Genomic DNA, 57,671 nt, shown 5'->3' with positions numbered 1-57,671 from the left:
AAGAGATCGCTAATGCTCAGAAAGGGTTGTCATCCGGCATCACGCTGAAGCTCAACAATCTGGTCGACAAAGGGCTGGTTGACCGCCTGTACGCGGCGTCCAGTTCCGGTGTGCCGGTAAACCTGCTGATCCGCGGCATGTGCTCCCTGATCCCTGAACTGGAAGGCATCAGCGACAATATTCGCGTTATCAGCATTGTTGACCGTTACCTGGAACATGATCGCGTCTATATTTTCGATAATGCGGGTGACAAACAGGTTTACCTCTCTTCGGCAGACTGGATGACGCGCAATATTGACTACCGAATTGAAGTCGCGGCACCGCTGCTGGATCCGCGACTGAAGCAGCAGATCCTCGATATCATCGAGATTCTGTTCAGCGATACGGTGAAAGCACGCTATATCGACAAAGAACTCAGTAACCGCTATGTACCGCGCGGCAACCGCCGTAAAGTGCGGTCGCAACTGGCGATTTACGACTATATCAAATCACTCGAGCAACCCGATTAACCTATGCCGATAAATGATAAGACCCCACGCCCGCAGGAATTTGCCGCGGTCGATCTTGGTTCTAACAGTTTCCACATGGTCATCGCCCGTGAGGTGGATGGCGCGTTGCAGATCATTGGTCGTCTGAAGCAGCGTGTACACCTGGCGGACGGTCTTGATGAACGCAGCATGCTTAGCGAAGAGGCAATGGAGCGCGGCCTGAACTGCCTGTCGCTGTTTGCTGAACGTCTGCAGGGCTTCTCGCCTTCCAGCGTGTGCATCGTGGGTACTCACACGCTGCGCCAGGCACTGAACGCGCCTGAATTTCTCAAGCGGGCAGAAAAAGTGATCCCCTACCCAATTGAGATCATCTCCGGTAACGAGGAAGCGCGTCTGATTTTCATGGGGGTTGAGCACACCCAGCCGGAAAAGGGGCGCAAGCTGGTGATCGACATTGGCGGCGGTTCAACTGAGCTGGTGATCGGTGAAGACTTTGAGCCACGTCTGGTGGAAAGCCGTCGCATGGGTTGCGTCAGCTTCGCGCAGATGTATTTCCCGGGTGGCACCATCACCCGTGAAAACTTCCAGCGGGCGCGTATGGCCGCTATCCAGAAACTGGAAAACCTGGCCTGGCAGTACCGTATTCAGGGCTGGAATGTGGCGCTGGGCGCGTCGGGTACCATCAAAGCGGCCCATGAAGTGCTGCTGGCGATGGGCGAGAAAGACGGGTTTATCACGCCTGAACGCCTGACATTGCTGACTGAAGAAGTGCTGAAGCATAAAAGTTTTGACGCCTTGAGCCTCCCGGGTCTTTCCGATGAGCGTAAAGCGGTGTTTGTGCCGGGTCTGGCTATCCTCTGCGGTGTGTTTGATGCGCTGGCCATCAAGGAGCTGCGTCTTTCTGACGGCGCCCTGCGTGAAGGTGTGCTGTATGAGATGGAAGGCCGTTTCCGCCATCAGGATATTCGCAGCCGCACTGCACAAAGCCTGGCAAACCAGTACAACATCGATCGTGAGCAGGCAAAGCGTGTGCTGGAAACGACCGTTCAGATGTACGACCAATGGCAGGAACAGAACCCTAAGCTGGCGCATCCACAGCTTGCCGCCCTGCTGAAATGGGCTGCCATGTTACATGAAGTGGGGCTGAACATTAACCACAGCGGGATGCATCGCCACTCGGCTTATATTCTGCAAAACAGCGATCTGCCAGGCTTCAACCAGGAGCAGCAGACCATGATGGCCACCCTGGTACGTTATCACCGCAAAGCCATCAAGCTTGACGACCTGCCCCGCTTCACACTGTTTAAGAAAAAGCAGTTCCTGCCGCTTATTCAGCTCCTGCGTTTGGGCGTGCTGCTTAATAATCAGCGTCAGGCCACCACCACACCGCCAACACTGAAGCTGAAAACCGACGATCACCACTGGACGCTGAGCTTCCCGCACGACTGGTTTAGCCAGAACGCGCTGGTTCTACTGGACCTGGAAAAAGAGCAGCAGTACTGGGAAGCCGTCACCGGCTGGCTACTCAAAATTGAAGAAGAAAGTGCCGACGTCGCTGCGTAACGGCTCAGGCGTCCGCGGGGGACGCCTCTGCCTCCAGCAGTGACTCAAGCGGTGCCGGTCTGCCTATCAGGTATCCCTGCACATAATCAATACCTAGCGCGTGAACCGCGCTACGTATCTCTTCGGTCTCGACATACTCTGCCACCACCAGCATTTTCTTCATTCGCGCCAGATGGCAGATAGACGCCACAATCTGATAATCCAGACTGTTATTAACGATGTTTCGCACAAAACTGCCGTCGATTTTGAGAATATCAGCGTCGACGCTTTTCAGCCGGGCATAGCTTGCATAACCGGTACCGAAATCATCAATGGCAATGCATACCCCCATCTTCTGCAACTGCCCGAGGATCTGTTGCGCCTGCTCTGCACTGCCAAACGTACTGCACTCTGTCACCTCAAAGATCAGTTGCCACGGTTCGATGGCGTATTTCGTCAGCAAACGACTTACCTCAAGCGGGAACTGCACTCTGCAAACGGTTGAAGGGGCCAGATTAATGGCAAACCGCTGGCCGGGCAGCCTTTCGCGATGTGTTGCCAGAAAGCGTAACGTGCGGTCCAGCACCCATAAATCTACCCGCGACGACAGACCAAACTCCTGCGCAACAGGCAGGAAGTGTTCAGGAGAGATCAATACCCCATTTGCATCCTGCATCCGTAATAAGACTTCGTGGTAGCGATCGCCCCGCTGGCCACAAACGGGCTGGACTAACAGCGTAAATTCATTGTTATCGAGAGCCCTTTGCAGACGGCTCATCATCGCGACTTTATCCCTCAGACTGCGCTGCAAATGGACAGCACCACGCTGCTGAAGATTTTCCGGATGGTTAGAAGAGAGCGATAAGTCCGCGACCACCCCTAGCTCACCCAGGACCAGATAGAGATGGTTCACCGGTGACCGCACATAGCAGTAGCTCACACCCACCTGAGGCTGCAGCGGCATGCCATCCCAGACAAAGCGGAACTGTTTGATATGCTCATCCAGGGTTTCAATCCGCTGCTGGTGGGATTCCGCGTTGAGTCGAATTGCCAGGTCGCACCCGGTCAGGTGGTAGACCTTCTCATTAGGCTGGAGTGTGTCATTAATCCATTGCGCCAGCTGCTGTTTGTACAAAATGCGCAGCAACACGCCGTAATTTCGCCCCAAAATTTCAAGCTCAGGAATACGCAGTAAACAAAGCGCCGACCACGGGTTTTTAGCCAGATCGTGTAATAACGAGCGCAGATTAGGCATATGTACGACAGGGTCGAGTAGCGCCAGTCTGCGGGAGCGTTGATTCACGGTTCGCTGGTGAGTCGCCAGCATCGACATGTAAATCACCACGAACGAGAAGACCAGATAGCTGGAAGAGGTGATCGCCAGTTGAATGTCATAACCCTGATGCAACGGGATATAGCGGTAAAAATAGTGAATGGACACCAGCAAGACTGGCGTCCAGATCAGCGACACCAGCTTATAGCCAAAGCGCATCGCGGCCCAGAGCATCACCGGCATCAATAACGACAGGGTGTAGTTGGTGGAAAAAATTGAGCTGTTTTCATTCATGGGGAGCAACAGCAGCGAAAGCAGTCCGCCGAGGGCAAACACCCAAATCAAAAACTCAGTGACCGTCACCTTTTTCTCTATCTGCATACGAATCTGTGAGATGAGGCTTTTGATGTAACGCGGATGGCGAATCAGGCGGATCAGCAGATAGCTCAGAGGTACCCCCGTCAGCCCACTGACCAGCAGTGTCTGATAGTTAATGAGCGTACGAATATTCAGGGGGGATAATCCCGCAAGGCTCTGGCGACTCTCGTATACCCCCAGATAAACCGCAAACTGAAACAGCACCAGAAATAGCGTCGCGGGGCAGAAAACCTGCCAGAAAATGCGCTGCGCCATCAGCCGGATGTCCCCGTACGCCGTCATACTGCGTCCGGGAGCAAACACCCGGTATCCCCCCCAACTGAGCACTATCGGGACGATAAAATGGAGCATAGTGGCGACGGTTTCAAACATCCCACCCGACGGGTAATAGCGGATAAACAGCGACAACGCGATCCCGGGAAGCGCTTCCAGGCCAAAGAACATCATCAGTGAGAGCAAAAATGAGAGGGGTAAATAATAGAGTGCGACAATACCTTCGCCCAGTTGCGTGAACGTATTCGCGACGCTCAGCAGGGGAAGTAAAACCACAGGTAAAATAAGCGGCAATGCCCACCAGCGGTCTTCATTGTTTTTCAGGAAAGCAATAATGTTCATAGATGCCCGGTTAAACCCCTTTCTCTCCAGAGGGAAAATAAAGACAGGCATCCGACCTGACGTGCGCGCCGCCCGGCAATGTTTAGGGCGAACAGTGTGGAGGGAGGATTTTAAATATCAGGACAGGGAATCCGTTGACTTAAATCAAACTACTTTATGCAAATAATCTTTTTCACTGACTTTTTTGCAAAAACTTCCTTCATATTATCAATATGGTAAATGCATTAATTATTTTCAATAACATTAATTAATGTAACTGTTGACGGTTATTTACACATTGCAGAATTGACCCCCTCTTCCCGCTGTGCCTTAATATCCTTATCGCCCAGAAGGGCATGTCCAGGAAAAACACAGTGAGTCAGGCCACGCGTATGCGCAAACGACATCGATTTAACACCCGAATGACCCGCATCATACTGCTCATCAGCTTCCTGTTTTTCTTTGGCCGCTTCGTTTATTCCTCTATTGGTGCCTGGTATCACCATCAGGACAAGGTCCAGTCGCAGCAATCCAGCCTGACCGTCGACATGACTGACCGCTGACCCGCCGGATGGTTTTGCACTCTTCGAATAATGCCTGCAATCCCTTTGCTGAGGATCTTATCCTGCAGCCCGGCAAACTGTATCGCACTGTATCCAGAGCGCCGCACTGACAAACGGGTACAAAACGCCGCCTCCGGCAAATATCTCCGATACATAAAAATGGTTTTCTTTCCCTGTCGTCATTCAGAACCGATGAGGGGAGATACCGATGATTCGTCGATACACACTTTTACCCCTACTTGCTCTGGCATCCGTCGCATATGTCCAGGCCGCCCCTCTGGACAACCTCAGCGCCGCTGACGTTAACGGTCCCGCCGCCGTTGCGCCGCTGGAACACCCACAACCGCCCGCAAAACTGATCGTCGATCCACCCCTTGCTGGTCCGCTGAGCAAAGGCGCGGTGTTTATTCAGTATCGGGCCGAAAACCTGCGCATTGAACCGGTATTTGGGCCCGACGCGCTGAAAGTCACTCCGCGTATCGGCCACATTCATGTTGTGGTGGATGACGCCCCTTGGCACTGGGCGGACACCAGCGGTGAACCGGTGATTCTGGTGGGACTGCCCGCTGGAAAACACAAGGTGACCATTATTCTGGCCGACCCAACGCATAAGCCTCTTGACCATAAAACCCTTGAATTCACCGTGCCAGCGCATGCGCCGGTCCACCATTTCTGAGGAGCCTGAAGATGAAAGCATTATCGTTACTGACAGCGGGTTTGCTGGCGATTTCGGCCAGTGTTTTGGCGGAGAGTAAAACCAGCGTGGTGCTGGTGCATGGCGCGTTTGCCGACGGCAGCAGCTGGAATAAGGTGATTACTCTTTTGCAAAAACAACACACCGAGGTTATAGCCGTCCAGTTGCCGCTCACATCGCTAAAAGATGACGTAGCGGCCACGCAGCGAGCCATCGCCCGTGCACACGGGAATGTGGTGCTGGTGGGCCACTCCTGGGGAGGCACCGTGATTAGCGAAGCAGGCAACGATGCGCGGGTAAAATCGCTGGTGTATGTGGCGGCGTTCGCGCCGGAGTCCGGTCAGTCAACGGCAGAACTGGCAAATACCTACCCCGCTCCGCCGGGCAGTAAGGGCATTGCCCAAACGACGGACGGTTATTTATACCTGCCGACAGAAGCGGTCAGGAAGGACTTCGCACCGGATGTGAAAGCAGGAGAACGAAACGCTATCGCAGCCACGCAGGGGCCAATCAAGGCTGATGCGTTTGGGGAAAAGATAACCCACGCGGCGTGGCATGAAAAACCCAGTTGGTTTGTAGTCAGCAAAAATGACCGGATGATCAACCCCGATCTGGAACGTGCGATGGCGAAGGCGATCCACGCAAAAACCACCGAGGTGGCGGCGAGCCACGTGTCGATGGTGAGCGAGCCTGAGGTCATCGCCCGGACGATTGAGCAGGCGATAAGCAGCAATTAACCTGTGTGACGTCCCGGCAGATCATTCGATCTTCTGCACTTCCGTATCCACCGACAGCAGCGCAGTGCCGTCATGCGCTGCTGGTGCCATAAAGGGAACCGGCTTGCCGGTCCGCCTGTCAACCAGCAGCGAGTGGCGCTCGCCCTGTGAAAACAGATTTTGCTCTCCCCACTGACGCAGCGCCACGATCACGGGAAAAAGACGTTCACCTTTGTCGGTCAGAACATATTCCTGATAAGCCGTGCCGTCTGATGCCCCCTGTAACGTCAGGATGTCCGCCTCAACCAGCTTGCGAAGCCGGTCAGAAAGGATGTTGCGCGCCACGCCCAGGCTGCGCTGAAAATCGCCGAAGCGCGTCATGCCGTCAAACGCATTACGTACAATAAGAAGCGACCAGCGATCCCCGAGCAGGTCAACACTGCGGGCAACGGGACAATATTCCTCTTTTACTGTTTTTCGGGACATCACCTGTTTTCCTCGCAAAGCCTCCCCTATAACCAGTTGCATTTTAAAACTACATAACCTAGCATTCAACCAGTTTCATTTTAAAACCAGGTTATCACAGGCGAGGATTTTGAATATGTCACTGACGTCAGCCCTTCCTTCAGCCGACATGCCGCGCAGCATGGTCTGGCTGTTCGCCACCGCCAGCGGCCTAAGCGTGGCAAACGTCTATTACGCCCAGCCTTTACTTGACGCGCTGGCGAACGATTTCGGCATTAGCCATGCGGCCGTGGGGGGCGTGGTGACTGCGACACAAATTGGCTGCGCGCTGGCTCTTTTGCTTGTCGTTCCTCTGGGTGACAAAGTGGATCGTCGACGACTCATGGCAGTACAGCTGATTGCTCTGGTGGTGGCCCTGGTTTCCGTCAGCATGGCACAGTCCTCTTCAGCGCTGCTTATCGGTATGCTTGCGACCGGTATGCTGGGCACGGCCATGACGCAGGGGCTGATCGCCTACGCCGCCAGCGCAGCGTCGCCCCATGAACAGGGGCGCGTTGTCGGCGCGGCACAAGGCGGCGTGTTTATAGGTTTGCTGCTCGCTCGCGTCTTTGCCGGTGGCATCAGCGATATCGCAGGCTGGCGCGGGGTCTATCTTTGTGCTGCCGCGCTGATGCTCATGATTGCGTTACCTCTGTGGTGGCGACTCCCCACCCTGCCAGCCGTCACTGCCACGATGAGCTATCCGCGGCTGATTGGCTCAATGCTCACGCTGCTGCGGCAGGAAAAAGTGCTGCAGATACGCGGCGTGCTGGCGCTGCTGATGTTTGCATCGTTCAACATTTTCTGGAGCGCGCTGGTGCTGCCGCTGAGCGCACCGCCGTTTAACTTTTCGCATACAGCGATTGGCGCGTTTGGACTGGCTGGCGCGGTGGGCGCGCTGGCGGCTGGCCGGGCAGGACGCTGGGCCGATCGGGGATATGCCCAACGCACCAGCGCGGCGGCGCTGAGTATCTTACTGTTAGCCTGGTGGCCCTTGTCGCTGATGGACCGTTCACTCGGGATCTTGCTTATCGGCATCATACTGCTCGATTTGGGCGGTCAGGCGCTGCACGTCACTAATCAGAGCATGATTTTCCGCACCCGTCCCGAGGCGCACAGCCGGCTGGCAGGGCTTTACATGCTGTTTTATGCCGTCGGCAGCGGGCTCGGCGCGCTCGGCACAACGATGACGTATGCCCATGCTGGCTGGCCGGGCGTCTGCCTGCTTGGCGCCTCGGTCAGCCTGCTGGCGCTGGTGTTCTGGTGGCTAACCCGCGTTAGCCACCGCTATCTGCAGGATAATCCCGATTAATCCACGCGTGGTCCTCTTCCCAGGTGAACATCCATTTGCGCACCGGGCCGGCCATCACGTTGAGGTAATAACTGTCATACCCGGCCATCGTCGCCACCGGGTGATAGCCCTTCGGCACCATCACCACGTCACGGTTATAGACCGCCATACACTCATCCAGTGTTCTGTCGTCGGTGTAAACCCGCTGCATGCAGAACCCCTGCTCCGGATTGAGGCGATGATAGTAGGTCTCCTCCAGATACGTCTCCTGGGGCGGGTTATCCGTGTCGTGCTTATGGCTCGGGTACGAGCTGGTACAGCCTTCGTTGGTCCAGACCTCCACCACCAGCAGGCTGTCGGCGGGTTTGTCTTCCGGCAGGATGTTATGCACGTAGCGCTGGTTGTGGCCTTTGCCGCGCGCTTCGCCGTCGATATCCTGGGGGGCAATCAGCCGCGTAGGATGCGTCCCTTTGCCCGGTGCGGCGCAGACCGCCAGCTCTACTTTCGTTAGCGCCTTCACCTGCACCGTCTCCTGTGAGGTGACGTACACCGCCCAGGGTTTAATGCGCTCGAACGGGCTCATCCGCTCGCCGATGTCAGTAAACTGTGCAGAAGGCGTGCTGATGGAAGCGCGCCCGGCCACCAGCACCAGACAGCGCTCTTCACTGACAGCGGGCAGCGTCAGCTGCTGCCCTTCCTGAAGTTCATAGGCCTCAAAGCCAACATATCCCCATCCGGCGCTTTCCGGCGTGACAGACTGAGTCCGCCCCTCAGCGTTCGGCTGTTGCCAGCGTGATAACAGACGTGACATGTCACCTCCTCAGATAAGCCCGGCGTCGCGCGCCAGGCGGCTCAGGTTGTTATATCCCAGACGGGCGTAGGTCAACGGATGGGCAATCGCCGGGTCCTGTTCCGCCTCCACCACCAGCCAGCCGTGATAATCCTGCGTTTTCAGCAGTTGCATAATCGGCGGGTAGTTCACGCAGCCGTCGCCCGGTACGGTAAACACGCCGCTCAGCACCGCATCGAGGAAGCTGGTTTTGCGGTTTTTGACATCCGCCAGCACGTCGGCACGCACATCTTTGCAGTGAACATGATTGATTCGCGATGCCCAACGCTGCGCCACCGCCAGCGGATCGGCCCCGGCAAAGGTCAGGTGGCCAGTATCCAGCAGTAAACCCACTTCCTCACCCGTGTGGAGCATCAGGTTGTCCACGTCTTGAGCGGACTCAATCACCGTGCCCATATGATGGTGGTAGGCAATCTGTACCCCTTGCTGCTGCGTATAGCGGGCGAACGCCGTGAGCTTCTCGCCATACTCTTTCCAGCGTTCCTGCGGGAAACGTGGGCGCAGATGAACCGGCGTCTGCTGCTCACCGTGAATGCAGCCACTCACTTCCGCAAAAACCAGCACCTTCGCCCCCAGCTCGCGCAGCAGCGTTAGATGCGACTGCACGGCAGCAATCTCGTCCTCGACGCTGCGCTCCAGCAGACGGCCGGAATACCAGCCGGAGACCAGCTGCAGGTCATGGCTCTGCAAAATGGGGCCGAGCAGGCGCGCTTCGCGCGGGAATTTATTGCCCAGTTCGAAACCCGCGAATCCGGCCTCTTTCCCTTCGCTCAGGCAGGTCTCCAGAGATGTCTCTGCGCCCAGTGAAGGCAGATCGTCGTTCGTCCACGTCAGCGGGTTGATGCCCAGTTGTACACTCATTGTCGTCTCCATTATGCGTGTCCGCGCTCGCGCCACCAGGCGATAAGCTGCAGGTAGTTGTCCCGGATGCGCGCCACCAGCTGCGCATCGTCAATATCGTGTTTCAGCCATGCGCGGGAGGCATCGCCAAACAGCGTGCGCCCCACGGCGAAGCCTTTCACCAGCGCCTGCCCCGCGGCGGCTTTGAAGTCGGCACGCAGCTGTTCCGCCGGAGCATCCAGACCGAGAATCACCACGCCGCGACAGTGCGGGTCCCGGCGCTCAATAATCTCGCTTAATGCCGTCCAGCCGTCGGCGGAGAGCGGCGGTAGTTTCCACCAGTCGGGGTAAATACCGAGGTTGTAGAAACGGGAGATGGCGCGCAGGTAAAGCTCGTCGCTGCGCGGCATGCTGGCGGGCAATATCACCTCCAGCAGCAGCTCATGCCCGGACTGACAGCAGGCGTGGTACACCTCAGCGATTTTCTGCTCCTGCTCCAGACGCAGGCCGTGGGCATCTTCCGGATGGAAAAAGACCAGGCACTTCACCACATGCTCCTGCGGCCAACTGATAAGCTGGGTACCAATGTTGCCGTGCTCCATCTCCAGCGGACGTGAGCCCGGCAACTCAATAGGACGACCGATCCACCACCCTTCCCCGGTAATGGCGTTCAGCGCATCCTGACCAAATGTGCCATCGCACAGCAGACCGGCTTTCCCCTCCAGTCCGGCAGAGCTTGCCGCCTCGCGGCTGGCCTGCAGGATCAGCTGCTTCAGGGCCGGAATACGTTTGAGCGACGCGCCGCACTGCAGCGCCATATCCTCAAGCTGGCTGCGGTGATCGAAGGCCATCACGCACAGCTCCGGCCATTCGCGGCGGCGGGTGGTCACCCGGTGGAGATGGTTAAGACGCGGGTCAAGGTCCGGGCGCGGAACGAGCGCGGCGCGGGAGAGATAATCATCCAGCTCGATTTTGCTCGGCATAGCGGGCGCACAGCCGTGCCGCGAGACCACCAGCGCCCCACAGGCGTTGGCGTAGCGGCACGCCTGCTCCCAGCCCTCGTCGTTCAGGTAACCGCGCAGCAGGCCGGACATAAACGCATCCCCCGCGCCAAGGACGTTAAGCACCTCCACGCGCACGCCGGTCACCGTCAGGCCGTCGTCCAGACGAGGGGGAATGGCATCGGTATACACCGAACAGCCCAGCGCGCCGCGCTTGCACACCAGTGTCGCCTTGCTGACGTGGCGCACCTGCGCCAGTGCCTGCAACGTATCGGTGCTGCCCCCCGCAATATGAAACTCCTCTTCGGTGCCGACAATGACGTCGAAGAGGTGCAGCACTTCCTGTAGCTCGCGGGTGACCTGATCGGCGGCGATAAAGCGCGTTTCGCCGTCGCCTAGGGAGGTTAGCCCCCACAGCACCGGACGGTAGTCGATGTCCAGCACCGTGCGCACGCCGTGACGGCGGGCGTAATTCAGCGCCGTCAGCACCGCCTCACGGGTCTGCGGGTGAGAAAGGTGAGTCCCGGTGATGGCAAGACACCGTGCGGAGGCAATGTAGCTTTCGTCCACATCGCTGGCGGTAATCGCCATATCCGCGCAGTTATCGCGATAAAAAATCAGAGGAAAGGTGTCCCGGTCTTTAATGCCGAGTAGCACCAGCGCCGTGAGGCGTTCTTTATCGGTGATCAGATGGCTGGTATCGCAGCCCACCTGGTTTAACTCTTCCCGCAGGAAACGCCCCATATGTTCATCGCCGACGCGCGCCAGCATTGACGAGCGTAAGCCCTGACGCGCGGTGCCGTACGCCACGTTGCCGGACGAGCCGCCGAGATACTTGGCGAAGCTCGACACATCCTCCAGACGGGCACCAATCTGCTGGCTGTAGAGGTCTACCGCCACGCGGCCCATGCATATCACATCAAACTGCTTTTCCACGTTGAACCCTCTTCAGACAATGTCATTCACGTTCAGCCAGCGGCCTTGCTGGTGTGAGAGTGCGATGGCATCCAGCACGCGCGAGACCTTCCAGCCCTCTTCGAAGTCCGGCCACATCGGTGCGTCGGCGGCGATGCCGTCTACCAGGTCGCGCACTTCCACCGTTTTTTGATCGTTAAAGCCAATACCGTGGCCTGCCCCCATACAGAACGCGCCGTAGTCCGGGTGTGCCGGGCCGACCAGCAATGTACGGAACCCCTGACGGTTCACCGGATCGTCATGCAGATAGAGCTGCAGCTCCGCCATCCGCTCCTGAGTGAAACTGATGGCACCTTTCGTCCCGGTGATCACATACGACAGCCCCATCTTGCGGCCGCAGGCAACGCGGGAAGTTTCAATGACGCCCTGCGCCCCACCCGCGAATCGCACCATCGCGTGGGCCTGATCTTCATTTTCCACGGCGACCATTTCCGACGTTCCGGCCTTCGCCGGACGCGCCGGCACCACAATTTTCAGGTCGCCGCAGACCTGCTCAATTTCCCCCACCAGGTACTGGGCCATATTGACGATATGCGCCGCCAGATCACCCAGAGCGCCCAGTCCGGCGGTCTCTTTAAAACAGTGCCAGTGAATGGGGGAAAGCGGGTCGGCCATATAGTCTTCGTTGTGGGTGCCGTAGAAGTGGATCACCTCTCCAATTTCGCCGCGCGCAATAATCTCTTTCGCCAGCTGCGCCGTCGGGTTTTTCATGTAGTTGAACCCCACCAGCGTTTTCACCCCTGCCCGCTTCGCGGCGTCGACCATCTCACGCGCGTCGTGGGCATTCAGCGCCAGCGGCTTCTCCGAGTAAACATGCTTGCCGTGACGGATCGCCTCCAGCGCCATCTCTTTATGCAGATGGTTGGGGGAGCAAATATCCACCACATCAATGGCCGGGTCGGCCACCAGCGCCCGCCAGTCACCGGTTGAGCGATTGAAGCCAAACGCCTGCGCGCGTTCTGCCGCCAGCGTCGGGTTCACCTCCGCCACCATCTCACGCACCAGTTTGCCGCGCAGGTTGAACACCGTCGGGGCCTGGGCATAGGCAATGGCGTGCGCCTTGCCGATATACCCGGTGCCAATCAATCCAATACGAACCTCTTTCATCGTGATCCTCACAGTGCGCCGCGACGGCTCTTGGCATAGGTGTCGAATGCCACCGCCAGAACGATAATTAATCCGGTGATAATTTGCTGGTAGTAGGCCGAGACGTTCATCAGTACCAGACCATTAATCAGAATACCCATGATGATGGAGCCGATAATCGTGCCGCCGATGCGTCCATATCCCCCCATCAACGACGTGCCGCCAATTACTACTGAAGCAATAACGCGCAGCTCAAAGGAGATCCCGGCCACCGCCTCGGCGCTCCCCAGACGGGCGCTCAGGATAAAGCCCGCCAGCCCAGCCAGACAGCCAATCAGCACATAGACACTGACCAGCACGCGCTTCACGTTCACCCCAGCCAGACGTGCCGCCTCCGGGTTGCCACCGATGGCGTAGACGAAGCGCCCCCAGCGGGTTTTATGCAGCGCCAGATAACCGCCGATGGCGACGATGGCAAAGATCCAGATCGGAATGGAGATGCCGAGCAGCTCGCCGCGCCCCCACCAGCGATAGCCCGGATCGAAACCGGCGATCGGCGCGCCATCGTTAATCACCAGCGTCAGACCGCGCCAGATGGTCATCCCTCCGAGGGTAACGATGAACGGCGGCAGGCGCAGGCGGGTGACGCCCAGACCGTGCAGGAAACCAATCGCCGTGCCCATGGCCAGACAAATCCCCAGCCCAATCAGCCAGCTCATGCCGCCCCAGGCGTTCGGGTCGACGGTGGTGAAGTTGTCGCCTTTGATCACGTACGCCGCGGTCATGGCGCACACCGCCAGAATAGAGCCCACGGAGAGGTCGATCCCGGCAGTCAGAATAACGAAGGTCATCCCCACAGCCATGATCCCGTAGATGGAGACTTCGGTCAGTATGTTGAAAATATTGCGTTCAGAGAAAAAGTTGCTGTTCTGCGACTGGAAGAAGATCAGCAGCAGGATCATGAAAATCAGTACCCCGAAGCGCTCGAAGAAGGCGATGGGATCGATGCGTCCGGCGCGTTTGACCGGGGCCTGCGTTTTAGAAATCATCTGCGTCATGAGAAACTCCGTTATGCCGCGTTCAGGGCGTTGTGGTTGATGGCCATCATCGTCATCAGCCGTTCTTCGTTAGCGTCGTCACCGTGGATCTCGCCAGTTACCCGGCCTTCACTGAGGGTGATGATCCGGTCAGACACCGCCATCACTTCAGGCAGATCGGAGGAGATCACAATCACCGCCACGCCCTTTTTCGCCATATCAAACAGCACCTGGTGTACTTCCGATTTGGTCCCGACGTCGATACCACGTGTCGGCTCATCGACAATCAGCACCCGCGGGTTGAGCGCCATGCAGCGCGCGAGGATCACTTTCTGCTGGTTGCCGCCGGAGAGCTTGCGCACCTCCTGCGCGCTGTTGACCATTTTGATCTGCAGAGCCTGGCGGTAGGACTCAATCAGGTCGTCCTCTTTTCGGGTATTCACGAACCAGCGCCACTGCAGCAACGAGGAGAGGCAGGAGAGCGACAGGTTGTCGCGAATCGACAGCCCCAGCACCGCCCCCTCTTTTTTACGGTCTTCCGGAACCAGCGCCACCCCCTGATCGAGGGCATACAGGGGGTCACGTGGCTGGTACGGCACGCCGTCCAGCTCAAAGCTGCCCGAAGTAAAGGCGTCAGCGCCAAACAGGCAGCGCGCCACCTCGGTACGGCCAGCCCCCACCAGCCCGGCAATCCCTAAGACTTCCCCGGCGTGGACGTGGAAACTGATGTCATGCAGAGCGATGCCGTGTGGATCCAGCGGCGGTTTTTCCCGGCTTAACCCCTTCACCGACAAACGGACAGGTTTGTCTTCATGGTGGGTTTCACTGGCTGGGCGGCGGTTAAAGGCCACGTCACGCCCTACCATCAGGCGGATCAACTGCTCTACGTTAGTCTCCGCTACCGCGCCGGTGCCGGTGAAACGGCCATCCTGGAAAACGGTGAAGCGGTCGCAGAGCTGGAAAACTTCGTGCAGGCGGTGAGTAACATAAATAATGCTCACACCACGGTTTTTAAGCTCCCGCACCACGCGGTGCAGGCTTTCCACCTCGCTGTCACTCAAGGCGGCGGAGGGTTCATCCATAATGATCAGCCTGGCATTGAGGGTCAGCGCCCGGGCAATCTCCACCATTTGCTGCTGGGCCACGCTCAGACGAGCGACGGGCGTGGTCGGTGCGACATTCAGTTGCAGATAATCGAGAATCACCTGCGCTTCCTGATTGACCGCTTTTTCGTCGACAATCAGGTTACGTTTGCGCGGTTCGCGTCCGAGAAACATGTTTTCCGCGACGGTCATGTTGGGCAGCAGGTTGAATTCCTGATAGATGGTAATAATGCCCTTGTTCTGCCGCTCTACCGGGGAGTCGTCCACCGGCAGCGTTTCGCCGTTGAACCAGATCTCCCCGCGCGTTTGCGGCTGTGCGCCCGCGAGTGCCTTCAACAGCGTGGATTTCCCGGCGCCGTTTTCGCCCAGCAAAGCGTGAATTTCACCCGTGCCGACGGTGAGCTGGGCACTGCTCAGCGCCCATACGCCGGAAAAGCTTTTTGCCAGGTCGGTTACTTTCAGTAAGGGTTGCGACATCAGCCTGCTCCTTATTTATGGGGAGCCGCCCGTACGGCGGCTCCGGACAAATCAGTTACCGGCCTCAGCAATACGCTCAGCCTGCTGCAGGTTCTCTTTGGTGATCAGCGTCGGCGGATAGTCCGCCCCGGTGATGGCTTTTTTCTCACGTACGTTAGCCACCAGCTGGCTCATCGCCGTGGTCACCGCAAAGCCCGGGCGCTGATCCGCCGTTACCGCCAGCCAGCCGTCGCGCACGCGGGCCAGTGCTTCCGGTACCGCATCAAAGCCGGTCACCAGAATTTCGCCCGGCTTCACACCCTGACTCTGCAGCGCCTCAATCGCCCCCAGCGCCATATCGTCGTTGGCGGAGAGAATCACCTGCGGACGTTTTGGCAGCGACGGCAGAACGCTTTCGACAATGCGCATCCCTTCCGAACGCATCCAGTTGCCGGTCTGATCGGCGACGATCTTGTACTTATCCCCGCCAGCCTTCAGGCTGTCGCGGATCCCTTTGGTGCGTTCAATGTTGGAGGAGGAGCCCGGCTGACCGGTCAACAGAATGATCTCCGCGCCGTTGGGGAATTTGGTTTTGACGAAGTCGCCAATCGCCTGGCCGCCCTTGTAGTTATTGGCACCAAAGTGCGGCACTTTTTTCTGGCTATCGACGGAACGATCAAGCGTTACAACCGGCAGCTTCGCATCCTGAATTTCATCTACCGCACTGGAGACTGCGTTCACATCGTTCGGGGAGACGATAAAGCCCTGCGCACCACGGGTGATGGCGTTTTCCAGGTCAGCCACCTGCTTCGGTGAGCTGCCCTGCCCGTCCAGTACCTGAAGTTTCACGCCCATCTCTTTTGCGGCTTTCACCGCCGTGCGCTGCATGTGAACTTCAAACGGCATGGCCAGGTTTGGCGTACTGAAAACAATTTGCTCGTTTTCGGCTATGGCTGCCCCGGATGTCATAGCGATGAGGGCGGCTAAGATCAGTTTTTTCATTATTATGTCTCTCTGTGTAGGGTTGTTGTGTTTAGAGGACGATCTCGCGCTGGCAACGCAGTGATTCCAGCGCTTTATCCGCGAGGTACAGCGCACGTTCACCATCATCGCCGCTGCAATCAGGCACCGCTTCGCCGCGCAGGACCGCAACAAAGTGTTCCCATTCCGCGGCGTAAGCGGATTTGTAGCGTTGCAGGAAGAAGTGTTCCGGCAGCGCGCTGGTGCAACCCTGTTTGCCGTAGTGCTGCACCTGGTTTTCAAGGATATTGCCCGCGCACAGCAGCCCTTCGGAGCCGTGCAGTTCCAGGCGCTGGTCGTAGCCGTATGAAGAGCGGCGACTGTTGACGATGGTCGCCATCGCGCCGGAGGCATATTTCAGAACGATAAACGCGGTGTCGATATCTCCCGCTTCGCCAATCGCCGGATCCACCAGATTGCTGCCCTGGGCGTACACCGACACCGGCTCTTCACCCATGATGAAGCGCGCCATGTCAAAGTCATGAATGGTCATATCGCGGAACATGCCGCCGGAAACACGCACGTACTCCGCAGGCGGTGGAGACGGATCGCGGGAGATGATCAGCAGCGATTCCGGTTTGCCGATACGCCCGGCCTGAGCGTCGGTTTTCACGCGACGGAACTGCGGGTCAAAGCGACGGTTAAAACCGATAAACAGCGGTACGTCATACTCCTTGACCACCTTCAGGCAGTCGCGTACGCGGGCAAGATCAAGGTGTACCGGTTTTTCACAGAAGATGGCTTTGCCATGACGGGCGGCCATTTCAATCAGATCCGCGTGGGTGTCGGTCGCGGAGGCGATCAGTACGGCATGAACGTTCGGGTCGGTCATCGCCTCATCCAGGCTCTGCTGACGCGCCTGATATTGCGTGGCGAGACGCGTGGCGAATTCCTGATTCGGGTCAACCACGGACCAGAGCGTGGTCGCACTGTGGCTGGCGATGTTAGCTGCATGTACCTGGCCAATTCGGCCAGCGCCCAGTAAAGCAATGTTAAACATAACGGCTCCCGGTGTTGGTGAATGCTGTGAACTAACGACACTATAAATAAAACATTTATTTCATTTTTATAAATAGTGAAAATTATGTTTTTGAGTGCGGGTTAACACTTTTGAGATGTATGAGATAAATTTTGTTATCAATCTCACAACATGGCGGAAGGTATGCCCCTCCATTACAAAGGGGCGAGGGAGTAAAAACCACACCGTACCGTCCCCTCTCCCGTTGGGAGAGGGTCAGGGTGAGGGGAAAAAGAAAAATGAAATGAAAATTTCGTTACGGCAGGAAAACTCAATACTGACGGGCTTTTTTCACCTGAGCCTGCGTTTGCTCGGCGGCCTGGCGCACCGCTGGCGACTCTGCCACCTGCGCATCGCCGGTTCGCCACCATGACGCGTAATCATGGGTCATCGTTTTCGGCAGTACTTTGATGTCGAGGAGCGTCGGCCCCGGGTGGGCGCGCGAGGCTTCCAGCGCCGTCAGCAGGCTTTGCTCGTCATGAACTCGCCATGCACGACAGCCGTAGCTTTCCGCGTTTTGCGCAAAATCGACCTTCACCAGTGGCCCGTCAAGCCGACCCGTTTTCGGGTTGCGGTAGCGGTTTTCCGTGCCAAAGCTGCCCATTCCGTGCCCCATCTGCAGGTTGTTAATGCAGCCAAAGCTGGCGTTATCAAACAGCAGAATGGTGACCTTAATGCCCTCCTGTACGGCGGTTTGCAGCTCTGAGTGCAGCATCATGTACGAACCATCGCCTACCATGGCATACACCGGCTGCTGAGGTTTTGCCAGCTTCGCGCCAATGGCCGCTGCGACCTCATACCCCATACAGGAGTAACCGTACTCCAGGTGGTAACTGTCCGGCGTTTTGACCTGCCAGAGGCGTTGCAAATCCCCTGGCAGCGATCCGGCCGCCCCCACCACAATGGCGTTATCTTCAATATGCTGATTAATGAGCCCCAACACCCGCGTCTGAGTCAGATGCGTGTTGAGCGTTTCACCGTATTCCATGAGCTGCGCATCAAGGTGCCCCGCCACTTCGGGAGCGTCGTCAGGATGCCACTGGCGATCCCACAGGCGACGGCATTCGTCGCGCCAGGCAGATTGCGCCTGGGCAATCGCCTCTCCCCAGCCGCTGCGGTAATCTTTCAGCGCTTGGGTCAAGGCCGTCAGCCCGGTTTGGGCATCGGCAATCAGCGCGGTGGCATCCAGCTTCAGGGCGTCAAACTCGGCCACGTTCAGCAGCAGGAACTCGACATCCGGATGGGAAAAGAGCGCCTTGGAGCCGGTGGTAAAATCGGTCAGGCGCGTGCCGATGCCAATCACTAAGTCAGCCTGCGGCGCAAGCCGGTTGGCGGCCATTCCGCCCGTCACACCGACGCCCCCCAGATTAAGCGGGTGGTCACTTACCAGCGCCCCCTTTCCGGCCTGGGTTTCGGCAAACGGCAGTTGCAGCGTTTCAACAAATTCCCGTAACGCCTCATGCGCACCGGAGTAACGCACACCACCGCCGCATACCACCAGCGGACGGCGCTTGCGGGCAATCAATGCCTGAGCCTGCGCCAGCCGCTGCGGGTCAGGCGGACGACGTTCAATGTGGTGCACCCGACGCGCAAAGAAACTCAGGGGGTAATCCCAGGTTTCCCCCTGCACATCCTGAGGTAAGCAAATGGTCACCGCCCCTGTATTTGCGGGGTCAGTAAGCGTTCGCATCGCGCTTAACATCGCGCTCATGAGCTGTTCAGGACGGTTGATACGGTCCCAGTAGCGGGAAACCGGGCGGAAGCAGTCGTTGGTACTGATGCTGAGATCGTGATACTGCTCGATCTGCTGCAACACGGGGTCAGGCTGGCGACTGGCGTAGATATCGCCCGGCAACAGCAGGAGCGGAATACGGTTCGCCGTGGCCGTCGCGGCCGCCGTCACCATATTGGCAGCACCTGGCCCAACGGATGAGGTGACGGCAAAAATACGCTGGCGGCGATGCTGTTTGGCGAATCCCGTCGCCATATGGGCAATCCCCTGCTCGTTACAGCCCTGCATCACCTGCAGATGGCCGGGATCCTGCTCCAGCGCCTGGCCGATACCGAGCACGTTACCGTGCCCAAAGATCGTTGCCACGCCCTCCACAAAGGGTGTTTCGTTACCATCAACGCTAACGTATTGTTGATTAAGGAATCTGACCAGCGCCTGGGCCATGGTCATACGTTCGGTTTGCATAAAACCCCCTGTCAGCCCAGCGTCGGCATGGAGAACGCAGCGCCTGTCTCCTGCTGCATTTCCGGCCAGCGTGCAGTGATGGTTTTCATTCGGGTGTAGAAACGCACGCCATCGTTCCCGTGAACATTTAGCGCACCAAAGATGGAACGCTTCCAGCCACCGAAACTGTGGAATGCCATTGGCACCGGGATCGGCACGTTGACCCCCACCATGCCCGCCTGCACCTCTTCACAGAAGCGGCGCGCGCAGCCACCGTCACGGGTGAAAATAGCCGAGCCATTACCATATTCGTGGCGGTTAATCAGATCCACCGCGCTGGCGTAATCTGCTACGCGCACCACAGAAAGCACTGGGCCAAAAATTTCTTCTTTATAGATGGTCATCTCCGGGGTGACGTTATCGAACAGCGTCGGCCCAACGAAATAGCCCTGCTCGTGACCCTTCACGCTTAAGCCACGCCCGTCCACGCGCAGGTTCGCCCCCTGAGCTTCGCCACTGTCGATATAGCCCAACACTTTGCTGCGGTGCGCGGCGGAGATCAGCGGCCCCATCTCGTTTTCTGGCTTCTGGTCCAGCCCCGGACCGACGCGCAGCGCGGCGATCTGTTTTTCCAGCCGGGCGCAGAGATCATCGGCGGTTTTATCGCCCACGGCCAGCACCACAGAGAGCGCCATGCAGCGCTCCCCCGCCGCCCCAAAAGCCGCGCCCATGATGGCGTTTGTCGCCATATCCATGTCGGCATCCGGCATTAAAATGCAGTGGTTTTTCGCGCCGCCGAGCGCCTGACAACGCTTACCGCGGGCGGACGCGGTCTGGTAAATGTATTCGGCAATCGGCGTTGAGCCAACAAAGCTCACCGCCTGCACGCGTGGGTCGGTCAGGAGCACATCAACGGACTCTTTATCCCCCTGCACTACGTTGAACACGCCGTCCGGCAGGCCAGCCTCTTTCAGCAGTTTCGCCAGGGCGAGCGCCAGAGAGGGATCTTTTTCCGACGGTTTCAGCACGAAGGTGTTACCTGTCGCCAGCGCAATCGGGAACATCCACATTGGTACCATCGCCGGGAAGTTAAACGGCGTGATCCCGGCGCAGACCCCGAGCGGCTGCATCAGCGAGTGGCTGTCGACGCCCGTGCCGACGTTCGCAGAGTGTTCACCTTTTTGCAGATGCGGGATGCCGCAGGCGAATTCCACCACTTCCAGGCCACGGGTCAGTTCACCTACTGCGTCTGAGAAGACCTTACCGTGTTCTTCGCTGATGATACGGGCCAGACGCTCCATATTCTCTTCCAGCAACGCTTTGAAGCGGAACATCACACGCGCGCGCTTGAGTGGAGCAAAACGTGCCCACGCGGGAAACGCTTGCTGTGCTGCGGCAATCGCCTGTTCGGTTTCCTGTGCCGTGCTCATCACCACCTGGCGGATTTGTTCACCAGTGGCCGGGTTGAAGATCGCCTGAACGCGCTGGCCTGAACCGGTGACACATTCGCCGTGAATAAAATTCGCTACCGTCTCCATCCTTAACCTCTCGCTGTTGATACGTGACTGTTACCTGAACGTTGTGTACTGAACACTATATATGAAACAAATATTCCATTTTAAGTTGAAATAAAATAAATGATGATTATTGTGATCAAGGATGGATTTTTATGTTAACAGCCAACATCACTGACTCAGCCTGAGCTATTAAGGGATTTCGGGCGAGGAAATGACTGAAGCTTCTGTTTCATTTTTGCTGCCAGATGGATGGCCGACATTTAAAAGACGCGGTTTTGCGTTTAGAATCATATGACTGTATTTGGGGGATAACATGACGACAGCAACCAGCCTGAACGAACTGCAGCAGCAAATCCGCGATCGCTACGATAGCCTGAGCAAGAGGCTGCAGCAGGTTTCCCGCTATGTGCTTGATAACACCAACAGCGTGGCCTTTGATACGGTTGCTGTCATTGCCGAGCGCGCCGACGTACCACCATCGACGCTCATCCGCTTCGCCAACGCCTTCGACTTCACCGGCTTCAACGAGATGAAACAGCTGTTTCGCATGAACCTGGTGGAGGAGACCGCCAGCTACAGCGACCGCGCCCGGCTGTTCCGCGAAATGGAGAGCGAGGCCGTACCGGAAACACCGCTCGATATCCTGCAGGAATTCGCCCGCTCGAATGCGCAGGCGTTACAGCAACTGGCCGCTCGCGCCGAACCAGAAATGCTGGAGCGCGCCGTGCAGTTGTTGGCCGATGCGGACACCATCTACATCGCCGGTTTACGCCGTTCCTTCAGCGTCGCGGCCTATCTGACCTATGCTCTGAGCCACCTCGAGTGCCGCCCTATCCTGCTCGACGGCATGGGCGGGATGCTGCGCGAGCAGATCAGCCGCATTAAGGCCCGAGATATTGTGGTGTCGATCAGCTTCTCGCCGTACGCGGAAGAGACGGTGATGGTCAGCGAAACCGCAGCCAGCGTCGGCGCTCGGCAGATTGTGATTACGGATAGCCAGATCAGCCCGCTGGCAACGTTCAGCGATCTCTGTTTTGTGGTGAAAGAGGCACAGGTGGATGCGTTCCGCTCCCAGTCAGCAACGCTGTGCCTGGTGCAGTCGCTGGTGGTGGCGCTGGCGTACAGGTTGGGAAGTGGGGACAAATAGTCTGCATTGCCCTTTTGCCGGCCGGGAACGGCACAGCCGCCCCCCCGGCATTTTGGTCAGTTCTTTATTTCAGTACACTCCGGATAGTCTACGGATGAGAGAGCACTCAGGCGTTGCCCCGTAATCTGCAAAACGCGCAGTAGAAGCATAATGCCGCGACGGGTATCTGGATCGTTCAGCATTGAGAACACCTGCCGAAGCGAAACATCCCCTTCCCGGTTAATTTGCTCTCCCCATGCCATGCGTAGCGCAGTTCCGCCTTCCCAGCCGACAGTCACAACATCTTCAAAAACGCCGGCCAGTTTTTCGACCATCGCGTTATCGGTCATTTCAAGCAGGTCCGCCACCAGGGCGAGCAAATCAACAAGATTATTCAGGCGATTGCCGACCATAAGCGGAGCAAGATTTTTCAGCAATTGTTCCTGTTCGCTCATCAGAACATCCCCCTCACGACACCCCAATACAGTCCACGGTTAAAACCGTTTCGCAGCATGCCACCGAGTTTTGTCGCAGGCACCGGCGTCACATCATTGCGATAGTCATATACCAGCGGCATCCCCGCCCAGAGCCCCATCTGCGCGACGGCCTGAACCCGGCCATCGTAATGATTACCGCTTCCGGGTGGTCTGCCATACAGTTCCGCCACAATATTATCGACAATGATCGGAGCCTGGTTATGGCACGACCCGCCAGCTTTACTGATCGGGAGATCGACGGTATCGCCGATCACATAAACGCCTTCTAACCCGTAGACGCCCAGCGTTTGGTGATCCGTCGGCAACCAGCCTTCTCCATTCTGAATCTCACTGAGCCCCGTATTACGCACCGCTTCTACCGCCCTGATGGGAGGCGTGGCCATCAGGATGTCGAAGTTCTGCGAATCGCCCTCGGCGGAATACGCGATTTTGCTGTCAGGATCGACATGACTTAAGGTAAAACCGCGCTGGTGCTGTATGCCTTTGGCAGCAAAAATATCCCCCAGCGCCTCCCCAACCGGACGTTGCAGGAACAGACAGTTTCGCAGTAATTGCGCTACGGTCGGATAGGTATAAACAATCTCAACCTGATTACGTACGCCACGCTGACGCAGATAGTCGTCAACCATCAGCGTGGTCTCGATGGGGGCGATCCCACACTGGTGGGGCACATTCGGGGTTTCCGGGAAAGAGACGGTGATAAAGATTCGCCCCTTTTTAATGGTGGCGAGTTTATGGGCTAATTGCCTGGCCGCCGCGTATTGGTAAAAATGATCGCCCACTTCAGCAAGGCCAGGGATTTTTTGTGGGAAAGGTGTGCAGCCAGTAGCAATAACCAGCAGGTCCCAGTCGTAGTGTTTCTTACTGGCGCTGTATAAGCGGCGTTGTTTAAAATCGAAAGATTCTATTTTATCGGTAATAAATTGAATATCCGGACTCAGTAATTGCCGCTCAGACCGGGCCAGTTCATGGTGATGAAAGAGATTAAACGCGACGTACATAAACGCGGGTTTGTAGTAGTGCACCGGTGATTCGGATATCAGCATCAGTTCTACCTGACCGGCTGCAATTTCGCGTCGTAATTTTCTGGCCAGCAGGTTGGCGACAATCGTCCCTCCCGTGCCGCCACCGACAATAATTATGCGGTTTTTCATTCCGTTATTCGCTCATGGTAGTGAATGGGAATTCACGTAACCAGACCGCTTCACTGTTACGCTCAGCTAAAGCGTAGTAACAGAGCAATATTCCGCAACACAACCCCTAATGAAATATTTAACTTCGGAAATCATGTCATCATTTAAAATATACGCTGCAAAATATAATTTATATCCCTATAACGTAGCCTCTGACTGTGATCTCTTTTGCATCATTATTATTCACCAAAGAGCAGCTTTGTGTACTTTTTAGAAACCGCCCCGGAGCGCTGACCATTGGCGCCATAATAGCGATCTTCACGGCAAAGCCTTTCCTTCACATCGCAGAAAATGCCGTTAGCAAAGGTGAATTCGGTCAGATCGACATCACTTGACGTGAACACCTCGTTTGCAGCAGCCTTCTTGCCGAGATACTTCTCGGTCAGCTCACGGGAAATTCCCTTGTCATTGGCGCATACATATCGGTCGCAGAGCACGCCTGACACTGGCGAATGGAGTTTGGCCGGGGTCCTGGCCTGAGCAGACATGGCGGACACAGCCAGCAGCGCGGCCACAGAGCATGAGAGTATTGTCTTGTTCAAGATGATAACCTCCGTTGGTTAATGAGTGTCGGATTTGTACCGGGCACGATAGAACCATCATGAGGGGCGAAAAAAACTCGGATGGTTCTGAGTTTCAACAGGAAATGCCCTGTTTAGTTTTTTGTTGACCTAAACAGTCATCGAAAGTTCAGGTTTGGGGGTAATTGTAAGGTCCCTATTCAGGTCAGTCATTCGATTTTAGAGACCTGAACTACTATGCTCTAAAGGGAGTGGGCTTGTGGGGCTGGTCCGCTCTGAGCGAAGAACGGAAATTGTATTTATGAATGACTTTTACATTGCCAAATAAATTATTATTTGCCGCTTTTTTTCTGGTTAATCACGAACACCATCATAATCATTAAGTATTTGCATTAAAATTATTCTTGGTATGTCTTTTGTGGATATTCTGAAACTGGTACTCAGGCGCGAGGCAATCATAGCGGAAGTAATTTTATTATCATCGTAGGCGATGGTCATATGCTTTCCGATATTCTGTCGGGTCATGTCCGACAACCTTTTGCCACATTCATCGGAAAATCTAAAGACTAAATTTTCTGCACCTGTCTCATCCTTCTCTACATAATCCATTGACTTTACACATCCAGAGTCAAACGAAGTTTTCTCATTACCGACCGAAAAAACAAAACTCCCTTTTGCTGCAGTCGATGTCAATGGCACAAGCACCACGAGTAACAACACCCCAAACTTGATTTGCATCTTCTTCTCCTTTTATTTGTTGACCTGCTCCCCATAAATTAACATATCTCAACGTTATCAACGTCTGCTTTTGGCACAGAGCAGATACAGAAGCATGATGTCCGCTGTGAGCGAGGTGCGAACGATGACCTTTCATCTTTGTACGATTTACGCTCTGGCCTGATCTGACGTATATATCATAGATACAGGAACTCACTGGCATGATCGGAGATGGCATATGCTGATATATAACGTTTTTGGACGGCATATTGGCGTTCAACGTAAGAATGAACGCTGGCTGGTATTTCGTGCTGACCTGACGGAGAGAAAGTTTTCTCGACTCTATGACATCGCTATTCCTGACGATATGACTGAAGGTGAGATTGCCGGCTGGCTGGGTGACATTTTCCATGAAGCCGCAACCGATCGTCATCCAAATGTGGAACGCATCGAATAAGGATTTAATGGATAGCATTACGTTGCGCCCGCTCCTGGCACTCACCTGAGATGGTGTTGCCAGCAATGGCCAAAAAAAAGCCCGCAATCTGCGGGCTTAGAGATAATTTAGAACCTGTTAGTACCAGACGTATCCGGTTGGGAAATCATTCCCACTCAATCGTAGCCGGTGGCTTACCGCTGATGTCATACACCACGCGGGAAATACCGTTAACTTCGTTGATGATGCGGTTAGACACGCGGCCTAAGAAGTCATACGGCAGGTGCGCCCAGTGCGCGGTCATGAAGTCGATGGTTTCTACCGCACGCAGGGAGACAACCCAGTCGTACTTACGGCCATCGCCCATTACGCCTACAGAGCGAACCGGCAGGAACACGGTGAACGCCTGGCTCACTTTGTTGTACAGGTCAGCTTTGTGCAGCTCTTCGATGAAGATCGCGTCCGCGCGACGCAGCAGGTCGCAGTACTCTTTCTTCACTTCGCCCAGCACACGCACGCCCAGACCCGGGCCCGGGAACGGGTGACGGTAGAGCATATCGTACGGCAGGCCCAGTTCCAGACCGATCTTACGCACTTCGTCTTTGAACAGCTCACGCAGTGGCTCAACCAGACCCATCTTCATCTCTTTCGGCAGGCCGCCCACGTTGTGGTGAGATTTGATGACGTGTGCTTTACCGGTTGCGGATGCCGCAGACTCGATCACGTCCGGGTAGATGGTGCCCTGCGCCAGCCATTTCACGTCGTCCAGCTTCAGCGCTTCTTCGTCGAACACTTCCACGAACACACGGCCGATGATTTTACGTTTCGCTTCCGGATCGTTCTCACCTTTCAGCGCGTCCAGGAAGCGCTGCTCGCCTTCCACGTGAACGATGTTCAGACCGAAGTGGTCACCAAACATGTCCATAACCTGCTGGGCTTCGTTCAGACGCAGCAGACCGTTGTCGACGAAGACACAGGTCAGGTTTTTGCCGATGGCGCGGTGCAGCAGCATCGCGGTCACCGAGGAGTCCACGCCGCCGGAGAGGCCGAGGATCACTTTGTCATCGCCAACCTGCTGGCGGATACGCTCAACGGCGTCGTCGATGATTTTTGCCGGGGTCCACAGGGCTTCACACTGGCAGATGTCACGCACGAAGCGCTCCAGCATGCGCATACCCTGACGGGTGTGGGTCACTTCCGGGTGGAACTGCACGCCGTAGAAGCGTTTTTCTTCGTTTGCCATGATGGCGAACGGGCAGCTCTCGGTGCTGGCAACGGTCACGAAGTCAGACGGGATAGCGGTGACTTTGTCGCCGTGGCTCATCCAAACGTCCAGCAGCGGTTTGCCGTCTGCGGTCAGGGAGTCTTCGATACCGCGCACCAGCGCGCTGTCGGTGACGACTTCTACCTGCGCGTAGCCAAACTCACGCTCGTTAGAACCTTCGACGTGGCCGCCAAGCTGCATTGCCATGGTCTGCATACCGTAGCAAACGCCGAATACCGGCACGCCAGCTTCGAACACGTACTGCGGTGCACGCGGGCTGTTCTCTTCGGTAGTACTTTCCGGGCCGCCAGACAGGATGATGCCGCTTGGATTGAATTCGCGAATCTGTGCTTCCGTGACATCCCACGCCCACAGTTCACAGTAAACGCCCAGTTCACGTACGCGACGCGCCACCAGCTGAGTGTACTGAGAACCAAAGTCCAGGATGAGAATGCGATGTTTATGAATGTTTTCCGTCATTGACGCTAATTCCGAGGCAAGTGAAACAAAAACAGAGCGCCCGGCAGGAGCCGGGCGCGGAAACTTATCAGGAGCCCAGACGGTAGTTCGGGGACTCTTTGGTGATCGTCACGTCATGAACGTGGCTCTCCTGGATACCCGCACCGCTGATGCGTACGAATTCCGCTTTAGTACGCAGCAGGTCAATGGTACCACAGCCGGTCAGACCCATACAGGAGCGCAGGCCGCCCATCTGCTGGTGAATGATCTCTTTCAGACGGCCTTTATAGGCAACGCGCCCTTCGATACCTTCCGGTACCAGTTTGTCAGCGGCGTTATCGGTCTGGAAGTAACGGTCAGAGGAACCTTTGGACATCGCGCCCAGAGAGCCCATACCGCGGTAAGATTTGTAAGAACGGCCCTGGTAGAGTTCGATTTCACCCGGGGATTCTTCGGTACCAGCCAGCATAGAGCCTACCATCACCGCAGCAGCACCTGCGGCGATCGCTTTAGCGATGTCACCAGAGAAGCGGATACCGCCGTCAGCGATAACAGGAATACCGGTGCCTTCCAGTGCTTCAACCGCGTCAGACACTGCAGTGATCTGTGGAACGCCCACGCCGGTGACGATACGGGTAGTACAGATGGAGCCAGGACCGATACCCACTTTCACCGCGCTGCAACCAGCGTCAGCCAGTGCGCGAGCACCTGCGCCCGTTGCCACGTTACCGCCGATGATCTGCAGGTCAGGGTATTTAGCACGGGTATCACGAATACGTTGCAGAACGCCTTCGGAGTGGCCGTGAGAGGAGTCAATCAGCAGCACGTCAACTCCCGCAGCAACCAGCGCATCAACACGCTCTTCGTTACCGGCACCCGCGCCAACTGCAGCACCTACGCGCAGACGGCCATGCTCGTCTTTACAGGCGTTAGGTTTACGTTCTGCTTTCTGGAAATCTTTAACGGTGATCATGCCGCGCAGGTGGAAGTTCGCATCCACAACCAGCGCTTTCTCAACGCGTTTTTCGTGCATTTTAGCGAACACGACGTCACGGGCCTCGCCTTCACGAACGGTCACCAGACGCTCTTTCGGTGTCATATAAACACTGACAGGCTGGTTCAGGTCGGTCACGAAACGCACGTCACGACCGGTAATGATACCGACCAGTTCGTTGGCTTCAGTCACAACCGGGTAACCGGCAAAGCCGTTACGTTCGGTCAGGGCTTTCACTTCGTGCAGGGTGGTGGTTGGCAGAACGGTCTGTGGGTCAGACACGATACCGGATTCATGTTTCTTAACGCGGCGAACTTCTTCAGCCTGACGCTCGATAGACATGTTTTTATGAATAAAGCCGATGCCACCTTCCTGTGCCAGGGCGATAGCCAGGCGCGCTTCAGTCACGGTGTCCATTGCCGCAGAGAGCATAGGAATGTTCAGGCGAATGGTTTTCGTCAACTGCGTGCTGAGATCGGCAGTATTCGGCAGAACAGTGGAGTGAGCGGGAACAAGGAGGACGTCGTCAAACGTCAGTGCTTCTTTAGCGATACGTAGCATGGGCAATATCTCTGACCTGGGTGGTTAAATATTGCCGTGGCATTATACAGAGCGTAACCGATTGCATCCACACTTTTTTATAAAAAAACCTTGCACTCCCCTCTCAGCAGGTTACTATCGACTGAATAACTTGCTGATTTAGAATTTGATCCCGCTCACATGTTATCCTCTCAAACCCCTTCAATTTTTACTGTTAGCCGCCTTAATCAAACGGTTCGTTTACTGCTTGAGCAGGAAATGGGGCAAGTGTGGATCAGCGGCGAGATCTCAAACTTCACGCAGCCGTCATCCGGTCACTGGTACTTTACGCTAAAAGACGATACCGCCCAGGTGCGCTGCGCGATGTTCCGCAACAGCAACCGTCGCGTGACGTTCCGTCCTCAGCACGGCCAGCAGGTTCTGGTTCGCGCCAATATCACCTTGTATGAGCCGCGCGGCGATTACCAGATTATCGTCGAGAGCATGCAGCCTGCGGGCGAAGGTTTGCTACAGCAGAAGTATGAACAGCTAAAAGCAAAACTCTCGGAAGAGGGGTTGTTCGACCAGCAGTTCAAAAAGCCCCTGCCGTCTCCTGCCCACTGCGTTGGGGTTATTACTTCAAAAACCGGCGCGGCCCTGCACGATATTTTGCACGTGCTTAAGCGTCGTGACCCTTCCCTGCCCGTGATCATCTACCCAACCGCCGTACAGGGTGACGATGCACCGGGCCAGATTGTCCGCGCCATTGAACTGGCGAATGCGCGTCAGGAGTGCGACGTGTTGATCGTTGGCCGTGGCGGCGGCTCGCTGGAAGACCTGTGGAGCTTTAACGACGAACGTGTCGCACGGGCAATTTTCGCAAGCCATATCCCTGTAGTGAGCGCCGTCGGGCACGAAACGGACGTCACCATCGCGGATTTTGTTGCCGATTTACGCACCCCTACGCCATCCGCAGCAGCGGAAGTGGTGAGCCGCAACCAGCTGGAGCTGCTGCGTCAGCTTCAGAACGGCCAGCAGCGTCTGGAAATGGCGATGGACTACTTCCTCGCAAACCGTACCCGTCGTTTTACCCAGCTTCATCATCGCCTGCAACAGCAGCACCCACAACTGCGACTGGCGCGTCAGCAGACCGTCCTGGAGCGCCTGCGTCAGCGCATGAATTTCGCGCTGGATAACCAGCTCAAGCGTGCGGTGTCGCGTCAGCAGCGCGTCACGCAGCGCCTGAACCAGCAGAACCCGCAGCCGAAAATTTATCGCGCGCAAACGCGGATCCAGCAGCTCGAATATCGTCTGGCAGAGAATATCCGTACACGACTGAGCTCAACCCGCGAACGCTTTGGCAATGCGGTGACCCATCTTGAAGCGGTCAGCCCCCTCTCCACGCTGGCGCGCGGCTATAGCGTGACGACGGCGACAGACGGCAAAGTGCTGAAGCAAACCAAACAGGTGAATACCGGTGATGTGCTGACGACACGTCTTTCAGACGGCTGGGTAGAAAGCGAAGTGAAATCAATTAAACCGGTGAAAAAAACACGCCAGCGTAAAACCGGATAATTCTTCGCCGGTTACTTACTATACTGCTGCTATTCCCTTTTTTAATAAGGAGAGCAGCATGTCACATCGTCATAGCGTTATTCCCCCTTATATTCTTCGTCGTATTATCGAAAGCGGTTCAGAGCCGCAACAGCGCTGCGCCCGCCAGACCTTAACCCATGTCCAGACACTGATGGCCCACATGCCGGGAAAACCTGCCGCGCCGCACGTGAATAAAGCCGGACAGCTGGAGCGCGATATTTACGACGCGAAGCAGACCCAGGAACTGCCGGGTTCGCAGGTGCGTTACGAAGGCCAGCCTTCAAACGGTGATGTGGCGGTGGATGAAGCATACGATTATTTGGGTATTACCCATGATTTCTTCTGGAAAGAATATCAGCGTGACTCACTCGATAATAAAGGGCTTATTTTGACCGGCACCGTGCATTACGGTCGGGAATATCAGAACGCCTTCTGGAACGGTCAGCAAATGGTATTCGGCGACGGTGACGGGGAAATATTTAACCGCTTTACCATCGCCATCGACGTGGTGGCACACGAGCTGAGCCACGGTGTGACTGAAACCGAAGCCGGGCTTATCTATTTTGAACAGTCTGGCGCGCTGAACGAGTCGCTGTCAGACGTGTTTGGATCCCTGGTCAAACAGTATCATTTGAAGCAAACCGCCGATAAAGCAGACTGGCTCATTGGTGAAGGGCTGCTTGCAAAAGGAATCAACGGTAAAGGGCTGCGCTCGATGTCTGAACCCGGCACAGCCTACGACGATCCGCTGCTCGGCAAAGATCCGCAGCCCGCGCACATGAAAGATTTCATTAAAACGCGTGAGGATAACGGCGGCGTACACCTGAACTCCGGCATCCCCAACCGGGCATTTTATCTGGCCGCGACGGCTATCGGCGGCTACGCCTGGGAAAAAGCGGGTTATGCCTGGTATGACACAGTTTGCGATCGCAATCTGGCGCAGGATGCGGATTTTGAGGCCTTCGCAAAACTGACTATAGCGCACGGAGAGAAACGCTTCGGTGGCGACGTTGGGGCGGCCATTAAGCAAGCCTGGGAACAGGTGGGAGTGCTGTAAATGCAGGTTCCGGAACTGACAGATGACGCCGTGGTTGAGCTGGCCCGTGAAGGCGGCGTCGCTTTTATTCCTAAGCTGAGCGGCCAGCGTACCATCGCGCTTTCTTCGCTCAATGAGGCTCAACGCCAGCGCGTGGTGAGCATCCTGGAGCAGGCCTTTCCGCGCGGTCAACCGCCGGGACAAGCCTCGTCACCCGGCAGCGGTGACCAGCGCTATTTCCGCATCCAGATTATCTGGACCGGGAAAAATCAGGCTCACTACGCCGATATCATCGTGCTGGTACCGGAGCAGGAGGCGCCCGAGTCGCTGGTCGAGCTGTGGCAGAAAGGCGAAGGCTGCGTGTGCGATTAGCCTTCGGCCCGAACGAACTCCACGCGTTTTTTAGAGATAAGACCGTGGCCGTTCTGGCAGAAATAGTCCACCGCGCCGCAGGCTTTTAATACCTGGAGTGGTTGATGGCACTCCGGGCAACGGGCTTCAAGCGCAATGTCTTTATTACAGCTGTCGCAATGTGCCACCCCGTTCAGGGGCTCGAGCGATGCCAGGCAATCCGGGCAGGTAATCGTCATGGTGACTCCTTTAGCGCATTCATGTCTGTGATAATTTTACCACGTTGCGTTCAGTGCGGGCCACGCAACTGTTGCTGCAAGGTCAGTAGCAGCGTCACTTCCTCGATCCTGCGGCGCGTGGTGCGACTCACCTCTTGCGGAGCCCGTTCATACAGACTCCTGGCGCCCAGAATATGCTCTGCAAGACAGTGTTCGTAGATTGTGCCGGGAATTTTCCAGCATTGACGGGTCTCGCCATTTATCAGCTCCAGCACATCTTCTGTGCCGTGCCGGTCGTAGCTGATGGTGCCCCCGTCCCTCAAGCAGAGCCGTAAACCTTTTTGCCCGCCCGCGGGTCCCGCGTATTTGTTAAGCCAGATGTCCACCGGCACGCCGCTGATGCTTCCCTGAAGATGCGCCTCGCCTTCCGCCGTGGTCAGGTCGCCTTTTGCGATTTCGCGACCCAGGCGGTCTTTAGCCGTGACGACCTGCAACGTCATATCGTCATGGCCTCCCAGATAACGCACCGTTTCGCGCAGCATCGCCAGCACGTGCGTACCGATATCCAGAATCACGCCATCAGGATGGCGAAGCGTACGGGTATCCGGCTCGCCTGTGGCAAAGTTAAGCGCGACAGGTTCCCCGGCTGCGTTATAGCCACTCGGCTCCTGCAAAAAACCGTCGATTTTGACGATGTCAGAAATATTGCCCACCAGCGACCGCTTCACCGTTTCAAGGCGAGCCATCCAGTGGTCGAGCGCCAGCACGCGAGATGCCACACCGGGTTTTGCCAGCAGCGTGTTGAGCTTTTCTATTTGGGGAAGCGTGGCGACTACCGGTTTTTCAACCACAATGCGTGGAACGGGCGAGGCAATCGCCTGCTCCAGCACCTCAAGATGATGCAGCGAGGCGGTGGTGATAAACAGGGTATCCAGCGGTATAGCAAGAAGTTCCGCAAGGGAAGTGCAGCGCGTAACGCCTTCAGGGTGCTTTGCAGGAAGAACATCAAACCCAAAACAACGCACCGAGTGACCAAAAAGGTGTCGCAACGCGGGCATATACGCGGTTTCCACTACCGCGCCAAGACCAACAAATCCTAACTGCATAATTTCACCTCAGGGAATACAGTGCCGGGGCGTAACGTCTGCCCCGGCACACTGAGGTTTATCAGGCGTTAGCGGCCGGTTTAGTCTGCGCATTTTCCAGCATACGACGCACTGGAACAATGAGGACGATCAGTACCGCGGCACAAATCAGCAGCGCGACGGAACAGCGAGCAAAGAGATCCGGCAGCATATCCAGCTGGTCGGCCTTCACGTGACCGCCAATCAGGCCCGCAGCCAGGTTCCCCAGCGCACTGGCGCAGAACCACAAGCCCATCATCTGACCACGCATTCTCTCTGGCGCCAGCAATGTCATGGTCGCCAGGCCAATCGGGCTCAGGCACAGTTCGCCGAGCGTCAGCATCAGGATACTGCCCACCAGCCAGAACGGCGACACGCCCGCGCCACCATTACTCAGCACGTTTTCTGCCGCCAGCATCATCAGGCCAAAGCCTGCTGCAGCACACAGAATACCGATAACAAACTTGGTGATACTGCTCGGACGAATGTTCATGCTCGCAAGCTTCGGCCATGCCCAGCTAAATACCGGTGCCAGCAGGATGATGAACAGGGCGTTAATTGACTGGAACCACACCGCCGGGATTTCGAAATCACCAATCATGCGGTTAGTGTAGTCGTTGGCGAACAGGTTGAACGAGGTTGGCTTCTGCTCAAACGCAGACCAGAAGAAGGCCGCAGAGATCAGCAGAATAAAACAGACCAGCAGTCTGGCGCGCTCTTTACGGTTCAGGCCTGCAAAAACAAACAGATAAATAAAGTAGAGGGCCACGGACGCCGCAATCACGTAAACCAGCACGCTGGCTACCGCAACCGGGTTAATCACAATCACGCCCTGGGCGATCAGCGTGACGATCGTCGCCACACCTGCGGCCAGTGCCAGGAGCCACACGCCCACGCCGTTACGCTTCACAACCGGGCTGTTCCAGGTGGAGTCCAGACCGACTTCGCTGTCATAGCGTTTCATCGCCGGAACGGCAAACACGCGGAAGATAATCAGCGCGACCAGCATCCCGATACCACCAATACCAAAGCCCCAGTGCCAGCCGTGGGTTTTGATCAGCCAGCCGGAAATCAGTGGCGCGATGAACGAGCCCATGTTGATGCCCATGTAGAACAGCGAGAATCCGCCGTCACGACGCGCGTCGCCTTTTTTGTACAGGGTACCGACCATCACCGAGATACAGGTTTTGAACAGACCAGAGCCGAGCACGATGAACATCAGGCCGATAAAGAACAGGTTATCGCCCATGATGGCTGACAGCGCGATCGACAGGTGACCGAGCGCAATCAGAATCGAACCGTACCAGACGGCTCTCTGCTGGCCGAGCCAGTTATCGGCCAGCCAGCCACCCGGCAGTGCGGCCAGATACATGGTCCCGGCAAAGATACCGACAATCGCCGAGGCGTTTTCACGCGCCAGCCCCATCCCGCCGTCATAGACGGTGGCGGCCATAAACAGGATCAGTAACGGGCGAATGCCGTAAAACGAGAAACGCTCCCACATCTCGGTGAAGAACAGAGAACCGAGCGGATACGGATGGCCGAAGAACGTTCGGCTTTCTTTTTGATTAACAGAGGATTGCATAATTCTCCCGAAAGGTATGTCGTCGTGCTTGTAAACACCAGCAAGTACGCCGGTCAGTTACGTATCTGACCGATTTTTTACATGCGGCGAAAAGTTAGTTAACCATTTGATAACCAGGCGCTAGTTTTGTCTAGTACCGTACCCAGGACTTTAAGATGAAAATTCGACGATTGTCTACTTTCTTAGATTTAAACTTGGTTAAAAGTGAATAGTGATTGACTTCACACAGAGAAAACCGACGGTATGATTGGGCAAAAAAAAAACCCGCGATAAACGCGGGCTTTGGTGAGATCTGCAATGATTATTTGCTTTTCTTAATGTGCTTAATCAAACGCTTACGCTTACGCATCTGGTTTGGCGTCAGAGTGTTACGCTTGTTGGCGAACGGGTTTTCCCCTTCCTTAAACTGGATACGGATAGGCGTGCCCATCACGTCGAGCGATTTACGGAAGTAGTTCATCAGATAGCGCTTGTAGGAGTCCGGCAGGTCTTTCACCTGGTTGCCGTGAATCACCACGATTGGTGGGTTATAACCACCGGCGTGGGCATATTTCAGCTTCACGCGACGACCGCGCACCAGTGGTGGCTGATGGTCTTCCGCTGCCATATTCATGATACGGGTCAGCATAGCGGTACTCTGACGACGGGTGGAGCTGTCATACGCTTCACGCACCGATTCGAACAGGTTGCCTACGCCACTGCCGTGCAGCGCGGAGATGAAGTGCACACGAGCAAAGTCGATAAAGCCCAGACGGAAGTCGAGGGTCTCTTTCACTTGCTCTCTCACTTCGTTGCTCAGGCCATCCCATTTGTTGACCACGATAACCAGTGAGCGCCCACTATTGAGGATGAAGCCGAGCAGAGAGAGATCCTGATCGGAGATACCTTCGCGAGCGTCAATAACCAGCAGCACCACGTTAGCATCTTCAATCGCCTGCAGGGTTTTGATAACGGAGAATTTTTCCACCACATCGGTGATTTTCCCGCGTTTACGTACGCCTGCGGTGTCGATGAGGACATACTCACGCTCATCACGCTGCATTGGGATGTAAATACTGTCACGGGTGGTGCCCGGCATGTCGTAAACGACCACGCGTTCTTCACCCAGAATACGGTTAGTAAGTGTAGACTTACCTACGTTTGGACGACCCACGATAGCGAGCTTGATCGGCAGATCCTGCGGGTTGAAGTCGTCTTCAGGCTCTTCTTCTTCGCCCTCTTCTCCGTCTTCAAACTGCGCCCAGTATTCTGCGTCTTCGTCCACCTCTTCCGGCGGGTTAACTTCGTCAACCCACGGCAGCAGAACAGTCTCCAGCAGGCTGGTTACGCCACGACCATGCGATGCCGCAATGGGGTAGATTTCGCCCAGGCCCAGAGACCAGAAATCCGCGATTGCCTGATCGGCATCGATGCCGTCAGTTTTGTTCGCCACCAGGAAGGTCGGCTTTTCGCGTGAACGCAGGTGTTTGGCGATAGCGGAGTCCGCTGGCATCAGTCCAGCACGGGCATCCACCATGAACAGCACCACATCGGCCTCTTCAATTGCCAGCAGCGACTGCTCTGCCATGCGGGTTTCAACACCATCTTCTGTGCCGTCAATACCACCGGTATCAATACAGATGAACTCACGTCCTTCTACTTCTGCACGACCGTACTTACGGTCACGCGTCAGCCCCGGGAAATCCGCAACCAGCGCATCACGAGTGCGTGTTAAACGGTTAAAAAGAGTGGATTTTCCAACATTAGGGCGCCCGACAAGCGCGACCACAGGTACCATGTTTGAAGCCTCATAAAATTCAAAATAACGTCGCTTTCGCGGCGTTTTTAAAAATGTCAAAACGGCTCCTGAATGAACAGGAGCCGTTTAGTATACTACAACCGCCGGGTAATTAACGCGTGATCGCGTACAGCGTGCCGTCTTTTGCCTGAATCAGCAGTCTACCATCGGCCACAACCGGATCGGTCAGGAAACCAGAGCTGTCGACTTTTTGCTGTGCAACAAAGCGACCATTTTCTGGATCAATCCAGTGCATATACCCTTCGCTGTCACCAACTACCAGGCTACCGTTGTAGAGCGCTGGCGCGGTCAGCAGACGGTGCAGCAGATCGCTTTGCGTCCACAGCGTCACGCCACCTTCGGTGCTCAGAGCCAGCAGACGGTCGTTCTGGTCAACCATATAGATGCGGTTACCCTCAACGATGAAATCATTCACCGAGCCCAGCTCACGTTTCCACATAATCTGGCCGCTGCGCAGATCAAGCGCAGTCAGGTTACCGTTATAGGCCAGCGCGTAAACCACACCGTTAACGATAACCGGCGTTGTGTCGACGTCGCTCAGACGGTCAATTTCCGTTGAGCCCGTAGCCTGAGAGATACGCTGCTGCCAGATCATCTGGCCTTGCTGCATCAGCACTGCGCTCACGCGACCGTTGTCACCGCCGACAATGGCAGCACCAAACGCGGTAGCCGGTGCGGATTCGCCGCGCAGAGAAAGCGCTGGCATATCCAGGTTAACGGTCCATTTCACCAGGCCGTCCGCTTCGTTCAGCGCCTGCAGCTGACCGTTGCTGGTATGAATCAGCACCAGGCCGTCACTCACCACCGGACGAGACAGGGATTCACCCGCTACGGTCGTTTGCCAGGCAATGGAACCGTCGCTGCTGTTCAGGGCATAAACCTGTGCTTTTTCGCTGCCCACGTAGACATGACCACCGGCAACCGTCAGGCCACCAGACAACAGTGCAGGTTTACGGGAGAACCAGCCGTCTTTTTCCGCCAGGTTAATCGACCACACATCTTTTCCGTCATCAGCGTTCACCGCTTTCACGGTACCTTTGCGGTCAGCCGCATAGATTACGCTGTCGGCAAAAGCCGGATGAAGGTTGGAATAGAAATCACCAATCCCATCACCCACGGAGGTGCTCCACGCAGTGGATGGGGTAAACTGGTTTTCAACCGTCGGCAGTGGGGACATTTTCACAACGTCTTCTTCGCCACTGAACAGTGAACAACCACTCAATAACGTAACAGAAAGCAGTCCTGGCAGAAGTAATTTACGCAATTGCATCGGGTCCCTCTCAGACGGACAAATTATTTATTTTCATCTGCATCATTTCGCTCAGCGCAGGTGATGCCTGACTATCCACGCCAGCTTGCCACGCTTTACGCGCGCCCGCTTTGTCACCTTTGCTCAGCAGTGCTTCACCGCGCAGATCGGCAACGATGGCAGCAAAGCCCTCACCTTTGATGGTATCGAGCGTTTTCAGCGCGTCGTCAGCTTTTTTCTGCTGAACCTGGATACGTGCCAGACGAAGGTTGATAACCGCTTTCAGGTTTTCATCGCTGGCGGCCGCAAGGCCCTGAGACAGCTGAGCAGCCGCTTTATCCAGTTCGTTCTTATCAACGTACTGCTGTGCTACTTCCAGTGCAGCCAGTGCACCGTAGGTGTTTTTGTTATCAGCCGCAAACTTTTCGGCTGCCGTCAGCGTTTGTGGCTGATCGGCACGAATTGCGCTCACGGTATTTTCATAGGACAGGGACGCGCCACGCGCGGAATCCGCCTGATGATTGTTCCAGTAACGCCAGCCTATCAGCGCACCGACACCTAAAATAACCCCAACAACCAGCGCTTTGCCGTTTTCAGCAAAGAAGCGTTTAATCGCGTCGACCTGATCGTGTTCGTTCTCGTAAATTTCCACGCAGTCCTTCTCCTTAGCCTAATAGAGTGCGCAAGTGCGCCGCAACGCCGCCCTGCGTTACCGTTGTCTGCTCACCAGAGCGCAGGTCTTTCACTACTACTTCGCCGTTAGCCACTTCGGACTCGCCCAGCACCAGTGCAATACTTGCGCCCCACTTATCGGCACGAGCAAACTGTTTTTTAAAGTTGCCGCCGCCGTGGTTGGTCATCAGCTTAACCTCCGGCAGTGCATCGCGCACGCGTTCAGCAAGCTGCATCGCCGCAGACTGCGTATCCGCACCTGAGGCCACCAGGTATATATCGACAACGGAATCTGCTTTAAATTCCGGATTAACTGCCTGAACCAGCAAAACAAGCCGTTCAAGACCCATCGCGAAGCCAACCGCAGGGGCTGCACGGCCACCTAACTGCTCTACCAGACCGTCATAACGACCGCCCGCACACACGGTGCCCTGCGAACCGAGGCTTGAGGTAACCCACTCGAATACAGTGCGGTTGTAGTAGTCCAGACCGCGCACCAGGCGCTGGTTAACGGTGTAAGCGATACCTGCCGCTTCAAGCAGCTTGCACAGGCCCGCGAAGTGTTCGCGAGACTCTTCATCCAGGTAGTCACCCAGCGCAGGCGCATCGTTCAGCAGCGCCTGAACATCCGCGTTTTTGGAATCCAGAACGCGCAGCGGGTTGCTGTACATACGACGTTTGCAGTCTTCGTCCAGCTTCTCTTTATGCTGTTCCAGGAACGCAACCAGCGCGTCACGGTAGTTAGCGCGCGCTTCCAGAGAACCGATTGAGTTCAGCTCCAGAGAAACGTGCTCAGAAATCCCCAGCGCGCGCCACCAGCGAGCGGTCAGCATAATCAGCTCAGCGTCGATATCCGGACCCTGCAGGCCAAAGACTTCCACACCCAGCTGGTTGAACTGGCGATAACGACCTTTCTGTGGACGTTCGTGGCGGAACATCGGGCCGATATACCACAGGCGTTGCTCCTGATTGTACAGAAGACCATGTTCGATGCCGGCGCGTACGCAGCCCGCCGTCCCTTCCGGACGCAGGGTCAGGCTGTCGCCGTTACGGTCCTCAAAGGTGTACATCTCTTTTTCAACCACGTCGGTGACTTCGCCGATCGCGCGTTTGAATAACGGGGTCTGCTCTACAATCGGCAAACGGATTTCGCTGTAACCGTAGCTGCCGAGCACCTGCTTCAGTGTGCCTTCAATGCGCTGCCAGATGGCGGTTTCGCCAGGCAGATAATCGTTCATGCCGCGGATGGCTTGAATGTTTTTTGCCACGTTTATTCTCTTTCTATATACAAAAAAAACCCAAAGAATGGGTTCAATCATACATGGGAAGCTCGCGGCTTCCCATCACGTTATTTTTCAACCTGCTGAACGCTGATACGCTGTGTCTCGTCCATCATGGCCGCTTTGGCACGGATGCGGGCTTCAAGCTGGTCGATCATGTCGCTATTATCCAGACGATCTTTCCGAACGCCATCTTCATAGAGACCACTTTTCTTGTTACCGCCGGTCACGCCCAGGGTTGACACCAGTGCTTCACCCGGACCGTTCACCACACAGCCGATGATGGAGACGTCCATCGGTGTGATGATGTCTTCCAGACGCTGCTCCAGAGCATTCACCGTACCGATCACATCAAACTCCTGACGTGAACAGGTTGGGCAGGCAATGAAGTTGATCCCACGTGCGCGAATACGCAGCGATTTCAGGATATCGAATCCGACTTTTATCTCTTCCACCGGATCGGCCGCCAGCGAAACGCGCAGGGTATCACCGATCCCTTCAGAGAGCAGCAGACCCAGACCGATCGCGGATTTTACCGAACCACTACGCAGACCGCCCGCTTCGGTGATCCCGAGGTGCAGAGGCTGGTCGATCTGTTTAGCCAGCAGGCGGTAAGATTCTACGGCAAGGAATACGTCAGACGCTTTTACGCTGACTTTGAACTGATCGAAGTTAAGACGATCGAGATGATCGACATGACGCATCGCGGATTCGAGCAACGCCTGTGGCGTAGGCTCACCGTATTTTTCCTGCAGATCTTTTTCCAGAGACCCGGCATTGACGCCGATACGGATAGGAATATTTTTGTCACGTGCGCAGTCCACCACCATGCGGATACGCTCTTCGTTACCGATATTGCCCGGGTTAATACGCAGACAATCAACGCCATACTCGGCCACTTTCAGGGCGATGCGGTAGTCGAAGTGGATATCAGCCACCAGCGGAACACTGACCTGCTGTTTGATCAGTTTGAACGCCTCAGCGGCGTCCATTGTCGGCACGGAGACGCGAACAATGTCCGCGCCCACACGTTCTAATGCTTTGATTTGATTGACCGTCGCTTCCACATCGGTGGTGCGCGTGTTGGTCATCGACTGAACGGCGATAGGTGCCCCATCGCCGATTGGCACATTCCCAACGTAAATCCGTTTCGATTTTCTACGTTGAATCGGAGCCTGGTTATGCATGAAAAATCTCCCGCGTTGCCCGTCTGTTACTGTGCTGCTGATTGTTCGGCATTAACGGTAAGACGTGCAACCTGGTTAGTTCTGATAAAGCGGCTCAGGTCGACAGGTTTTCCTTGATACTGGATCTGTACCGCTGCCGGAGCGCCGATTTTAAGTTTATAGGGAGCCTGGCCGGTTAGGTTTAACGTGCCATCTTTACGCTGCAGGCCGCTGAACAGTTTTTTACCTGTTGCATCAGTGACTTCTAACCAGCAGTCGGCTGTGAAATTCATCACCAACGCGTTAGGATCCGCCGCTGGCGTTGCCACGCCGGCCTGATCGGTCGGCAGTGGTGCTGCGGTGTTCGCCGCCGGTGCGTTCGTTGCGGTATCCACAGGAGCCTGAGAAGGTGCAACTACGGTGTTTTGATCCTGAGCCGGAGCCTGAGCCTGAGGTGCTGGCGTGTTGGCTGTTACTGCTGGAGCCTGCGTCGCATCGGTTGCAGGTGTCTCGGTCGTCGCGGTTTGCGGTTCGCTGGTCGTTGCCGCGCCGTCGGTGCCGAGCGGTACGCTCTGTGCGTTACCGTTTCCGGCCTGGTTAAGTTCAGCGGAAGATTGATCGGCCATGGTGGTGATCTCTTCCTGCTGCGCTTTGTGGTTTTGCCACCACCACGCGCCCGTCAGGCCGACAACCACAAACAGCACCAACCAGGTGAAGCTCATCAGCCAGCCATCACGTTTTTTACGACGTTTCCCCAGGGAGAATGTCTGCATCGGCGCAACTTTTGCTGCACGTACCGGTGCCTGCTTCTCCATCATCGGCAGTAATTCGTTTTCGGGGATGTGCACCAGTTTTGCGTAAGAGCGGATATAACCGCGCAAGAACGTTGAAGCCAGATCGGCAGGCGCCTTATCTTCTTCAATATCGCGAACCGTGGAAACCTTCAGGCACAAGCGTTCTGCAACGGCTTGCTGGCTGAGTCCGAGTTGTTCACGGGCGTTGCGAAGACGAACGCCAGTGGAGAGTGCTTCATGTTGGTCGTGAGTGGCTTCAGTATTCATTCGCTACAACTACTGGTACGTGAAAAATAAGGGTTCAGGCGCCGGTGAGTCACAATGCCACCCGCACCGCGAAACTTCTGGTCAGTTAACCGTGAACAGACAGTATAAGACTGTCTGCCCGGAGATGACAGTACAGCCCTGCCCGTACGGCTAAACTGTTGTTACGTCGTTACATACTGCCCGAAAGTCGGATGAAACGCACCGTAATTATTACTCAGTCATCACGAATCTGACTGATTATTCAGTAAGATTATGCTTCACGGCGCAAATAATGCGCCGTGAGTGCATAATAATCAAACAGCTTTGACCGCAATTGTCTCACCCTGCATACGTTTACGCAGGGTGCGTTTGGTACGGTCGATGACATCACCTGCCAGCTGTCCGCATGCGGCATCAATATCATCACCACGGGTTTTACGCACGATGGTGGTGAAACCATACTCCATCAGCACTTTGGAGAAGCGATCGATACGGCTGTTCGAGCTACGTCCATATGGTGCGCCCGGGAACGGGTTCCATGGAATCAGGTTGATTTTGCATGGCGTATCTTTCAGCAGTTCAGCCAGCTGATGCGCATGTTCGGTACCGTCGTTAACATGGTCAAGCATCACGTACTCGATAGTGACACGACCCTGGTTCGCGTTAGATTTCTCCAGGTAACGACGCACGGCGGCGAGGAAGGTTTCGATGTTGTACTTTTTGTTGATCGGCACAATTTCGTCACGGATTTCATCGTTTGGTGCGTGCAGGGAGATTGCCAGCGCAACGTCAATCATGTCGCCGAGCTTGTCCAGCGCAGGTACAACACCTGAGGTCGACAACGTTACACGACGTTTAGACAGACCGAAACCGAAGTCATCCAGCATGATTTCCATCGCCGGAACGACGTTAGTCAGGTTCAGCAGTGGCTCACCCATGCCCATCATCACCACGTTGGTAATGGGACGCGTACCTGTCACTTTTGCTGCGCCCACAATTTTTGCGGCACGCCAGACCTGGCCGATAATTTCAGAGACACGCAGGTTACGGTTAAAACCTTGCTGCGCGGTAGAGCAGAATTTGCACTCCAGCGCACAACCCACCTGAGATGAAACACACAGCGTGGCGCGGTCCTCTTCCGGGATGTAGACGGTTTCAACGCGTTGATCGCCTACGGCAATCGCCCATTTGATGGTGCCGTCAGAAGAACGCTGCTCTTCCACCACTTCTGGAGCACGGATCTCTGCAACTTCTTTGAGCTTGTTGCGCAGGACCTTGTTGATGTCAGTCATGTCATCAAAATTGTCGCTGCAGTAATGGTACATCCATTTCATCACCTGATCGGCACGAAACGGCTTCTCACCCATCTCTTTAAAGAACTCGCGCATCTGCTGACGGTTCAGATCCAGCAGGTTGATTTTTCCATTTTTATTTGGAACCGCAGGCGTGGCGACTTCGGAGGTATTCACTAATTCAGACATAATTTTTTCCGGCCTCGTTGTTACACGTTATGGCCCATGGAGGGTTGAATAGAAACGCCCCGGAAAGCAGCCTGCTCGTCCGGGGCGTTGCATTGTACAAACTCTGACGCAGGGATGCCACGTCTGGACGCGGCATTTACGAAAATAATGTGTAAACGAAACCGTTAAATTAACGGGTACGTGGACACACTTCGCCTTCTGCGAAGAAGAAAGCGATTTCGCGTGCAGCAGATTCAACAGAGTCAGAACCGTGAGTACCGTTCTCAGTGAAGCTGTCAGCGTAGTCAGCGCGCAGAGTACCGGCCAGCGCGTTATCCGGGTTGGTGGCACCCAGCAGATCACGGTGACGCTGTACTGCGTTTTCGCCTTCCAGTACGGATACAACGATTGGACCGGAGGTCATGAACTCAACCAGGCCGTCAAAGAATGGGCGACCTTCGTGCTCAGCGTAGAAACCGCGAGCCTGTTCAACGGTCAGGTGCAGCATTTTAGTGCCAACAATCTTAAAACCTGCTGATTCAAAGCGAGCGAAGATGCTGCCAATAACGTTTTTTGCCACCGCGTTTGGTTTGATGATGGAAAAAGTACGTTCAATAGCCATGATAACCTCTGTCAATGTTCTGTTGTTTTGCATACCTGAGTATGGTGTGGCGCGGATTATAATGAGCAATAGCGCCATTGCCTATGGATTCAGGTAACATTTTTTTAAAATAAGACGAGTTTTAGCAACAGCTCACATCTGAAAGCTGTTTTCGGATCACTGCAGCGTAAAATTCACCGTCGCGACCTGCCCGCTCTCATCCATAACGAGTAACTGATAATCACCCGATTTATCAAGCTGTAATGTGTAAACTCTTCCTTTCACACTCAGCGGTTCGCCGTTCAAAAACCACCAGCGCTCGCCGCTATTGCCGGTCACCTGAAGCGGCAACGAAACGCGGGATTCCCCCGGCAGACGTTTGATAACGGCCCCCTCACGCACGCCGGTCAACATAAGCGGAGCAGGTGCATCCTGCGACAACGGCGGACACGTTGCCGAAGAGGGAGGAACCCGGACCGCGCGACGTTCGGTTGCAGGCAGCCACGGCTCCAGCGGCAGCGGCCAGACATCCAGCACTTTCTCAGTAGCATCAGGGCAGTCTGCCGCAACGCGTTTGCCGGTTTTATCCAGCCATACCGGGAAACGAATGCCGCGTATGCCTTCCTGTTCCGGTAAAAGCAGCGTGGGTGGTTCACTCCCCTCAAGTAACCACGTCGCAAGACGACGTCGGCAGTTTTCACTACCTTCCGGCAGCGACTGGCCACCCGGCCAGCAGATCACACCCCGCCCGACGCTTTCCGGACGCGGATCGCGCGGCAGACGGGCTTCGTCTACCGTTGAGCGCGACTGAATCAGGTTATTCACCTGATTTAACAGCGGCACGGCGCTGGCAAAACCAAACTGCCCCGCTACCGGCGTGCCGTCTGGTCGTCCGGTCCAGATACCAATCACGTAACGGGCATTCAGACCAATGGCCCAGGCATCACGGTAGCCGTAGCTGGTCCCTGTTTTCCACGCCAGCGGCGCGATTTGTGGTAACGCATTATCCGGTAGCGGCTGCGCCTCATTCGCAAGAATACGACGAATAATCCACGCCGAGCCTTGTGACAATAACGGACGTTCAACCAGCGGATCGCCTGGCTGTAAACGCAATCGCCCCGCTTTACCGTGTCGGGCAAAGGTGCTGTAGGCTGCCGTGATGTCCGCCAGTCGTGCGCCTGCACCTCCCAGTATCAGAGAAAGGTTTGGCTGTGCGCCCGCAGGCAGTATAAGCGGCAAGCCTGCATTGCTCAGCATCCCGGCAAACCGTTTTGGCCCATACGCTTCAAGCACCTGTACCGCAGGCAGGTTGAGAGAGCGCACCAGCGCCTCACTCATGCTGACCGGTCCGTGGAACCCACTGTCAAAATTCCCCGGGCGATAATCACCGGTTTTTCTTGGAACGTCCTGGAGCAACGACGCGGGATGGATCAGGCCATCGTCCAGCGCCATACCGTAGATAAAGGGCTTCAATACCGATCCCGGGGATCGGATCGCATTGACCATATCCACATGGCTGAAACGACTGTCATCGTTGATATCCACCGATCCCACCCAGCCACGCACTTTCATATCAGTATGATCGACCACGATCATCGCCAGCGAGCTGCGTGCAGGCAGGCGGGATTTCCAGTTCATTGCCAGCTCTTCCAGCTGCCGTTGCAGTCCGGCATCCAGCGTGGTGACAATTTTCGTGTCGCGACTTTTACCGAGCATCATCCGTGCAAAGAGCGGCGCCAGCTGCGGCATCTGCCGTGGTGCCAGCCATACCGCTTCTTCACGGGATTCTTTGACCTGTTTTGCAGACCAGACGCCTTGCGTCGCCATCCGATCGAGCACTTTATTGCGCGCCGCTTCGGCCCGTTCAGGCCAGCGGTCCGGGCGTAAACGACTCGGAGCCTGAGGAAGCACCGCCAGCAGCGCCGCATCGGAATAGCTGAGCTGCGACGGTGGTTTGCCGAGATAGGTCCAGCTTGCGGCTCCCACTCCCTGCAACGTGCCGCCAAACGGGGCGCGGTTGAGATAGAGCGTGAGGATCTCGCGTTTGGAAAGATGCCATTCCAGTTGCATCGCCCGCCAGAGCTGACGAATTTTGCCACCAAAGGTACGTGGATGTGGATCCAACAGGCGCGCCACCTGCATGGTGAGCGTGCTGCCGCCAGAGACAACCTTTCCGGAAGAGAGATCCTGCCAGGCCGCACGAAGAACAGAAAAAGGGTTCACGCCAGGATGGTCCCAGAACCAGCGATCTTCATACTGGATCAGGGCCTCAAGATAGCGGGGAGAGACCTCTTCAATCGTAACCGGGTAGCGCCAGATCCCGTCGTTATCGGCAAAACGCCAGAGCGGCGTCCCCTTCTCGTCCACCACGACCCGCGCAGGGTTGACCTCTTTCAGAGGCAATGGCCACAGACGGTCAGCGACAAGAACGAGCCCCCATAAAACGAGAAGCGCTCCCGCCAGCCAAAGCCAGCGGGAGCGTATCAAACGCGCCATCAGCATATTACGGAACAACAATCAGCGGGCCACTGGCCGCACCCGTTGCCCGCCACTGCGGAACATACATGGATTCAACCATCGAAACCGGTACCTGGTAGGTTCCCGGCGTGACCGCACGGGCCAGGTAGACCAGCGTCACCGGCTGTCCTTCATTGACAGGGACTGCCGCCACGAAGCGATCGTCACGGAATTCCATATGCTGAATATCCGCCTGCTGCATCTGGCTGAGCAAATTCTGCACTTCGCTACCGCTATCCTGCAGGCTGGCGCTACTGCTCGCCAGGTTCTGGTTTTCCAGTTCCAGCCCAGCCGGGAGCAGATCGACAACCAGCGCATCAGGCACGTTCTGGTTGGCTTTAACTTCCAGCCACACCAGCACCAGCTCACCGCTCTTCAGCTCAGAAAGAGACTTCGAGCTGCCGTCGGTTGCCAGAATATGGCGTTCAACCTGCAATACGTTAGAGGCTGGCTGAGGCGCGTATTCCGGATAACCCGTACTGTCCAGGCGCACCCACAGCGGTGTCGTACCGGTATTGGTCACCTGCAGCGCGCCAAGCTGATCGCCATTCACATTTTGGATCAGCGACTTATCCCCACCTGATGCGGTATCAGACAAGGAGGTTTTCGCCTGCCATGCCCCTGACAAGGTTTGCAGCGAACGTCCGGCCAGGAACAGAGCATTGCTCTCCTGAGTGGACAACCAGCGCTGGCTGAAGGCTTGTTCAGACAAGGCATTCAACAGCGTAATTTGCGCATCCGGCAGCAGCTTGTACTCCTCCAGGAGGGAGAGCATCAGTGCGTTATCACGCAGGACGCTACCGTAATCGGCCATCCAGGTTTTGCTGTCGTTACGCGGCGTTTTGAGTGCCAGATCCAGCGCCTGCTGGCTACGCGGAGCATCACCCATCAGTTTAAGTGCCATACCCAGTTGCATCAGCGGTAGTCCGGAGGCCGCTTGCCCGTGGCGCTCCCAGATCTCACGCAGCGCACCCAGTGGCGCTTTTTGCTGACGCGCCAGCACCAGTGCAGCGTAAGCCTGTACGGCGAACTTGCTGGCCTGAGTATCGTCGCTATAGCGAATGGACATCATGCCCGGATCCTGCAGATAACGCAGCAGGCGGCTATTGGCGTTATTCACTGCATCCACAGGTACGCTGTAACCCTGCTCGCCCGCACGCACCAGGAAGTCAGTAACGTAAGCTGTCAGCCAGTACTCTTCCGGGCCATTTTTATCCCAAAGAGCGAAACCACCGTCCTCACGCTGCATCTGCAACAGACGGGAGATACCGATATCAATGGCCGCGCGGCGTTTGTCGTCTGTATCACCTTTGATGCCAAGTGCGGTGAGTTGCGCCGCATTGGTGTAGAGCGACGGGAACAGACCGCTGGCAGTTTGTTCCAGACAGCCATACGGATAAGCCTGCAGTTCGCGAATATAACGCGCCAGATTGAGCGGCGGTTTACCGCTCAGTAACAGTTGCCCCTGCAAGGTCGCAGGAGAGAAACCATTGATATGCTGCGCAGGTGCCGTCCAGGACTCACCAGGGTTCAGCATAGCCCCCGTATTCACCGTCTGGGCCGGGAACGCCGGACGCACGCCGATTTTCCAGCTCTTCTGCTGCGGTGCGAAAGTCTCGCCCGGAAGCTGCAGGCCGGTAACCTGCGCGGTCACTTCACCGTCGCCATAACCGTCCAGTGCACGTACGGGAATAAACAGCGTACTGCGTGCACCAGGAGATAACTGAACCGGCTGTGGCTGTGCGCCTTCAAGCGACAGTTTACCGGTCGCGGTCAAGGCGATGTTCAGCGTCTGCGGCTTGTCAGTCAGGTTGGTGAGATCCAGCGTCAGCCGTGAGGTGTCTCCACTTGCCAGGAAGCGTGGAGTATTCAGCTCGGTAATGACCGGCGCAGCAACAATGACTTTGCTTTCGCTGCTACCGAAATCATCTTCCGTCCAGGCCTGCGCCATCAGACGCAACTCACCGTTGAAATCACCAATCGGCAGCGTAACGGTACCTTCCCCGTTGGCATCAAGCGTAACCGGCTGAGCCTGCTGGGCGATAATGGTGACGTGGTTCACCGGCGGTTTTCCACCACGCTTGAGTTCATCTCCGTCACCACCAAAACGCAGTGCGGCCATACGGCCCTGACCTTCAATGACCTGGCCGTAGATATCGTAGATATCTGCGCCATAACGCTTCTGACCGAAGAAGGCTTGCCACGGATCCGGCGTGACGTAGTCGGTAATGTTCAGCACCCCGCTGTCCACCGCTGAAAGCAACACGTTCACTTTTTGTGGCGCTGCACCCTCTTTCACGCTGGCTTTTACCTTCACAGAGAGCGTCTGGTTTGGACGCATCTTCTGTGGGTTATCGAGCGCAATGTTCAGGCGGCGATTTTCATCGCCCATCGGCAGGTGCAGCAGACCCACCGCACGTTTTGGCGTAGCGGATTTGGATTTGTCCCCAGGGCGTACCACCAGCGTGCTGAGATAGAGATCGTGGCGTTTCCAGGCCTTATCCACCGGAATAGAGAGATCAAGCCCGTTTGCCGGTACGTCGATCTCTTTCCACCACAGAGGACCTTCGCTGGATTCGATCATCGCATAGCCTTTGCCTGCCGCCGGAGCAGCAATATGCAGTTGAATCGTATCCCCTGGCTGATAAGACGGCTTATCCAGCTTCAACGTCACGCGGTCAGGACGCGCAGCCCCTGTACCGTCACTATTATCCTGCCAGCTATACCCTGCCCAGAAGCGCACGCTGCTAACCATCTCGTCAGGTGCTTTAACTTCAAGACGGTATGAGCCCCACTCTACCGGGAAAGTGACTTTGCCGGTCTCATCGGCCTTAAGACTCAGTTCTTGCTCGCCTTCGATCAGATCTTTTTGATCAAACTGCGACTGCCAGCCTTCGCTTTCTGACCAGTTCCAGTAGTAGTCCCGGCGCTCGCGGATCAGGCGAACCTGTAACCCGGAAACAGCCTTTTTCGCCCCGCTGGCATCGGCATAGACAATGTCAAAGCTGGCGTTGCCATTTTCATCAACAATTGGCTGGTTGACTGTCGTATCGGTACGGTAGTCATAAACGGCTTTGCTGGCGAACTGGGGGCGGATACCCGGCAGCTCAGCCGCGGGCCAGATAGCCTGCTCAGCACGGCGCGTTACCGGACGACCACCCGACTCCAGCAGGCTGGCCTGCAGAATCAATTGCAGAGGAGAGTGCACCTCTTTCCACTGGCTTTCGGTAGAAACCTGCCCACGCCCCTTATCATCGAGAGTCAACTGAACTTCATCCAGACTGCGGCTCAGGTTCTCCTCGGCGATATCACCAAACTGGAAGCCCGGCAGCGCAGCAACGGCCTCACGCAGAGGACGCAGGAAAAGCTGGCCCTGCAGGGAATTACCGTTGGCTGGCGCACCGTACAGGTAATATCCCACCACGTTAAAGTTCACATCATCCTGCGGTGAAACCGGCATTTTTTGTCCGGTCAGGTTGAGCGCCATACGCTCTGGCATAAAATCTTCGACGTGGAAATCCCACAGACGCTGCAGGTTATCCCCTGTGTTGGCACGGATATGCCACATGCCGGTCTGCGCCCCGCTGTCCAGAGGATAGTTAAAGCGATAGAGGCCGTTCTCTGGCTGGACGACAATCGTGCGCGCCACCTGCCCATCCGGACGCAGCACGTCAAGTTTCACGGGCTGATCGGGAAGTGGTTTACCGTCACTGTCACGGAGCAAACCGTTAAGGATCACCGTTTCGCCCGGGCGGTAGAGATCGCGCGGACCAAACATAAAGAACTGCTTGCTGTAGCCCGGCGCACCTGCAATATCAAACTCCGCCAGATCGAGGGCCGGTAACTTAAGGTCAAGTAGCGTCGTTTGCCCGTCTTTACTGGCCAGAATCAACGCGGCCTCTTTGTCGGTCTCAAGCTTTGCATGGCCATCGCCATCGCTGTTCGCTTCGGCAAGGGTCTGCCCTTTATCGTTCAACAGAGTGACGGTCACACCAGACTGCGCCGCACCGTTTTCCAGACTCTGGGTAAAGATATCCAGGCGGTTATGATAACGGTGAGCGGACAGCCCAATGTCGCTTAAGGTAAAGAGAGTCGCAGCGTTGCTGTAGTTATAGTGCCCCGCCTGGTTCATCACCGCGATATAAACCCCAGACTGCTGAAGCGGCTTAATATCCTTCAGGGGCAACAGCAATTTTTCACGCGTGTTGCGCGCCGGGTTGAGGTCAAAACGCCCGGTGTATACCAGATCCGCCATCTTCAGCAGATTGTCAGATTCCCAGTTTGTCAGCGAATTACGGTATTCCCACTGACTGACAAACGAGGCCAACGATTCCGGCTTCACACGGTAGAAATTCACGTCCACATTGTTGACGTTGAGCGCCATCACCGGTAGACCTTCCACCACCTTGCCCGGCAGCAGTGAGCCCCGACTGGCGAAACCGACCGTCGGTTCAACATCCCGGGTGGTCAGCGCTTTTTCATAATCAATGTCGAACGTCGCTTTGTTCAGCCCCTGCAGGCCACGTTCAACGGTAACGACCAGATTGCGATTGGGCTCCAGATGGCGCAGACGCAGCTCTTTCAGGTTCGGCGCAAGTTCCCACGCCCCGTCAACCTTGCCACTTTTCTTATCCACAACATGCACTGTTTTCGCGAAATCCTGATCGGGATTCAGTGGAACAGAGAAGGTCAGCACCAGTGTTGATGCGCCATCGAGCTGCACTTCAGAAGCATCCAGCAGGGTTAGCGCTTTACCCTGACTCTGTGCCGCAAGTTTGGCCAGCTTTTCAGCATCGGGTTTTTCCGCCGCTTTTGGTGTTGTGGCTGTGGATGCTGCGGGAGCCGCAGCCTGAGATTTATCGTCGCTGTTATCACAGCCGACAAGCGTAAACGTGGTAAGCAGCGCGAGAGAGAGCGCGGCTAAGCGAAACGGTTTCATCCTTTGTCCCTGGCCCATGGAGCCTGTTGGTCGTCGTCCGGATAAGTATTATCCGCAAGTTTCACTAATTCAAAAAGTCCAATTTGAGAATCCGTAAAATTAAGGGGTGGCTCGCGACTTGAACGCAGTTTGCTTGTCGACGTCAGAAAAAACACCGACAATTCTTTTTTACGGAAAAGAATGGAGGCACCCCATGACTACCTCATATTTTGTCGCCGCCGACTGGCTCATTGAGCACAGCGACGACCCGGAAGTCCAGATTATCGATGCGCGAATGGCCCCTGCCGGGCAGGAACATCTCCGCGATATGGTCGCGGAGTACCGCGCAGGCCACCTGCCTGGTGCGGTATATTTTGATATTGAAGCCCTCTCCGATCACACCACTCCCCTGCCACACATGCTGCCACGTGCGGAAGCCTTTTCAGTGGCGATGCGCGAGCTGGGCATCAACCAGGACAAGCATCTGGTTGTCTACGATGAGGGTAATCTCTTCTCCGCGCCGCGCGCGTGGTGGATGCTGAAAAACTTCGGCGTCGAAAAGGTCTCGATTCTGGCAGGTGGTCTGGCTGGCTGGAAGCGCGATGAACTGCCGCTGCAACAGGGTGAAGTCACGCTGGCGGAAGGCGATTTCGATGCGACGTTTGCCCCACACGTGGTGAAACGCCTGACCGACGTACTGGTGGTTAGCCATGAAAAAACGGCACAAATCGTCGATGCCCGCCCAGCTCCGCGTTTCAATGCCGAAGCGGATGAGCCGCGTCCAGGACTGAAGCGTGGTCACATCCCGGGCGCACTGAATGTACCGTGGGGCGATCTGGTATTTGAAGGCGAACTGAAAACCACTGACGAACTTCGCGCTATTTTTGAGAGTCAGGGTGTGGATTTACACCGTCCGATTATTGCCAGCTGTGGCTCCGGCGTAACGGCTTGCGTGGTGATCCTGGCGCTCGCCACGCTCGGTGTAAACGACGTGACGCTCTATGACGGCGCCTGGAGCGAATGGGGAGCCCGAGACGATCTGCCGGTTGAACCCACCAGATAAACTCACGGGGTGAATATTCACCCCGAAAAGTTTATATAATCCGCGTGGTTTTGAGATCGCGCAGGAAACCGCCCCAGCGACGCTCATAGAACGGGGTGATATGCTCAGTAATAAAGTGACTGATGCCCTTCTCTCCTTTCTTCACCTGACAAATATCAATCGGCTCATCACCCGGCAGCGTATCGGTGGCCACGCTGCCCGCCGCCTGAATGATCTCGTCGATATCACCATCAGCTTCAATACCGATCAGCAACACCGGCTGTTCATCTGCATGCTCTTTAATTGAACAGAGGAACGCGCGTCTTACCGGTTTCAGGGTTTTGAACAACGTGGTCAGCGAATCGATCATCTGCGCAGGCGGTTCCGCCACTTCAGACAACAGCAGCGTTTCGCCCCCTTCCAGCACCTCTTGCGTGCTGAGCGGGTTACCCTCTTCGCCAATCAGATGGCTGATTTCACGCGGTGTGAACTCTTTTCCGGTCGGCAGTTTAGCGTTAAGGAACAGCGTCTGGCCGAGCGTCATTTCAAACAGGGTACGTACCGGCATCACCACGAACGCCTGTTCGTCTTCAACCGCTTTCTGCAACGCTTCCAGCGAGGTGAAGAACGGGATCACCGAAGTGCCGTCGTCTTTCTCCCAGTGCAGCAGATCCAGCGCGCTGTCTTCTACGACCTGCTCACCTTCCGCGGCGGTACCCGGCACCCAGACGGTGGATTCCAGCAGCGTGCGGAAAAATGCCGGACGATGGGCAGGCTCGGTTGCCGCCTTCTCCAGCAGGGTTTCTAATTCGTTTTTGGTTTCGGACATAACAATTACTCAGCCGTCAGCAGGTTCGCCACGGTACGCACACCCAGACCCGTTGCGCCCGCAGACCACTGCTCAACCGCCGCTTTACGGTACGTTGCTGAGCAGTCGATGTGCAGCCAGCCTTCCTGGTAGTTCTCAACAAAGTGAGACAGGAAACCGGCTGCGGTGCTCGCACCCGCCGGGTACGCCGCGCTTGCGGTGTTGTTCAGCTCGGCAAAGTTGGACGGCAACTGGTTACGGTGGAACTCGGCCAGCGGCAAACGCCAGAACGGCTCGTTCTCAGCGGCAGCACTTGCCAGCAGGCGCGCGGCCAGTTTGTCGTCGAAGCTGAACAGCGCATGGTAGTCGTTACCCAGCGCGGTTTTCGCTGCGCCGGTCAGGGTCGCCATGTCGATGATCAGTTCTGGTTTTTGGGCAGAGGCGTCGATCAGGCCATCGGCCAGCACCAGACGGCCTTCGGCGTCGGTGTTCATCACTTCAACGTTTTTGCCGTTGCGGTAGCGAATAATATCGCCCAGCTTGAAGGCATTGCCGCTCACCATGTTGTCAGCACAGCACAGGTAGAGCTTCACACGCTTGTTCAGACCACGGGTGATAGCAAACGCCAGCGCGCCGGTAATGGTAGCCGCGCCGCCCATATCGGACTTCATGGAATCCATGAACGCGCTCTGTTTCAGGCTGTAGCCACCGCTATCGAAAGTGATGCCTTTCCCGACCAGGCAAGCAAAGACTGGTGCTTCTTTATCGCCAGTTGGGTTGTAATCCAGAGCCAGCAGCACAGGAGGACGCTCAGAACCACGTCCTACAGTATGGATGCCCATGTAGTTCTGCTCGCGCAGATCTTCACCTTTGGTGATGCGGTAAGACATTTTGTCGCCCGCCACACCACACAGCAGGTCAACAGCACGTTGTGCCAGCTGTTCCGGGCCCAGCTCTTCTGCCGGGGCATTGATGCTGTCGCGCACCCAGTCGATAATGGTCAGACGGCTTTCCAGCTCTTTCTGCCCCGCGGCATCAAGGTTCGCCCACTCAATTTTGCGGGTGCCTTTCGGCCCTTTGTAGCCCGCCCAGAACGCCCAGCTGCGGTCGGTGTCCCAGCCTTCGCCGTCGAGGGTGACATGCTTAATGCCCAGACCATCCACTTTGCGCGCCGCGCGCTGGATCAGGCCCAAATCATCTTTGCCCGTCAGGTGCAGGGTAATACCGTCGTTGTTGATGCTGTACGTGGCTTTTTCTCCCCAGCGTGCGTCTGCAGGCTGTGTGGAGAGCGTAATCTTCATCGCTTCGGTCATTTTATTTATCCTTATTAGCAAACGGGCCGCCTGAAGGCAGCCCGTAAGGTGATTTATTCTGCTTCATCTAACCAGACTAACAGAATCGCCTCCAGAATTTTTTCATTGGATGCGTTTGGATCGTCGTCAAAATCCTCTAAATCGCAGATCCACTGGTGCATGTCGGTGAATCGTACGGTCTTCGGATCGAGATCCGGGTTCGCGTCGTAGAGCGCTTCGCCGATTTCACGGCTGTCTGTCCACTTCAGTCCCATATTAATGCTCGCGTGCGTGGTTGATGGTGTAGCGTGGGAATTCCACGACCAGATCTTCATCGGTCACCAGCGCCTGGCAGCTTAAGCGGCTGTCTGGCTCCAGACCCCATGCTTTATCCAGCATGTCGTCTTCGTCTTCGGTGCTCTCGGCGAGAGAGTCGAAACCTTCACGCACGACGCAGTGGCACGTAGTGCAGGCACAGGATTTTTCACAGGCGTGTTCCACTTCAATACCGTTACGCAGGGCAACATCGAGAATGGTTTCACCGGTCTTCGCTTCCAGAACAGCACCATCCGGACAGAGGTCCGCATGAGGCAAAATAACAATCTTTGGCATATTAAACCTCGTCCACGGACTGGCCTTTCAGCGCGACGCGGACAGATTTGTCCATGCGGCGAGCAGCAAAGTCCTGTGTTTGTTTATCAACGTTTTTAATGGCTTCTTCTATTGCATCAGCGTCATCGCCTTGCGCTACGGCACTTAAGTGTGCGGCAGCGTCGTCAATGACCTGGCGCTCAGCGGCGCTTAACAGCGCGGCATCGGCAGCGAGCGCGCCGTTCAGGCTTTCCAGCACGCGTGCGGCTTCAACTTTTTGTTCAGCCAGCATACGCGCCTTCACATCCTGCTCGGCGTAGCTCATTGAGTCCTGAATCATGGAGGCGATTTCGCCATCGGTCAGGCCGTAGGACGGCTTCACCTGAATGGACGATTCCACGCCGGTGGATTTTTCCATCGCCGTGACGCTCAGCAAACCGTCCGCATCCACCTGGAAGGTGACACGAATATGCGCCCCACCCGCAGGCAGCGCCGGAATACCGCGCAGCGCAAAGCGCGCCAGAGAGCGGCAGTCCTGTACCAGTTCGCGTTCGCCCTGCATCACGTGGATGGACATCGCGGTTTGACCGTCTTTAAAGGTGGTGAACTCCTGCGCGCGCGCCACCGGAATGGTGGTGTTACGCGGGATCACTTTCTCCACCAGGCCGCCCATGGTTTCTAAACCCAGCGACAGAGGGATGACGTCCAGCAGCAGCATTTCGCTGTCCGGCTTGTTGCCAACCAGAATATCGGCCTGGATAGCGGCGCCCACGGCAACTACCTTGTCCGGATCGATAGAGGTCAGCGGTGTGCGGCCAAAGAACTCGCCTACACGCTCACGCACCAGCGGCACACGGGTTGAACCACCCACCATAACCACTTCCAGCACCTCTTCAGCCTCAACACCGGCATCTTTCAATGCGCGGCGGCAGGCCAGCAGGGTGCGTTTCACCAGCGGGGCGATCAGGTCGTTGAACTGGTCGCGAGAGATGTCACCCTGCCAGCCCGCGACATTCACGGTGACAGACTGTGCATCACTCAACGCAATTTTTGCCTCGATGGCTGCATCCAGCAGTTCACGCTGTACGCGCGCATCGCTGCGATCGCTGATGCCTGCCTGCTCGCGAATAAAATCGGCCAGCAGATGGTCGAAGTCATCACCGCCCAGTGCGGAATCCCCGCCGGTTGCCAGCACTTCGAACACGCCACGGCTTAAGCGCAGGATCGAGATATCAAAGGTACCGCCACCGAGATCGTAAACCGCAATCACCCCTTCCTGACCGGAGTCGAGGCCGTAGGCAATTGCCGCTGCCGTCGGTTCGTTCAGCAGGCGCAGCACGTGCAGGCCCGCCAGACGCGCGGCGTCTTTGGTGCCCTGACGCTGTGCATCGTCAAAGTAGGCCGGTACGGTGATCACTACGCCGTCTAAATCGCCGCCGAGCGTCGCCGTAGCGCGCGCCGCCAGCGCTTTCAGGATATCAGCAGAAACACGGATCGGGTTCAGCAGACCGGCCGCAGTCGCGATCATCGGCAGGCCGTTTTCACTGGCCTGAAGCTGATACGGCAGATGCGGGTAACGGGTCTGAATATCGGCCAGCGAGCGGCCCATCATGCGCTTTACCGAGCTGATGGTATTGGCCGGATCGCGCGCGGCATTGGCGCGGGCGTCATAGCCAACCACGTGACCCTGCTGCTGGTAGTGGACCACGGAAGGCAGCAGATGGCGGCCCTGCTCGTCAGCCAGCGTTTCCGCCTGGCCGCTACGCACGGTCGCCACGAGAGAATTGGTGGTGCCCAGATCAATACCCACCGCCAGACGACGCTGGTGCGGTGCGGCACTTAAACCAGGCTCACTAATTTGTAATAAGGCCATAATTGCTTCCGAAATTAAAAATCGAGCAGCTTTTCTTCGAGTTGTTCAGCACTGCTTCGCAGTTTATCGAGAAAACGGAGTTTGCGCACAGTATCTGCCGCCACGTCCCAGGTCTCGTTGTTCAGTTGCTCCACCATCTGCTGATGGCGGGTATCGAACATGCCTTTCACGCGTCTGATGAAGCTTTCCAGACGCGCTTCGTCTTTGGCCTGTTCAATCTCATCCAGCTCTTCACGCAGCTCCAGCTGTTCCATCAAAAACGCCGTGTCGCGCACGGTATGCTGTTCGCTCGCCAGATCGAAACCGTGGAGCGAGAGCAGATACTCTGCACGCGTTAGCGGATGGCGCAGCGTCTGCCAGGCCTGGTTGATGGTCGCAGAGTGCGATACCGCAGCCAATTGCTCTGACTGAGTACCACTGGCAAATTTGTCCGGATGGTACTGACGCTGCAAATCCTGAAAACGGATCGTCAACGCCTGGAGATCAATCGGATATTGAGCGGGTAGTCCGAAGAGAGTGAAGTAATCCATAACAATCTCAGGGGTAGCCTGTTAGAACAAACCCCACGCGTAGCGAGTAACGCCACGGTGGGGTTTCGGATGACGC

At 56.1% G+C, this 57,671-nt stretch carries 49 protein-coding genes (1 of these 49 only partly in view); 12 read left to right on the top strand and 37 right to left on the bottom strand.

Annotated features, from left to right (window positions below; translation table 11 throughout):
- Together ppk1 and ppx are read left to right on the top strand one after the other, a co-directional pair.
- Positions 1-509: the final stretch of a polyphosphate kinase 1 gene (gene ppk1, locus WB237_RS00515; protein ID WP_336209385.1), read on the top strand. It extends 1,552 nt beyond the left edge of the window; the window shows 509 of its 2,061 coding nt (coding positions 1,553-2,061); its start codon lies beyond the left edge, outside the window; its stop codon occupies positions 507-509.
- Positions 510-512: 3 nt separating this feature from the next.
- Positions 513-2,051: an exopolyphosphatase gene (ppx, locus tag WB237_RS00510; protein ID WP_114977538.1), complete on the top strand. Its 1,539-nt coding sequence runs from the start codon at positions 513-515 to the stop codon at positions 2,049-2,051.
- A gap of 4 nt (positions 2,052-2,055) precedes the next feature.
- Here the strand turns inward: ppx and WB237_RS00505 are convergent, their stop codons facing one another.
- Positions 2,056-4,296, bottom strand: a complete 2,241-nt coding sequence (locus tag WB237_RS00505) for an EAL domain-containing protein (protein ID WP_336209382.1) — start codon at positions 4,294-4,296, stop codon at positions 2,056-2,058.
- A 353-nt stretch (positions 4,297-4,649) separates the two neighbouring features.
- Between WB237_RS00505 and WB237_RS00500 the strand changes: the two genes are divergently transcribed.
- The 3 genes from WB237_RS00500 to WB237_RS00490 all read left to right on the top strand — a co-directional run bounded on the left by WB237_RS00500 (position 4,650) and on the right by WB237_RS00490 (position 6,269).
- Positions 4,650-4,838, top strand: coding sequence for a YfgG family protein (locus WB237_RS00500; RefSeq protein WP_114977535.1), 189 nt, complete (start codon positions 4,650-4,652; stop codon positions 4,836-4,838).
- Positions 4,839-5,046: 208 nt separating this feature from the next.
- Entirely contained in the window at positions 5,047-5,514 is a 468-nt protein-coding gene (locus WB237_RS00495; RefSeq protein ID WP_336209378.1) for a DUF6130 family protein, read from the top strand.
- Between the two features lie 11 nt (positions 5,515-5,525).
- Positions 5,526-6,269 (top strand): alpha/beta fold hydrolase, encoded by a 744-nt coding sequence (locus tag WB237_RS00490; protein ID WP_336209376.1) that lies wholly within the window; start codon positions 5,526-5,528, stop codon positions 6,267-6,269.
- A 21-nt stretch (positions 6,270-6,290) separates the two neighbouring features.
- Here the strand turns inward: WB237_RS00490 and WB237_RS00485 are convergent, their stop codons facing one another.
- Positions 6,291-6,734, bottom strand: a complete 444-nt coding sequence (locus WB237_RS00485; protein WP_442892451.1) for a winged helix-turn-helix transcriptional regulator — start codon at positions 6,732-6,734, stop codon at positions 6,291-6,293.
- Positions 6,735-6,849: 115 nt separating this feature from the next.
- Between WB237_RS00485 and WB237_RS00480 the strand changes: the two genes are divergently transcribed.
- Positions 6,850-8,064, top strand: coding sequence for an MFS transporter (locus WB237_RS00480; protein WP_336209372.1), 1,215 nt, complete (start codon positions 6,850-6,852; stop codon positions 8,062-8,064).
- Here the strand turns inward: WB237_RS00480 and iolB are convergent.
- The 10 genes from iolB to WB237_RS00430 all read right to left on the bottom strand — a co-directional run bounded on the left by iolB (position 8,030) and on the right by WB237_RS00430 (position 21,143).
- Positions 8,030-8,854 carry a 5-deoxy-glucuronate isomerase gene (iolB, locus tag WB237_RS00475; protein WP_336209370.1) on the bottom strand — a complete coding sequence of 275 codons (825 nt, stop codon included), beginning with the start codon at positions 8,852-8,854 and terminating at the stop codon, positions 8,030-8,032. The two genes, WB237_RS00480 and iolB, sit on opposite strands and share 35 nt — an antisense overlap.
- Before the next feature lie 9 nt (positions 8,855-8,863).
- On the bottom strand, positions 8,864-9,754 hold the full coding sequence (iolE, locus tag WB237_RS00470; RefSeq protein ID WP_336209368.1) for a myo-inosose-2 dehydratase: 891 nt from the start codon (positions 9,752-9,754) through the stop codon (positions 8,864-8,866).
- Positions 9,755-9,765: 11 nt separating this feature from the next.
- Complete coding sequence (locus WB237_RS00465) at positions 9,766-11,670, bottom strand: bifunctional 5-dehydro-2-deoxygluconokinase/5-dehydro-2-deoxyphosphogluconate aldolase (RefSeq protein WP_336209367.1); 1,905 nt, start codon at positions 11,668-11,670, stop codon at positions 9,766-9,768.
- A gap of 12 nt (positions 11,671-11,682) precedes the next feature.
- Positions 11,683-12,816 (bottom strand): Gfo/Idh/MocA family protein, encoded by a 1,134-nt coding sequence (locus WB237_RS00460; RefSeq protein WP_336209365.1) that lies wholly within the window; start codon positions 12,814-12,816, stop codon positions 11,683-11,685.
- An 8-nt stretch (positions 12,817-12,824) separates the two neighbouring features.
- Positions 12,825-13,853: an ABC transporter permease gene (locus tag WB237_RS00455; RefSeq protein WP_010433895.1), complete on the bottom strand. Its 1,029-nt coding sequence runs from the start codon at positions 13,851-13,853 to the stop codon at positions 12,825-12,827.
- An 11-nt stretch (positions 13,854-13,864) separates the two neighbouring features.
- On the bottom strand, positions 13,865-15,412 hold the full coding sequence (locus WB237_RS00450; RefSeq protein ID WP_336209362.1) for a sugar ABC transporter ATP-binding protein: 1,548 nt from the start codon (positions 15,410-15,412) through the stop codon (positions 13,865-13,867).
- 51 nt (positions 15,413-15,463) lie between these two features.
- Entirely contained in the window at positions 15,464-16,393 is a 930-nt protein-coding gene (locus WB237_RS00445) for a sugar ABC transporter substrate-binding protein (RefSeq protein WP_114977527.1), read from the bottom strand.
- A 31-nt stretch (positions 16,394-16,424) separates the two neighbouring features.
- Positions 16,425-17,411 (bottom strand): inositol 2-dehydrogenase, encoded by a 987-nt coding sequence (iolG, locus tag WB237_RS00440; protein ID WP_028016110.1) that lies wholly within the window; start codon positions 17,409-17,411, stop codon positions 16,425-16,427.
- 289 nt (positions 17,412-17,700) lie between these two features.
- The gene (gene iolD / locus WB237_RS00435) at positions 17,701-19,626 is read right to left on the bottom strand and encodes a 3D-(3,5/4)-trihydroxycyclohexane-1,2-dione acylhydrolase (decyclizing) (protein ID WP_336209358.1); all 1,926 of its coding nucleotides are present in this window, start codon (positions 19,624-19,626) and stop codon (positions 17,701-17,703) included.
- Between the two features lie 11 nt (positions 19,627-19,637).
- The gene (locus tag WB237_RS00430) at positions 19,638-21,143 is read right to left on the bottom strand and encodes a CoA-acylating methylmalonate-semialdehyde dehydrogenase (RefSeq protein WP_336209356.1); all 1,506 of its coding nucleotides are present in this window, start codon (positions 21,141-21,143) and stop codon (positions 19,638-19,640) included.
- Positions 21,144-21,435: 292 nt separating this feature from the next.
- Here WB237_RS00430 and WB237_RS00425 point away from each other — a divergent pair, with 292 nt between their 5' ends.
- The gene (locus tag WB237_RS00425) at positions 21,436-22,269 is read left to right on the top strand and encodes a MurR/RpiR family transcriptional regulator (RefSeq protein WP_028016107.1); all 834 of its coding nucleotides are present in this window, start codon (positions 21,436-21,438) and stop codon (positions 22,267-22,269) included.
- Between the two features lie 56 nt (positions 22,270-22,325).
- On the opposite strand, the gene WB237_RS00420 is transcribed toward WB237_RS00425, so the two are convergent.
- The 4 genes from WB237_RS00420 to WB237_RS00405 form a co-directional block, all read right to left on the bottom strand.
- Positions 22,326-22,703: a DUF1641 domain-containing protein gene (locus tag WB237_RS00420; protein ID WP_336209353.1), complete on the bottom strand. Its 378-nt coding sequence runs from the start codon at positions 22,701-22,703 to the stop codon at positions 22,326-22,328.
- Positions 22,703-23,899 carry an NAD(P)/FAD-dependent oxidoreductase gene (locus WB237_RS00415; protein WP_336209351.1) on the bottom strand — a complete coding sequence of 399 codons (1,197 nt, stop codon included), beginning with the start codon at positions 23,897-23,899 and terminating at the stop codon, positions 22,703-22,705. Before WB237_RS00415 ends, WB237_RS00420 begins: the two co-directional genes overlap by 1 nt.
- Positions 23,900-24,117: 218 nt before the next feature.
- Positions 24,118-24,480, bottom strand: a complete 363-nt coding sequence (locus tag WB237_RS00410; RefSeq protein ID WP_032666651.1) for a YcgJ family protein — start codon at positions 24,478-24,480, stop codon at positions 24,118-24,120.
- Positions 24,481-24,813: 333 nt separating this feature from the next.
- Positions 24,814-25,197 (bottom strand): SecDF P1 head subdomain-containing protein, encoded by a 384-nt coding sequence (locus WB237_RS00405; RefSeq protein ID WP_336209349.1) that lies wholly within the window; start codon positions 25,195-25,197, stop codon positions 24,814-24,816.
- 217 nt (positions 25,198-25,414) lie between these two features.
- Here WB237_RS00405 and WB237_RS00400 point away from each other — a divergent pair, with 217 nt between their 5' ends.
- The gene (locus WB237_RS00400; RefSeq protein ID WP_028016102.1) at positions 25,415-25,633 is read left to right on the top strand and encodes a DUF7661 family protein; all 219 of its coding nucleotides are present in this window, start codon (positions 25,415-25,417) and stop codon (positions 25,631-25,633) included.
- Positions 25,634-25,778: 145 nt separating this feature from the next.
- Here the strand turns inward: WB237_RS00400 and guaA are convergent, their stop codons facing one another.
- Both guaA and guaB read right to left on the bottom strand, forming a co-directional pair.
- The gene (guaA, locus tag WB237_RS00395; protein WP_024908661.1) at positions 25,779-27,356 is read right to left on the bottom strand and encodes a glutamine-hydrolyzing GMP synthase; all 1,578 of its coding nucleotides are present in this window, start codon (positions 27,354-27,356) and stop codon (positions 25,779-25,781) included.
- Positions 27,357-27,423: 67 nt separating this feature from the next.
- On the bottom strand, positions 27,424-28,890 hold the full coding sequence (guaB, locus tag WB237_RS00390; RefSeq protein ID WP_028016101.1) for an IMP dehydrogenase: 1,467 nt from the start codon (positions 28,888-28,890) through the stop codon (positions 27,424-27,426).
- 159 nt (positions 28,891-29,049) lie between these two features.
- Here guaB and xseA point away from each other — a divergent pair, with 159 nt between their 5' ends.
- The 3 genes from xseA to WB237_RS00375 are packed head-to-tail and all read left to right on the top strand — an operon-like array spanning position 29,050 to position 31,852.
- On the top strand, positions 29,050-30,423 hold the full coding sequence (gene xseA / locus WB237_RS00385; protein ID WP_336209344.1) for an exodeoxyribonuclease VII large subunit: 1,374 nt from the start codon (positions 29,050-29,052) through the stop codon (positions 30,421-30,423).
- A 58-nt stretch (positions 30,424-30,481) separates the two neighbouring features.
- Entirely contained in the window at positions 30,482-31,501 is a 1,020-nt protein-coding gene (locus WB237_RS00380) for a M4 family metallopeptidase (protein WP_336209343.1), read from the top strand.
- Positions 31,502-31,852 (top strand): protealysin inhibitor emfourin, encoded by a 351-nt coding sequence (locus tag WB237_RS00375; RefSeq protein WP_336209341.1) that lies wholly within the window; start codon positions 31,502-31,504, stop codon positions 31,850-31,852. It abuts the gene before it with no gap.
- Here the strand turns inward: WB237_RS00375 and WB237_RS00370 are convergent.
- The 13 genes from WB237_RS00370 to WB237_RS00310 all read right to left on the bottom strand — a co-directional run bounded on the left by WB237_RS00370 (position 31,849) and on the right by WB237_RS00310 (position 51,480).
- Positions 31,849-32,070, bottom strand: a complete 222-nt coding sequence (locus WB237_RS00370; protein ID WP_336209339.1) for a zinc ribbon domain-containing protein — start codon at positions 32,068-32,070, stop codon at positions 31,849-31,851. The two genes, WB237_RS00375 and WB237_RS00370, sit on opposite strands and share 4 nt — an antisense overlap.
- Positions 32,071-32,120: 50 nt before the next feature.
- Complete coding sequence (locus tag WB237_RS00365; protein WP_336209337.1) at positions 32,121-33,155, bottom strand: Gfo/Idh/MocA family oxidoreductase; 1,035 nt, start codon at positions 33,153-33,155, stop codon at positions 32,121-32,123.
- 61 nt (positions 33,156-33,216) lie between these two features.
- Positions 33,217-34,758, bottom strand: coding sequence for a peptide MFS transporter (locus WB237_RS00360; protein ID WP_028016095.1), 1,542 nt, complete (start codon positions 34,756-34,758; stop codon positions 33,217-33,219).
- Positions 34,759-35,059: 301 nt separating this feature from the next.
- Positions 35,060-36,535: a ribosome biogenesis GTPase Der gene (der, locus tag WB237_RS00355; protein WP_024908655.1), complete on the bottom strand. Its 1,476-nt coding sequence runs from the start codon at positions 36,533-36,535 to the stop codon at positions 35,060-35,062.
- A 112-nt stretch (positions 36,536-36,647) separates the two neighbouring features.
- Complete coding sequence (gene bamB, locus WB237_RS00350) at positions 36,648-37,826, bottom strand: outer membrane protein assembly factor BamB (RefSeq protein WP_336209336.1); 1,179 nt, start codon at positions 37,824-37,826, stop codon at positions 36,648-36,650.
- A 10-nt stretch (positions 37,827-37,836) separates the two neighbouring features.
- On the bottom strand, positions 37,837-38,457 hold the full coding sequence (locus WB237_RS00345; protein ID WP_028016093.1) for a YfgM family protein: 621 nt from the start codon (positions 38,455-38,457) through the stop codon (positions 37,837-37,839).
- Between the two features lie 13 nt (positions 38,458-38,470).
- On the bottom strand, positions 38,471-39,745 hold the full coding sequence (hisS, locus tag WB237_RS00340; RefSeq protein ID WP_336209335.1) for a histidine--tRNA ligase: 1,275 nt from the start codon (positions 39,743-39,745) through the stop codon (positions 38,471-38,473).
- Between the two features lie 80 nt (positions 39,746-39,825).
- The gene (gene ispG, locus WB237_RS00335) at positions 39,826-40,944 is read right to left on the bottom strand and encodes a flavodoxin-dependent (E)-4-hydroxy-3-methylbut-2-enyl-diphosphate synthase (protein ID WP_023308814.1); all 1,119 of its coding nucleotides are present in this window, start codon (positions 40,942-40,944) and stop codon (positions 39,826-39,828) included.
- Positions 40,945-40,970: 26 nt separating this feature from the next.
- Positions 40,971-41,984, bottom strand: coding sequence for a cytoskeleton protein RodZ (gene rodZ / locus WB237_RS00330; RefSeq protein WP_336209333.1), 1,014 nt, complete (start codon positions 41,982-41,984; stop codon positions 40,971-40,973).
- Between the two features lie 293 nt (positions 41,985-42,277).
- A complete protein-coding gene (locus tag WB237_RS00325) occupies positions 42,278-43,444 on the bottom strand; it encodes a bifunctional tRNA (adenosine(37)-C2)-methyltransferase TrmG/ribosomal RNA large subunit methyltransferase RlmN (RefSeq protein ID WP_014832896.1) in 1,167 nt (388 codons plus the stop codon).
- 169 nt (positions 43,445-43,613) lie between these two features.
- The gene (gene ndk / locus WB237_RS00320; protein WP_003860625.1) at positions 43,614-44,045 is read right to left on the bottom strand and encodes a nucleoside-diphosphate kinase; all 432 of its coding nucleotides are present in this window, start codon (positions 44,043-44,045) and stop codon (positions 43,614-43,616) included.
- Between the two features lie 156 nt (positions 44,046-44,201).
- Positions 44,202-46,526: a peptidoglycan glycosyltransferase PbpC gene (gene pbpC / locus WB237_RS00315; RefSeq protein ID WP_336213425.1), complete on the bottom strand. Its 2,325-nt coding sequence runs from the start codon at positions 46,524-46,526 to the stop codon at positions 44,202-44,204.
- A 1-nt stretch (position 46,527) separates the two neighbouring features.
- Positions 46,528-51,480 (bottom strand): alpha-2-macroglobulin family protein, encoded by a 4,953-nt coding sequence (locus tag WB237_RS00310; RefSeq protein ID WP_336209330.1) that lies wholly within the window; start codon positions 51,478-51,480, stop codon positions 46,528-46,530.
- A gap of 193 nt (positions 51,481-51,673) precedes the next feature.
- Between WB237_RS00310 and sseA the strand changes: the two genes are divergently transcribed.
- Positions 51,674-52,522: a 3-mercaptopyruvate sulfurtransferase gene (gene sseA, locus WB237_RS00305; protein ID WP_028016088.1), complete on the top strand. Its 849-nt coding sequence runs from the start codon at positions 51,674-51,676 to the stop codon at positions 52,520-52,522.
- A gap of 31 nt (positions 52,523-52,553) precedes the next feature.
- On the opposite strand, the gene sseB is transcribed toward sseA, so the two are convergent.
- The 6 genes from sseB to hscB are packed head-to-tail and all read right to left on the bottom strand — an operon-like array spanning position 52,554 to position 57,595.
- Complete coding sequence (gene sseB, locus WB237_RS00300) at positions 52,554-53,330, bottom strand: enhanced serine sensitivity protein SseB (RefSeq protein ID WP_336209327.1); 777 nt, start codon at positions 53,328-53,330, stop codon at positions 52,554-52,556.
- Between the two features lie 5 nt (positions 53,331-53,335).
- A complete protein-coding gene (gene pepB, locus WB237_RS00295) occupies positions 53,336-54,622 on the bottom strand; it encodes an aminopeptidase PepB (protein ID WP_336209325.1) in 1,287 nt (428 codons plus the stop codon).
- Positions 54,623-54,675: 53 nt separating this feature from the next.
- Positions 54,676-54,876: a Fe-S cluster assembly protein IscX gene (gene iscX / locus WB237_RS00290; protein WP_003860650.1), complete on the bottom strand. Its 201-nt coding sequence runs from the start codon at positions 54,874-54,876 to the stop codon at positions 54,676-54,678.
- Between the two features lies 1 nt (position 54,877).
- Positions 54,878-55,213, bottom strand: coding sequence for an ISC system 2Fe-2S type ferredoxin (gene fdx, locus WB237_RS00285; protein ID WP_014071345.1), 336 nt, complete (start codon positions 55,211-55,213; stop codon positions 54,878-54,880).
- Between the two features lies 1 nt (position 55,214).
- Positions 55,215-57,065: a Fe-S protein assembly chaperone HscA gene (hscA, locus tag WB237_RS00280; protein WP_236920251.1), complete on the bottom strand. Its 1,851-nt coding sequence runs from the start codon at positions 57,063-57,065 to the stop codon at positions 55,215-55,217.
- Positions 57,066-57,079: 14 nt separating this feature from the next.
- Positions 57,080-57,595 carry a co-chaperone HscB gene (hscB, locus tag WB237_RS00275; RefSeq protein WP_336209322.1) on the bottom strand — a complete coding sequence of 172 codons (516 nt, stop codon included), beginning with the start codon at positions 57,593-57,595 and terminating at the stop codon, positions 57,080-57,082.
- Between the last annotated feature and the right edge of the window lie 76 nt (positions 57,596-57,671).

Source organism: Enterobacter sp. P82, from assembly GCF_037053385.1.
Taxonomy (GTDB): domain Bacteria; phylum Pseudomonadota; class Gammaproteobacteria; order Enterobacterales; family Enterobacteriaceae; genus Enterobacter.
Note: the sequence above shows the minus strand (reverse complement) of the source record. Positions and strands in the feature narration are given on the sequence as shown.

What these genes read in the sequence shown, in the direction of transcription:
- iolE (WP_336209368.1), bottom strand. Translation starts at nt 9,754, where the DNA reads ATGAGTGTACAACTGGGCATCAACCCGCTGACGTGGACGAACGACGAT.
- WB237_RS00455 (WP_010433895.1), bottom strand. Translation starts at nt 13,853, where the DNA reads ATGACGCAGATGATTTCTAAAACGCAGGCCCCGGTCAAACGCGCCGGA.
- WB237_RS00460 (WP_336209365.1), bottom strand. Translation starts at nt 12,816, where the DNA reads ATGAAAGAGGTTCGTATTGGATTGATTGGCACCGGGTATATCGGCAAG.
- iscX (WP_003860650.1), bottom strand. Translation starts at nt 54,876, where the DNA reads ATGGGACTGAAGTGGACAGACAGCCGTGAAATCGGCGAAGCGCTCTAC.
- guaA (WP_024908661.1), bottom strand. Translation starts at nt 27,356, where the DNA reads ATGACGGAAAACATTCATAAACATCGCATTCTCATCCTGGACTTTGGT.
- WB237_RS00480 (WP_336209372.1), top strand. Translation starts at nt 6,850, where the DNA reads ATGTCACTGACGTCAGCCCTTCCTTCAGCCGACATGCCGCGCAGCATG.
- WB237_RS00445 (WP_114977527.1), bottom strand. Translation starts at nt 16,393, where the DNA reads ATGAAAAAACTGATCTTAGCCGCCCTCATCGCTATGACATCCGGGGCA.
- WB237_RS00325 (WP_014832896.1), bottom strand. Translation starts at nt 43,444, where the DNA reads ATGTCTGAATTAGTGAATACCTCCGAAGTCGCCACGCCTGCGGTTCCA.
- hscA (WP_236920251.1), bottom strand. Translation starts at nt 57,065, where the DNA reads ATGGCCTTATTACAAATTAGTGAGCCTGGTTTAAGTGCCGCACCGCAC.
- ispG (WP_023308814.1), bottom strand. Translation starts at nt 40,944, where the DNA reads ATGCATAACCAGGCTCCGATTCAACGTAGAAAATCGAAACGGATTTAC.
- WB237_RS00365 (WP_336209337.1), bottom strand. Translation starts at nt 33,155, where the DNA reads ATGCAGTTAGGATTTGTTGGTCTTGGCGCGGTAGTGGAAACCGCGTAT.
- rodZ (WP_336209333.1), bottom strand. Translation starts at nt 41,984, where the DNA reads ATGAATACTGAAGCCACTCACGACCAACATGAAGCACTCTCCACTGGC.
- hscB (WP_336209322.1), bottom strand. Translation starts at nt 57,595, where the DNA reads ATGGATTACTTCACTCTCTTCGGACTACCCGCTCAATATCCGATTGAT.
- bamB (WP_336209336.1), bottom strand. Translation starts at nt 37,826, where the DNA reads ATGCAATTGCGTAAATTACTTCTGCCAGGACTGCTTTCTGTTACGTTA.
- WB237_RS00370 (WP_336209339.1), bottom strand. Translation starts at nt 32,070, where the DNA reads ATGACGATTACCTGCCCGGATTGCCTGGCATCGCTCGAGCCCCTGAAC.
- guaB (WP_028016101.1), bottom strand. Translation starts at nt 28,890, where the DNA reads ATGCTACGTATCGCTAAAGAAGCACTGACGTTTGACGACGTCCTCCTT.
- WB237_RS00375 (WP_336209341.1), top strand. Translation starts at nt 31,502, where the DNA reads ATGCAGGTTCCGGAACTGACAGATGACGCCGTGGTTGAGCTGGCCCGT.
- WB237_RS00400 (WP_028016102.1), top strand. Translation starts at nt 25,415, where the DNA reads ATGCTGATATATAACGTTTTTGGACGGCATATTGGCGTTCAACGTAAG.
- WB237_RS00420 (WP_336209353.1), bottom strand. Translation starts at nt 22,703, where the DNA reads ATGAGCGAACAGGAACAATTGCTGAAAAATCTTGCTCCGCTTATGGTC.
- WB237_RS00360 (WP_028016095.1), bottom strand. Translation starts at nt 34,758, where the DNA reads ATGCAATCCTCTGTTAATCAAAAAGAAAGCCGAACGTTCTTCGGCCAT.
- WB237_RS00310 (WP_336209330.1), bottom strand. Translation starts at nt 51,480, where the DNA reads ATGAAACCGTTTCGCTTAGCCGCGCTCTCTCTCGCGCTGCTTACCACG.
- WB237_RS00405 (WP_336209349.1), bottom strand. Translation starts at nt 25,197, where the DNA reads ATGCAAATCAAGTTTGGGGTGTTGTTACTCGTGGTGCTTGTGCCATTG.
- iolB (WP_336209370.1), bottom strand. Translation starts at nt 8,854, where the DNA reads ATGTCACGTCTGTTATCACGCTGGCAACAGCCGAACGCTGAGGGGCGG.
- WB237_RS00430 (WP_336209356.1), bottom strand. Translation starts at nt 21,143, where the DNA reads ATGGAGACGGTAGCGAATTTTATTCACGGCGAATGTGTCACCGGTTCA.
- ndk (WP_003860625.1), bottom strand. Translation starts at nt 44,045, where the DNA reads ATGGCTATTGAACGTACTTTTTCCATCATCAAACCAAACGCGGTGGCA.
- xseA (WP_336209344.1), top strand. Translation starts at nt 29,050, where the DNA reads ATGTTATCCTCTCAAACCCCTTCAATTTTTACTGTTAGCCGCCTTAAT.
- WB237_RS00415 (WP_336209351.1), bottom strand. Translation starts at nt 23,899, where the DNA reads ATGAAAAACCGCATAATTATTGTCGGTGGCGGCACGGGAGGGACGATT.
- pepB (WP_336209325.1), bottom strand. Translation starts at nt 54,622, where the DNA reads ATGACCGAAGCGATGAAGATTACGCTCTCCACACAGCCTGCAGACGCA.
- iolD (WP_336209358.1), bottom strand. Translation starts at nt 19,626, where the DNA reads ATGCAAACCGAACGTATGACCATGGCCCAGGCGCTGGTCAGATTCCTT.
- iolG (WP_028016110.1), bottom strand. Translation starts at nt 17,411, where the DNA reads ATGTTTAACATTGCTTTACTGGGCGCTGGCCGAATTGGCCAGGTACAT.
- WB237_RS00380 (WP_336209343.1), top strand. Translation starts at nt 30,482, where the DNA reads ATGTCACATCGTCATAGCGTTATTCCCCCTTATATTCTTCGTCGTATT.
- WB237_RS00490 (WP_336209376.1), top strand. Translation starts at nt 5,526, where the DNA reads ATGAAAGCATTATCGTTACTGACAGCGGGTTTGCTGGCGATTTCGGCC.
- WB237_RS00450 (WP_336209362.1), bottom strand. Translation starts at nt 15,412, where the DNA reads ATGTCGCAACCCTTACTGAAAGTAACCGACCTGGCAAAAAGCTTTTCC.
- pbpC (WP_336213425.1), bottom strand. Translation starts at nt 46,526, where the DNA reads ATGCTGATGGCGCGTTTGATACGCTCCCGCTGGCTTTGGCTGGCGGGA.
- WB237_RS00485 (WP_442892451.1), bottom strand. Translation starts at nt 6,734, where the DNA reads ATGTCCCGAAAAACAGTAAAAGAGGAATATTGTCCCGTTGCCCGCAGT.
- WB237_RS00505 (WP_336209382.1), bottom strand. Translation starts at nt 4,296, where the DNA reads ATGAACATTATTGCTTTCCTGAAAAACAATGAAGACCGCTGGTGGGCA.
- ppx (WP_114977538.1), top strand. Translation starts at nt 513, where the DNA reads ATGCCGATAAATGATAAGACCCCACGCCCGCAGGAATTTGCCGCGGTC.
- WB237_RS00425 (WP_028016107.1), top strand. Translation starts at nt 21,436, where the DNA reads ATGACGACAGCAACCAGCCTGAACGAACTGCAGCAGCAAATCCGCGAT.
- der (WP_024908655.1), bottom strand. Translation starts at nt 36,535, where the DNA reads ATGGTACCTGTGGTCGCGCTTGTCGGGCGCCCTAATGTTGGAAAATCC.
- sseB (WP_336209327.1), bottom strand. Translation starts at nt 53,330, where the DNA reads ATGTCCGAAACCAAAAACGAATTAGAAACCCTGCTGGAGAAGGCGGCA.
- sseA (WP_028016088.1), top strand. Translation starts at nt 51,674, where the DNA reads ATGACTACCTCATATTTTGTCGCCGCCGACTGGCTCATTGAGCACAGC.
- fdx (WP_014071345.1), bottom strand. Translation starts at nt 55,213, where the DNA reads ATGCCAAAGATTGTTATTTTGCCTCATGCGGACCTCTGTCCGGATGGT.
- WB237_RS00495 (WP_336209378.1), top strand. Translation starts at nt 5,047, where the DNA reads ATGATTCGTCGATACACACTTTTACCCCTACTTGCTCTGGCATCCGTC.